The 57,671-nt window shown below is 48.1% G+C and carries 55 protein-coding genes and 1 tRNA gene (1 of these 56 running past the window's edge); 37 read left to right on the top strand and 19 right to left on the bottom strand.

Annotated features, from left to right (window positions below):
- Positions 1-216 carry the end of a hypothetical protein gene (locus tag ACTRXD_RS12140; RefSeq protein ID WP_442432071.1) on the top strand. Its footprint begins 561 nt before the window's first position, so the window shows 216 of its 777 coding nt (coding positions 562-777); its start codon lies beyond the left edge, outside the window; its stop codon occupies positions 214-216.
- 245 nt (positions 217-461) lie between these two features.
- Here ACTRXD_RS12140 and recQ read toward each other — a convergent pair whose 3' ends face one another.
- Complete coding sequence (recQ, locus tag ACTRXD_RS12135) at positions 462-2,687, bottom strand: DNA helicase RecQ (RefSeq protein ID WP_442432070.1); 2,226 nt, start codon at positions 2,685-2,687, stop codon at positions 462-464.
- 298 nt (positions 2,688-2,985) lie between these two features.
- Here recQ and ACTRXD_RS12130 point away from each other — a divergent pair, with 298 nt between their 5' ends.
- Both ACTRXD_RS12130 and ACTRXD_RS12125 read left to right on the top strand, forming a co-directional pair.
- Complete coding sequence (locus ACTRXD_RS12130; protein ID WP_442432069.1) at positions 2,986-3,384, top strand: STAS domain-containing protein; 399 nt, start codon at positions 2,986-2,988, stop codon at positions 3,382-3,384.
- 141 nt (positions 3,385-3,525) lie between these two features.
- Positions 3,526-5,304, top strand: a complete 1,779-nt coding sequence (locus ACTRXD_RS12125; RefSeq protein ID WP_442432068.1) for an aminopeptidase P family protein — start codon at positions 3,526-3,528, stop codon at positions 5,302-5,304.
- Positions 5,305-5,720: 416 nt separating this feature from the next.
- On the opposite strand, the gene ACTRXD_RS12120 is transcribed toward ACTRXD_RS12125, so the two are convergent.
- A complete protein-coding gene (locus tag ACTRXD_RS12120) occupies positions 5,721-6,419 on the bottom strand; it encodes a hypothetical protein (protein ID WP_442432067.1) in 699 nt (232 codons plus the stop codon).
- Between the two features lie 455 nt (positions 6,420-6,874).
- On the opposite strand from ACTRXD_RS12120, the gene ACTRXD_RS12115 reads away from it, so the two are divergent.
- Both ACTRXD_RS12115 and ACTRXD_RS12110 read left to right on the top strand, forming a co-directional pair.
- Positions 6,875-7,165, top strand: a complete 291-nt coding sequence (locus tag ACTRXD_RS12115) for a M24 family metallopeptidase C-terminal domain-containing protein (RefSeq protein ID WP_442432066.1) — start codon at positions 6,875-6,877, stop codon at positions 7,163-7,165.
- Positions 7,166-7,220: 55 nt separating this feature from the next.
- Complete coding sequence (locus ACTRXD_RS12110) at positions 7,221-7,532, top strand: hypothetical protein (RefSeq protein ID WP_312644755.1); 312 nt, start codon at positions 7,221-7,223, stop codon at positions 7,530-7,532.
- 35 nt (positions 7,533-7,567) lie between these two features.
- Here ACTRXD_RS12110 and ACTRXD_RS12105 read toward each other — a convergent pair whose 3' ends face one another.
- On the bottom strand, positions 7,568-7,771 hold the full coding sequence (locus ACTRXD_RS12105) for a hypothetical protein (protein WP_442432065.1): 204 nt from the start codon (positions 7,769-7,771) through the stop codon (positions 7,568-7,570).
- A gap of 127 nt (positions 7,772-7,898) precedes the next feature.
- Between ACTRXD_RS12105 and ACTRXD_RS12100 the strand changes: the two genes are divergently transcribed.
- The 5 genes from ACTRXD_RS12100 (at position 7,899) to ACTRXD_RS12080 (ending at position 12,407) form a co-directional block, all read left to right on the top strand.
- Positions 7,899-9,128: a TraB/GumN family protein gene (locus tag ACTRXD_RS12100; RefSeq protein WP_442432064.1), complete on the top strand. Its 1,230-nt coding sequence runs from the start codon at positions 7,899-7,901 to the stop codon at positions 9,126-9,128.
- Between the two features lie 255 nt (positions 9,129-9,383).
- Positions 9,384-10,145 carry an SIMPL domain-containing protein gene (locus ACTRXD_RS12095; RefSeq protein WP_442432063.1) on the top strand — a complete coding sequence of 254 codons (762 nt, stop codon included), beginning with the start codon at positions 9,384-9,386 and terminating at the stop codon, positions 10,143-10,145.
- A 53-nt stretch (positions 10,146-10,198) separates the two neighbouring features.
- Positions 10,199-11,128, top strand: coding sequence for a CobW family GTP-binding protein (locus tag ACTRXD_RS12090; protein WP_442432062.1), 930 nt, complete (start codon positions 10,199-10,201; stop codon positions 11,126-11,128).
- A 581-nt stretch (positions 11,129-11,709) separates the two neighbouring features.
- The gene (locus ACTRXD_RS12085; protein ID WP_442432061.1) at positions 11,710-12,006 is read left to right on the top strand and encodes a hypothetical protein; all 297 of its coding nucleotides are present in this window, start codon (positions 11,710-11,712) and stop codon (positions 12,004-12,006) included.
- A 224-nt stretch (positions 12,007-12,230) separates the two neighbouring features.
- The gene (locus ACTRXD_RS12080; RefSeq protein ID WP_442432060.1) at positions 12,231-12,407 is read left to right on the top strand and encodes a hypothetical protein; all 177 of its coding nucleotides are present in this window, start codon (positions 12,231-12,233) and stop codon (positions 12,405-12,407) included.
- 56 nt (positions 12,408-12,463) lie between these two features.
- On the opposite strand, the gene ACTRXD_RS12075 is transcribed toward ACTRXD_RS12080, so the two are convergent.
- The 3 genes from ACTRXD_RS12075 to hflK all read right to left on the bottom strand — a co-directional run bounded on the left by ACTRXD_RS12075 (position 12,464) and on the right by hflK (position 15,090).
- Positions 12,464-13,129 (bottom strand): pentapeptide repeat-containing protein, encoded by a 666-nt coding sequence (locus ACTRXD_RS12075; RefSeq protein WP_442432059.1) that lies wholly within the window; start codon positions 13,127-13,129, stop codon positions 12,464-12,466.
- Between the two features lie 66 nt (positions 13,130-13,195).
- On the bottom strand, positions 13,196-14,053 hold the full coding sequence (gene hflC / locus ACTRXD_RS12070; RefSeq protein WP_442432058.1) for a protease modulator HflC: 858 nt from the start codon (positions 14,051-14,053) through the stop codon (positions 13,196-13,198).
- Entirely contained in the window at positions 14,050-15,090 is a 1,041-nt protein-coding gene (hflK, locus tag ACTRXD_RS12065; RefSeq protein ID WP_442432057.1) for an FtsH protease activity modulator HflK, read from the bottom strand. The genes hflC and hflK overlap by 4 nt, the downstream gene beginning before the upstream one ends.
- 677 nt (positions 15,091-15,767) lie before the next feature.
- Between hflK and ACTRXD_RS12060 the strand changes: the two genes are divergently transcribed.
- Positions 15,768-16,682 carry an IS1595 family transposase gene (locus tag ACTRXD_RS12060; RefSeq protein WP_442432056.1) on the top strand — a complete coding sequence of 305 codons (915 nt, stop codon included), beginning with the start codon at positions 15,768-15,770 and terminating at the stop codon, positions 16,680-16,682.
- Here ACTRXD_RS12060 and ACTRXD_RS12055 read toward each other — a convergent pair.
- On the bottom strand, positions 16,677-17,546 hold the full coding sequence (locus tag ACTRXD_RS12055; protein WP_442432055.1) for a hypothetical protein: 870 nt from the start codon (positions 17,544-17,546) through the stop codon (positions 16,677-16,679). The genes ACTRXD_RS12060 and ACTRXD_RS12055 overlap by 6 nt on opposite strands.
- 104 nt (positions 17,547-17,650) lie before the next feature.
- Here ACTRXD_RS12055 and ACTRXD_RS12050 point away from each other — a divergent pair, with 104 nt between their 5' ends.
- The 4 genes from ACTRXD_RS12050 to ACTRXD_RS12035 all read left to right on the top strand — a co-directional run bounded on the left by ACTRXD_RS12050 (position 17,651) and on the right by ACTRXD_RS12035 (position 22,250).
- Positions 17,651-18,256 carry a pseudouridine synthase gene (locus ACTRXD_RS12050; protein WP_442432054.1) on the top strand — a complete coding sequence of 202 codons (606 nt, stop codon included), beginning with the start codon at positions 17,651-17,653 and terminating at the stop codon, positions 18,254-18,256.
- A gap of 489 nt (positions 18,257-18,745) precedes the next feature.
- Positions 18,746-20,887: a V-type H(+)-translocating pyrophosphatase gene (locus tag ACTRXD_RS12045; protein WP_442432053.1), complete on the top strand. Its 2,142-nt coding sequence runs from the start codon at positions 18,746-18,748 to the stop codon at positions 20,885-20,887.
- A gap of 25 nt (positions 20,888-20,912) precedes the next feature.
- Complete coding sequence (locus ACTRXD_RS12040; protein ID WP_442432052.1) at positions 20,913-21,206, top strand: hypothetical protein; 294 nt, start codon at positions 20,913-20,915, stop codon at positions 21,204-21,206.
- Between the two features lie 216 nt (positions 21,207-21,422).
- Positions 21,423-22,250, top strand: a complete 828-nt coding sequence (locus ACTRXD_RS12035) for a sensor histidine kinase (RefSeq protein ID WP_442432051.1) — start codon at positions 21,423-21,425, stop codon at positions 22,248-22,250.
- A 339-nt stretch (positions 22,251-22,589) separates the two neighbouring features.
- On the opposite strand, the gene ACTRXD_RS12030 is transcribed toward ACTRXD_RS12035, so the two are convergent.
- The 8 genes from ACTRXD_RS12030 to ACTRXD_RS11995 all read right to left on the bottom strand — a co-directional run bounded on the left by ACTRXD_RS12030 (position 22,590) and on the right by ACTRXD_RS11995 (position 29,979).
- A complete protein-coding gene (locus tag ACTRXD_RS12030; protein ID WP_442432050.1) occupies positions 22,590-23,057 on the bottom strand; it encodes a helix-turn-helix domain-containing protein in 468 nt (155 codons plus the stop codon).
- 177 nt (positions 23,058-23,234) lie between these two features.
- Positions 23,235-23,888, bottom strand: a complete 654-nt coding sequence (locus tag ACTRXD_RS12025; RefSeq protein WP_442432049.1) for an isochorismatase family protein — start codon at positions 23,886-23,888, stop codon at positions 23,235-23,237.
- 5 nt (positions 23,889-23,893) lie between these two features.
- Positions 23,894-24,787: an acetylglutamate kinase gene (argB, locus tag ACTRXD_RS12020; RefSeq protein ID WP_442432048.1), complete on the bottom strand. Its 894-nt coding sequence runs from the start codon at positions 24,785-24,787 to the stop codon at positions 23,894-23,896.
- 84 nt (positions 24,788-24,871) lie between these two features.
- Entirely contained in the window at positions 24,872-26,275 is a 1,404-nt protein-coding gene (gene hslU / locus ACTRXD_RS12015; RefSeq protein WP_442432047.1) for an ATP-dependent protease ATPase subunit HslU, read from the bottom strand.
- A gap of 3 nt (positions 26,276-26,278) precedes the next feature.
- A complete protein-coding gene (gene hslV, locus ACTRXD_RS12010; protein ID WP_312741987.1) occupies positions 26,279-26,815 on the bottom strand; it encodes an ATP-dependent protease subunit HslV in 537 nt (178 codons plus the stop codon).
- Positions 26,812-27,759 (bottom strand): tyrosine recombinase XerC, encoded by a 948-nt coding sequence (locus tag ACTRXD_RS12005; protein ID WP_442432046.1) that lies wholly within the window; start codon positions 27,757-27,759, stop codon positions 26,812-26,814. Before ACTRXD_RS12005 ends, hslV begins: the two co-directional genes overlap by 4 nt.
- A complete protein-coding gene (trmFO, locus tag ACTRXD_RS12000) occupies positions 27,759-29,075 on the bottom strand; it encodes a methylenetetrahydrofolate--tRNA-(uracil(54)-C(5))-methyltransferase (FADH(2)-oxidizing) TrmFO (protein ID WP_442432045.1) in 1,317 nt (438 codons plus the stop codon). Before trmFO ends, ACTRXD_RS12005 begins: the two co-directional genes overlap by 1 nt.
- Before the next feature lie 79 nt (positions 29,076-29,154).
- Positions 29,155-29,979: a 3'(2'),5'-bisphosphate nucleotidase CysQ family protein gene (locus ACTRXD_RS11995; protein ID WP_442432044.1), complete on the bottom strand. Its 825-nt coding sequence runs from the start codon at positions 29,977-29,979 to the stop codon at positions 29,155-29,157.
- Positions 29,980-30,076: 97 nt separating this feature from the next.
- Between ACTRXD_RS11995 and ACTRXD_RS11990 the strand changes: the two genes are divergently transcribed.
- The 8 genes from ACTRXD_RS11990 (at position 30,077) to ACTRXD_RS11955 (ending at position 35,481) form a co-directional block, all read left to right on the top strand.
- Positions 30,077-30,556, top strand: a complete 480-nt coding sequence (locus tag ACTRXD_RS11990) for a hypothetical protein (RefSeq protein ID WP_442432043.1) — start codon at positions 30,077-30,079, stop codon at positions 30,554-30,556.
- A gap of 361 nt (positions 30,557-30,917) precedes the next feature.
- On the top strand, positions 30,918-31,544 hold the full coding sequence (locus ACTRXD_RS11985; RefSeq protein ID WP_442432042.1) for a carbon monoxide dehydrogenase beta subunit family protein: 627 nt from the start codon (positions 30,918-30,920) through the stop codon (positions 31,542-31,544).
- A gap of 140 nt (positions 31,545-31,684) precedes the next feature.
- A complete protein-coding gene (locus tag ACTRXD_RS11980) occupies positions 31,685-32,896 on the top strand; it encodes a transketolase C-terminal domain-containing protein (protein ID WP_442432041.1) in 1,212 nt (403 codons plus the stop codon).
- Positions 32,897-32,963: 67 nt separating this feature from the next.
- Positions 32,964-33,872, top strand: coding sequence for a thiamine pyrophosphate-dependent enzyme (locus ACTRXD_RS11975; RefSeq protein WP_312644699.1), 909 nt, complete (start codon positions 32,964-32,966; stop codon positions 33,870-33,872).
- A gap of 29 nt (positions 33,873-33,901) precedes the next feature.
- On the top strand, positions 33,902-34,606 hold the full coding sequence (locus tag ACTRXD_RS11970; RefSeq protein ID WP_442432040.1) for a 2-oxoacid:acceptor oxidoreductase family protein: 705 nt from the start codon (positions 33,902-33,904) through the stop codon (positions 34,604-34,606).
- 36 nt (positions 34,607-34,642) lie between these two features.
- Positions 34,643-34,921: a pyruvate ferredoxin oxidoreductase gene (locus ACTRXD_RS11965; RefSeq protein WP_312644694.1), complete on the top strand. Its 279-nt coding sequence runs from the start codon at positions 34,643-34,645 to the stop codon at positions 34,919-34,921.
- Between the two features lie 116 nt (positions 34,922-35,037).
- Entirely contained in the window at positions 35,038-35,301 is a 264-nt protein-coding gene (locus tag ACTRXD_RS11960) for a hypothetical protein (RefSeq protein ID WP_442432039.1), read from the top strand.
- 104 nt (positions 35,302-35,405) lie between these two features.
- Positions 35,406-35,481 (top strand) — tRNA-Asn (locus ACTRXD_RS11955).
- Between the two features lie 212 nt (positions 35,482-35,693).
- Here ACTRXD_RS11955 and ACTRXD_RS11950 read toward each other — a convergent pair.
- On the bottom strand, positions 35,694-36,101 hold the full coding sequence (locus ACTRXD_RS11950) for an STAS domain-containing protein (RefSeq protein WP_442432038.1): 408 nt from the start codon (positions 36,099-36,101) through the stop codon (positions 35,694-35,696).
- A gap of 819 nt (positions 36,102-36,920) precedes the next feature.
- Here ACTRXD_RS11950 and ACTRXD_RS11945 point away from each other — a divergent pair.
- The 11 genes from ACTRXD_RS11945 (at position 36,921) to ACTRXD_RS11895 (ending at position 49,473) form a co-directional block, all read left to right on the top strand.
- Complete coding sequence (locus ACTRXD_RS11945) at positions 36,921-37,589, top strand: Crp/Fnr family transcriptional regulator (protein WP_442432037.1); 669 nt, start codon at positions 36,921-36,923, stop codon at positions 37,587-37,589.
- Positions 37,590-37,870: 281 nt separating this feature from the next.
- Positions 37,871-38,662, top strand: a complete 792-nt coding sequence (locus tag ACTRXD_RS11940) for an MBL fold metallo-hydrolase (RefSeq protein ID WP_442432036.1) — start codon at positions 37,871-37,873, stop codon at positions 38,660-38,662.
- Between the two features lie 851 nt (positions 38,663-39,513).
- Positions 39,514-39,702 (top strand): hypothetical protein, encoded by a 189-nt coding sequence (locus tag ACTRXD_RS11935; RefSeq protein WP_442432035.1) that lies wholly within the window; start codon positions 39,514-39,516, stop codon positions 39,700-39,702.
- Positions 39,703-39,937: 235 nt separating this feature from the next.
- Complete coding sequence (locus tag ACTRXD_RS11930) at positions 39,938-40,459, top strand: hypothetical protein (RefSeq protein ID WP_442432034.1); 522 nt, start codon at positions 39,938-39,940, stop codon at positions 40,457-40,459.
- 293 nt (positions 40,460-40,752) lie between these two features.
- Entirely contained in the window at positions 40,753-42,096 is a 1,344-nt protein-coding gene (locus ACTRXD_RS11925) for an ATP-binding protein (RefSeq protein WP_442432033.1), read from the top strand.
- Positions 42,097-42,279: 183 nt separating this feature from the next.
- Positions 42,280-42,573 (top strand): hypothetical protein, encoded by a 294-nt coding sequence (locus tag ACTRXD_RS11920; RefSeq protein WP_442432032.1) that lies wholly within the window; start codon positions 42,280-42,282, stop codon positions 42,571-42,573.
- Positions 42,545-42,946 carry a hypothetical protein gene (locus ACTRXD_RS11915; protein WP_442432031.1) on the top strand — a complete coding sequence of 134 codons (402 nt, stop codon included), beginning with the start codon at positions 42,545-42,547 and terminating at the stop codon, positions 42,944-42,946. Before ACTRXD_RS11920 ends, ACTRXD_RS11915 begins: the two co-directional genes overlap by 29 nt.
- An 88-nt stretch (positions 42,947-43,034) precedes the next feature.
- Complete coding sequence (locus ACTRXD_RS11910; protein WP_442432030.1) at positions 43,035-44,348, top strand: GAF domain-containing sensor histidine kinase; 1,314 nt, start codon at positions 43,035-43,037, stop codon at positions 44,346-44,348.
- Positions 44,349-44,505: 157 nt separating this feature from the next.
- Positions 44,506-46,476, top strand: a complete 1,971-nt coding sequence (locus ACTRXD_RS11905) for a CHASE2 domain-containing protein (protein ID WP_442432029.1) — start codon at positions 44,506-44,508, stop codon at positions 46,474-46,476.
- A 169-nt stretch (positions 46,477-46,645) separates the two neighbouring features.
- Entirely contained in the window at positions 46,646-48,211 is a 1,566-nt protein-coding gene (locus ACTRXD_RS11900) for a sigma 54-interacting transcriptional regulator (RefSeq protein WP_442432028.1), read from the top strand.
- 359 nt (positions 48,212-48,570) lie between these two features.
- Positions 48,571-49,473 carry an IS1595 family transposase gene (locus tag ACTRXD_RS11895; protein WP_442432027.1) on the top strand — a complete coding sequence of 301 codons (903 nt, stop codon included), beginning with the start codon at positions 48,571-48,573 and terminating at the stop codon, positions 49,471-49,473.
- Positions 49,474-49,666: 193 nt separating this feature from the next.
- On the opposite strand, the gene ACTRXD_RS11890 is transcribed toward ACTRXD_RS11895, so the two are convergent.
- Together ACTRXD_RS11890 and ACTRXD_RS11885 are read right to left on the bottom strand one after the other, a co-directional pair.
- The gene (locus ACTRXD_RS11890; RefSeq protein WP_442432026.1) at positions 49,667-50,287 is read right to left on the bottom strand and encodes a hypothetical protein; all 621 of its coding nucleotides are present in this window, start codon (positions 50,285-50,287) and stop codon (positions 49,667-49,669) included.
- Positions 50,288-50,335: 48 nt separating this feature from the next.
- Entirely contained in the window at positions 50,336-51,211 is an 876-nt protein-coding gene (locus ACTRXD_RS11885; RefSeq protein ID WP_442432025.1) for a DUF3800 domain-containing protein, read from the bottom strand.
- Between the two features lie 400 nt (positions 51,212-51,611).
- Here ACTRXD_RS11885 and ACTRXD_RS11880 point away from each other — a divergent pair, with 400 nt between their 5' ends.
- Positions 51,612-52,469 (top strand): papain-like cysteine protease family protein, encoded by an 858-nt coding sequence (locus ACTRXD_RS11880; RefSeq protein ID WP_442432024.1) that lies wholly within the window; start codon positions 51,612-51,614, stop codon positions 52,467-52,469.
- 17 nt (positions 52,470-52,486) lie between these two features.
- The gene (locus ACTRXD_RS11875; protein ID WP_442432023.1) at positions 52,487-53,347 is read left to right on the top strand and encodes a hypothetical protein; all 861 of its coding nucleotides are present in this window, start codon (positions 52,487-52,489) and stop codon (positions 53,345-53,347) included.
- 294 nt (positions 53,348-53,641) lie between these two features.
- On the opposite strand, the gene ACTRXD_RS11870 is transcribed toward ACTRXD_RS11875, so the two are convergent.
- On the bottom strand, positions 53,642-54,046 hold the full coding sequence (locus tag ACTRXD_RS11870) for a hypothetical protein (RefSeq protein WP_442432199.1): 405 nt from the start codon (positions 54,044-54,046) through the stop codon (positions 53,642-53,644).
- Here ACTRXD_RS11870 and ACTRXD_RS11865 point away from each other — a divergent pair.
- The gene (locus tag ACTRXD_RS11865; protein ID WP_442432022.1) at positions 53,938-56,958 is read left to right on the top strand and encodes a two-partner secretion domain-containing protein; all 3,021 of its coding nucleotides are present in this window, start codon (positions 53,938-53,940) and stop codon (positions 56,956-56,958) included. The two genes, ACTRXD_RS11870 and ACTRXD_RS11865, sit on opposite strands and share 109 nt — an antisense overlap.
- The last annotated feature ends 713 nt before the right edge of the window (positions 56,959-57,671 follow it).

Below are 57,671 nucleotides of genomic sequence, written 5' to 3'. Positions count from 1 at the left end.
CTCTTCAACTGGGAAACTCCAGGTGGCCTGGAAATAGTACGGTTAGGAACCATACCCGAACAAATACTATATGATAGTTTTCTTGATCAACCGAATGATGCGATTAAAATTCCCTTAGGAGGGGAAGCCGACCCGAGTGATGCCGTGGATATGATGAGGCCAGGAAACGGCGCCAACGACTATTTCTTCAACGTCGAAATCAACCTCGCCCCATAGTGCGATTGCCCATGACCGGGCCCTTTTATCCTGCGGATAAAAGGGCTCGTCCGGGTATGATCTTTTTCATGTACCAGCATCAAACCCAGGGTCAACATAAACCGGCCGCGCCTGCCGGGGACCCTCCTAGGAGATATCGACTTGCAGCCAACCTAAACACCTTTTCCACTACTCCCCCAATATGCTTATGATAGGCACCCACATGGAATAATAACGAATGCCTGAAATGGGATCTGATTCAATAATTACCCCTTTTTCCCATGAGCGGCGCGGAAGAGCCGAAGTTGGCCATAATCGTAGAGGTTGCCGAGTAGCTCTTTGGCGCCGGTGAGATTGCCAAACCCCGTTTTCTCGAAGGCCGCTGCCATTTCTAATTCCTGCTCCGGTGTCCACAGTTGGGTAAGGTCTACCGGCTCACCGGCTTGGATGGCTTGTTCCAGGTGTCCATAGATGGTGCTGGTGACCAAGCCGCGCTCACTGGCGATCTGTTCGATCGAATGCCCTGACCGAAAATAGCGCAAGGTTTCATGGGCGGTATCTCCAAGCGGCCTTTTTTTAGAATATACCGCTGGTGCGGGAGGAGAATTGGATTCCTTGGGAATAGTTAGGGGAGCGTAGTTTTCCAGGTGCCTTGCGATGACTGCCAGGAACTTAGGCCCAAATTCCTGTAATTTCCGATTCCCGACACCACTAATCTGGAGGAATTCCTGTTCATTATTCGGATAGTCGCGTGCCATCTGCCGTAGTGCCACATCGGAAAATATAATGTAGGCAGGGACATCAGCCTCATCGGCTAATGTTTTGCGCAGTTGACGGAGGCGAGTGAAGAGCATCTCATCGTGGCCAAGGTCCTCGCCAGAGAGCGCCTTACGTTCCGGTGTGCTCATGGGTTTTGTGAGCATGAGCGTCTTGGGATCTTGAAGAAAATGCTGACCCTGGTCGGTGACTTCCACCACTGTGAATGGGTCTGCCGTTTGTTGGAGATATCCCAGCCGGATGAGTTCCCGGCTGATGGCAGCCCATTCGGGTCTCCGGTGGGCTTCCCCTTTCCCATAGCTGGTTAATTGGTCATGACGCCATCGCCGGATTTTCTCGGTGTTGGCTCCGGTGAGTACGGCGATGACGTGATTGAGTCCGACGCTAAATCCGCTTGTCCCACGTATCTCTTCAACGCAAAAGAGAACGGTCTGTGCAGCGTCCCTGCCGTCGAAGATATCCCTGGGCGTCAGGCAGTTATCACATCCGCCACAGTTTTCGGAATCAACCTGTTCTCCAAAATATTGGAGCAATGTGCGGCGCCGGCAAGTGGCACATTCTGCATAGTGCACCATTTCCTGTAATTGCCTGTTGGCGATCTGCTGCTCCTGGAAGTTAGATTTCTCATTGATGAAGCGTTGCTGCTTGACCGTATCCCCGGCGCTGAAGAGCAGGACACACTCGCTTGGCAGGCCATCGCGCCCGGCACGCCCGGTCTCTTGATAATAGCTTTCGAGGTTTTTTGGCAAATCATAGTGAATGACAAATCGCACGTTAGGCTTGTTGATTCCCATGCCGAAGGCAATGGTGGCGCACATCACCTGGATTTCATCTCGCAGGAACAATTCCTGATGCCGGGTGCGCTCCTCGGCACTCAGGCCGGCATGATAGGGCAGGGCCTTCAGGCCATAATGCTGTAAACGATCGGCCACACTTTCCGTGGTCTTCCGGCTCTGGCAGTAGAGAATTCCTGAGTCTTTGGGGCGTTTCCGGAGAAATGCGAGGACTTGTCCAAACGGGTTGTCCTTAGGCTGCACCTGGTAGGTCAGGTTGGGCCGGTTGAAACTGGCCACGTAGCAGGCCGGGTCACGCAATCCTAGAAGTGTGACAATGTCTTTTTGCACCCGCTCCGTGGCGGTGGCGGTGAGCGCGATGATCGGGAGACCCGGGACCTGATCTCGGAGTTCCACAAGTCGCCGGTATTCCGGCCGGAAATCATGGCCCCATTCACTAATACAGTGGGCTTCATCAATGGCAAGCAGATTGACCTGAAAATTCCGGACCAAACTGAGGTATCCGGGGACCATGAGGCGTTCCGGCGCCATGTAGAGCAGGCGGTAGTGACCCTGATGCAGCCCCCGTAACCGTGCCTGGGATTCCTGCGCGGTCAGAGATGAGTTGAGATATGTTGCCGCAATGCCATTGGCACGGAGCCCATCCACTTGATCTTTCATCAGCGCAATGAGCGGCGAGACGACGATCGTCAGGCCCGAGCGGGCCAGCGCCGGTAACTGAAAGCACAGGGACTTCCCTCCTCCCGTGGGTAGCAGGGCTACCACGTCGCGCTCAGCGAGGACATCCCGAATGATCTCTTCTTGTAAAGGCCGAAAGGCAGTGAAACCAAAATGTTCTTTTAACAGCGAGAGAAGGTGAGGTTGTGTTGAGGGGTACAGGTGCCGGGAGTTGGTCTGTTGAGGGGATAGGTTGTTCTTCACAATCGAAGTTGTCGCAAATGTAGGAGATGGTGATGGAGAGTATTGATAAGGAGATTCTGATCTGGTACGAGGCTCATCTTGTGGGGGGAATATTCCCCTGTGAGCCTCGGTTGCCTTCTCCCTGCCACTCCGACGGTTTTCTGCCGCTCAGGCGCGATTTTCTGTATTTTCTCTCAGTTTCTTCGTCAATTAAGTTTGTTGTTTGCCAGTAGGCGGCCCAAGATCCGTCATAATGCGCTTTCCATAATGGGACTGTCTACCTGTGTAGGCACAAGACCCTCGACATCATGAGGAAATCGTGGGCATTCAGCAAGAATCGGAGGAAATTGCCGAAAAGAACAAAATAACCCCTGGTGTCGAGATGCAAGTAGCCGAACGAATGCAAGATACAACGCTGGTCTTGATGATTTCAGGACGGGTGACCGCGTACTCTCGGAAAGTGTTCCAGGGGATGGTGAAATCCGCCAGGTTCTCCGGCGCCAGGCATATCATTTTTAATATGGAGGGCGTGACGTTCATGGACACCATTGGGTTGGGGGGATTGGTGCTCGCCTACCTTGACTTGAATGACAATCATATGGCCATGAGTGTCGTAGAGCCCCAACAGCCGGTGAAAACCTTACTCGAAGACGCAAACTTTCCCGAACTGATTCCGACCTATCCCACTGAAGAGACTGCCTTGCAAGCCATCCAATAGATTTCATAATTTTCCGCACTTTTTAAAGGTTAATCGGAAAGATCAAGAAGGAATATGCTATCCTCCTATTTAAATATCTATGTGGGAATGACGACGGTTTGGATGCGATAATAAGTGTGGATAAAGAAAAAAAAGGATCTTATGAACAAAAAACCACTTGAGGCATTGAGACTTGAATTGCAGCGACAGAATCTGACGGGATTCATCGTTCCGCATGCAGATGAATATCAGAATGAGTATCTTCCTCCCTGTGCTGAGCGCCTGGCTTGGTTGACCGGTTTTACAGGGTCAGACGGGACTGCAATAATACTTCGAAAGCAGGCAGCGATTTTTGTTGATGGCCGGTATATTCTTCAAGTCCAAAACGAGATAGATCCAAAAATTTTCAAAGTTTTTCACAAGAGGGATCAACCGTTGACGGAATGGATTGCTTCCACTTTAAAGAATGGGGACAAGCTAGGATATGATCCATGGCTGCATACTTTTGAAGAAGTAAATGAATTAAAGAGGGTTTGTTGTCATGCAGGAGTGCAATTAGTCAGTTGTGAATCTAATCCTATTGATGCAATTTGGAAGGATCGCCCTGAAGAACCAATAACTCTAACTAGTTCTTACCCCTTGGAGCATGCTGGTCGCTCGTCTAAGAAAAAGCGGGAACAAATTAGTTTAGGGTTAAAAGCAGAAAATATTGGTGCTGCAGTTTTAACAGCTCCAGATTCGATTGCATGGTTACTAAATATTCGAGGTAGAGATGTGCCCTATGTACCCGTTTCTCTTGGGTTTGCCGTTTTTTATACAGATGGTTCGTTAATACTGTTTACCAATCCCAAAAAGATTAATGGAAAAATAACGAAGCATTTGGGCCAAGATGTTACTATTTACCCTACACATTCATTTAAAGCAGTGCTTGATGATCTTGCAGTTCGGAAACTTAAGATCCTGTGTGATAATGAAAAGTCACCTTCTTGGATTGTAGAACGCCTCAAAAAGGGAGGTGGAATAGTAGTAAATGGAAGGGACCCTTGCACTATTCCTAAAGCCTGCAAGAATCAAACAGAAATAAAAGGAATCCAAGAAGTTCATCGGTGGGATGGTGCGGCCGTGTGTCAGTTTTTAGCATGGCTTGCAAAGGATGGAGCTAAAGGTCGTTTAACTGAATTGGATGCTCAAAATCGGCTAGATGCCATTCGACGCGAGACTCCATCTTGTTTGGATTTAAGTTTTCCAACTATTTCTGCTTCTGGACCTCACGGGGCAATAGTTCACTATCATGCAACCGAGAAAACAAACCGTTTTTTAAAACCTGGTGACTTATATCTGGTTGATTCAGGAGGGCAATACCTAGGTGGAACAACTGACGTTACAAGAACTGTAGCCATAGGAAGACCAACCGACGAGCAAAAATCTCGTTACACCCACGTTTTGAAGGGACATATTGCTTTGAGTAAAATCCATTTTCCCAGAGGAACAAGTGGACTACAACTAGATGCTATTGCAAGATTACCTTTATGGCAGGTGGGCATAGACTACGATCATGCTACAGGCCATGGGGTTGGTTGTTATTTGAGTGTCCATGAAGGGCCACAAAGAGTTTCAAAGGTGGCCAGCATGGTTCCATTGCAGGAAGGTATGGTTTTATCTAATGAGCCTGGGTTCTATAAGAAAGGAGAATATGGGATTAGAATTGAAAATTTAATGGTAGTTGTTGACAGTAGTAAACGTGAGCTTCAGGAGCAAAAATTCCTTCATTTTAAAACTTTAACCTTAGTGCCATATGACAAAAGGTTAATTGAAAAATCCTTACTTACACGTGAAGAAAAAGGGTGGTTGGCCGAATACTATGATCTTGTTAACAAAGAGATATGTCCATTGGTTGACAGTAAGACTTCTGCCTGGTTGAAGCAGGAAACTTGTATGTAATTTCCTTTATGATTGAACCCAGGAGTTGAATCCTGCTTATTTTATAAGCAAGATTGTTGCTCTATTTATAAGGTACGATTACAATTGGAAAATTTTTTTGTGTGCCCAATAGCAATATATTAACATGAGGTAAACAGTGATCCCTCCAGTTCCTCCTCCAGATGATTGATTGCCTATACTAGGATTAAACTAGGCGGCGGTTGAGAGACTTGCTTATATATGCCGATTCCACAAGGATGGGGAACGGTACCTTGTGTCGGTGTTATGGTCTATCTATTTAGCGTGGATAATATTCTGAAATGATAAATAACTATGAGCGAAGTCTAATAATGAATTCGGGTTTCTGGTATAAGCGAATGCAGATTGGACCCTCGCCAATGCTCAGGAAACTTTTGGCATAAATATGGGACATTACTCTAGGTTTGAGGTTTCTCAACTTCACTTAATACATCCGAAATTAATTGCAATTCTCTTTCTGCAAATGAAGAAAGTAGAGGTGAGTTTTTGACCTCAGGAGTTTGCGAAAGGGTTTGAATTTGCAGTCTCCAATAATTAAGTTTTTCGAGGCCCTCTTTTTCATAATAATTGTGGAATCTGACAACAGCAAAAGCACAGCTTAAAAGCCAAGCTGTGTCTGGGCTAATTTTTGGGTCTTTAGTTATATCTTCAACCAATTTTGTTGCCTTAGCGGCGTCCTTTTGGTCTCCTCGCTCGGAATAGAAATGCACAAGATTGTTTTTTGTGGTCAACATTAGCTTGGAATATTTCTCATTATCTAAGCTTTCAAGCAGGTCATGTGCCTTTTGAGTTTGAGAGATCGAAGAATCTAAATATAATTTTTCCTTGGTGACTTCGTATTCTCGCCAGTGGAGCCAACCAATATTGGCATCAAGAAGAGCTCTTAGCCTTTTATCCTTCTTGTTGATTACATCCGTCAAACGTTCCTCGATTACAGAGGTCTGCCTTCTGACTTGTTCTTTAACGGTATCTGTGATCCAATTCCACCCAACAATCGCAAGGAGAGAGATTAGGAGGGAAACCACCATTAGCCCAAGAGAAATTGTGGTTATCAACGCTCCCCACATTCCCCAGTCGATTGATTCTGGTGCCATCATGTTGAACCTCCATTCTGCTGTGGATAGTATTGACAAGGTTATTAGGAAAAAGTTTATTGATATGGCTTTAATAAGTGAGACTAAAACCATAAAAATTTCATCATCCATGTATTTTTGCCATATCCAATTTATAAGATAATTAACATTTCTTTGTTTATTATGGTGGAGCATATTTCGTATGTAAGTGATCCAAAAAGGATTTAGACAAGAGAACAAATCAAATGACTTGTAGAACAAATTATCTTGAACATAAAAGCAAAATCCAAGAAGGAAGAATCCAATAATTTATTTTATTGTGATATTAAAAAAAAAGAGAAACTCTTGATAATTGGGCAAATTTACAAAATGGAAGAGGCGAAACTGGCCTCCATTTCTCCAGGGTTCAACTCCATGGCATCTTGGGCTGAGCCAAAGACCACCATCCATTTTGGCAAGTTTCCACTTCATGGATGATTGTGTCAAATGAACCGGGTTATTACCAAACCGGTGCCTATGGGATTCGCTTGGAAAACCTGGTGACGGTGGTGGAGGATGAGTCTTTCAAGAACTCATCGCGGAGGTTTCTTGCCTTTGATACCCTGACGATTGTGCCATTTGAGCGAGCCCTCATTGCCATGGAGGTGTTATCGCTCAACGAACGACAGTGGGTGGATACCTATCATGCTCGGGTGTGGGCGGAACTCCAATCTGTCCTGGATACGGATACGCGTGCTTGGTTGGAGCACGCGACGCAACCTCTCAGTTAAATCCGCCAATTCCTTCCATGCTGCGCAACATAGTCAAACTGGAGCTATTTATATTATGAAAACCCAAAAATCGAATGAAGAGATCGTGGATGCCATTAAAACCCAAATGGGACAAAATCCTGAGATTACCAATGTGATTGTGAAGGGTCATCTTCTCCAACTCCATGTCACGCAGGGACTGTTTCATCGTTTGTCAGCCGATCGCGAACGAGGGCGGAAAATTATCCTGGTCCTCATGGAACAGATGAAGCGGCTCACCGGATTATCGGATGTGGCGGTGTGGGTGTATTCAGAGAACGAAAAAGTCATTGAGGGAACGGTTAAAGCCTTTGGCGGGGATAATGTCAACTTTTTGTTTGATTTGTAATTTTCACAGGAGAAATTCAATGCAAGGGGATTCCCCTATTCCTGATTGTTGCCTTTGGGCCAGGAATCCAGGCTAGGAGGAAGTCCGGTTTTCCAAGATCCCACGCGTTTTCCCCCGAGACCAATCCGACAGGACCACACACCGTTCGGTGTATGATTAATTCGCCATCGTCCTCCATCGGCACTGATCCACATCCAAATGGGAGGACGTTGAACGGGTCGTTGAGATTCGGATGGCACTCAAACCTCCATGTCGTCGTGCTGAAAGGGTCTTTTGGTAGGCGCTGAATTCAATTTTAATGAAAGTATTGTGATCGATAACTATGAAGCTTGACAAGTTCCTTGCCGGATATGCCATGGTGTGCCCATGAAAAATTCAGATTATACCCCACCAGGAATTGTGTCGGAACCATCCACAGGCTTGGTGGGACAGTACGAGGCTGATGTCTTGTGTCTGTCCGTGTATGGGAAGACCGTAATTCTTATTGGCACGGCCCATGTGTCACAAGAATCTGTGGATTTGGTCAAACTCGTCATTGAACAGGAGCATCCCGACCGTGTTTGTGTAGAATTGGATGCCAAGCGTTTTGAAGCCATTTCGCATCCCAATCGATGGGAATCATTGGACATCAAGGAAATCATCCGCAAGCAGCAGCTCAGTACGCTGATGGTCAATCTTATTTTGTCTTCCTTCCAAAAACGGTTGGGAGATAAATTGGGCGTCATTCCAGGTACTGAAATGCTGGAGGCCATTCGAATGGCCGACAAGCATGATATTCCCGTGACCCTCGCCGACCGGGACGTGCGGGTGACGATGCGTCGTGCCTGGCGCAACACCCCATTTTGGCGAAAAAGTCTGTTAATGTCTTCGCTCATGCTGAGTATCTTTGATACCACAGAAGTCTCCGAAGAGGAGATTCGGAACCTTAAAAAGCAGGATGTGCTTTCAGAAATGATGAAGGACCTAGGGAAAGAGGTGCCGACGCTCAAAACGGTGCTCATTGACGAGAGGGATCATTATTTAGCTAAAAAAATTGCCGATGCGGCAGGGTCCAGGATTGTCGCCGTGGTTGGCGCAGGGCATGTGGAAGGCATTTGCCGCACATTGCATGGCCGGGAGCCGGTGGACTTGGAGGAGCTGGAAAGCATCCAGCCCGTCTCTCCGGTCTGGAAAGCCGTGGGTTGGAGTATCCCGGTTCTAATTGTGGGGTCCATTGCCTGGATTGGATGGCAAAAGGGGTTAAGTGCTGCCGGAGAGAATTTATTGTTTTGGATTTTGGCCAATGGTATTCCCAGCGGGATTGGCGGGATGTTGGCCATGGCTCATCCGCTCACCATCGCCGCTGCATTCATCTCGGCACCGTTTACCAGTCTCACCCCCGTTATTGGAGTCGGGTATGTCACGGCGTTTGTCCAGGCTTATTTGCAACCGCCTCTGGTGCGGGAGTTTCAAACGGTGGCGGAAGATATTGCCATTCCACGAAAGTGGTGGAAAAGTCGACTCCTTCGTGTATTTTTAGCCTTTCTCCTTCCCACAATCGGGAGTCTCATCGGCACCTGGGTAGGGGGCACCCGCATTGTTTCCAATTTGTTTTAATCAGGAGCCAAACACAGCAAGGCACCGTGAGGCTAGGGTTGGGGCGCGGAGACTTTTGACGTATGCTGGAAAATACATTTCGGGCAGGTATAGTGAATAAATCGACCATCGCCTACGAGACGTTTCAGCATAGCAGTTTGACACCAGGTGCAGAGACGGTCCGGCAGATCCGAGGCAGAGGGCGTCACAGGAGGAATAGAATCGGTGTTGGTCATAACTAGAAGCCATTCTCAAAAACATTCAGGGGGTTTGTCAATGTCTACGACCATGAATGCCTCAACATTAGTGAATGGTGTGGTGCTGGGATTTTTATTGCTGTTGCTCCCGGTATCCGGGTGGGCGGAAACGAATGAAGAGAATCTTCCACGATTAACCGTTTCCGCAGAGGGGATGATCAATGTGTCTCCTGATAAAGCGGTGTTGAGTTTTGCGGTCGAAACAGTCGGAGAAAAACTGTCCGATGTTCAACAGGAGAATCAGGAGCGGGTAGCGAAGGTCTTGGAGGAGTGCCGACGGTTTAATATTCCGTCTGAGTTCATTCAAACGACGTCCTTGAATGTCATTCCTGAATATCCACCACCCCCGCGGCGTCCAACCGATGGAACGTTAGAGAACCGTGTTCCCCGTATCATTGGCTATCGTGTCGTCCACCAGGTCAATGTGGAGGTGCGTAATCTTGAGGTGGTGGGAAAGGTCGTGGACCGGGTCTTACAGGTTGGAGCCAACAGATTTTCAGGCATTGCCTGGGGCTTGCAAAATGAACAACCCACCAAGCTTGAAGTCTTGAAACAGGCTTCTGGCCAAGCCCAATCCAAAGCTGAAGCGTTGGCTCAGGCCTTGAACCTCAAATTGGTTCGGATGATCAATGTCTCGGAAGGTGGCGTTTCTCCATCCCCTCCTGAGGGTCGATACCGCATGGCGATGGCGATGGATAGCGGAGGAGAAGCATCGGTGTCGGCAGGTGAAATCTCGATACGTGGTTCCGTCCTCCTGGTGTATGAAATCAGTCAGAAGTAATCAATTCTCTCTTTATCTGACTCCGGTCCTTAGTGCTCATGAGCATACCCTCCATGAACAATGAACAACCAGAAGCTGTTGCACGAACTGGAAAAGCTGGACCAGATCTTGGTGTTCCGGCATTGGTGGTGTCCGGCTTCCTTGGGGCTGGCAAGACGACGCTTGTTAAACATTTAATTGCGGATGCTCAACAACAGGGGCTGAAATTGGCTGTGATCTCGAATGAATTTGGTGAATTAGGCATTGACCGGGCTCTGCTTCAAGAAGAAGGCGGTCCAGGGTATGTGGAACTGGAAGGAGGGTGTGTGTGCTGCCAGCTTTCCGGTGAATTACTCAACACGTTGCAGAATCTATGGGAAACTATTCGTCCGGATCGAGTGGTGGTGGAAACATCCGGCGTGGCCTTACCCTTCGAAACGCTCCTGACATTTTGGCGTGAGCCCGTCACGGAGTGGGTGGGTGAGAGTTTAGCGGTGGTTGTCGTCAATGCGGAACAAGTGGCACACGGGCGAGACTTGGAGGGCACGTTTGAGCAACAGGTCTCTTCGGCAGATCTGTTGGTCTTCAATAAAGTCGATTTAGTTCCATCAGACTCAATCGGCCGATTGGAAAACCTTCTTCAGGATATGGCCCCTGGTGCTCCAGTGATTCGAAGCATTCAAGGGGAAATCGATACGACGATTGTTTTTCCTTCCCTCCCCGCCAAAAAGGTTTTACCCAACTCTCAACGAAAACCTGAACTCCTTCCTCACACGCATGAGGAATTTCAAGCAGAGGAACTCTCCTTTCCTGACGACCTCACGCCCGAACAGCTCATCCAAGAACTTCAACCGCTTAACACTCTTCGCATCAAAGGCATCGTGAACACCTCAGAAGGTCCGAAGCTGGTTCAAGGCGTTGGTCCTCGCATTGATCTGAGCTCGCCTCCCTCGCAATTTCCCAAAGAAATGCTTGGCCGCCTGGTCGCCATCCGCCGAAAATAGAGTCCTCGGTCTTTCCCATCTCTCCACGGATCGGGTTCTCATTCATGCAGGACTTGTGGGAATCATCCACTTTAATTGTCGACTGACTCAAAGACACACATGGTGTTGCCTTGACACCCTCCCGTTTAAGGTATAGCGTGAGTGTATGACGTATGAATCTACGTTGACTCTCCTATCCCTCGCGCTTCAACTTTCCTTCCTGCGCGTCTGATTCCTCTGTCTCCGCAAGCCTACGCCTAAACTCTTCTCACCAATCGGTGCCGATCAACGGCTTCGATTGTAACGCTGGTCGTCAGATCAGGTTCCGGGAGAGTTCATTCCTGACCCCTGCGGTCCCAGGAAAGAGGTGAACACTATGTATTCAATGGAAGCTCTCTTAGGCCTCATGTTTCTCTTTTGGGGTGCGGCCATTTATGCGTCTTTTAGCGAGAGGCCAACCTCTGCTGTGTAGGGATCTGCCTTTGAGGGAATAGGGACCTTTACTTTCTAGGCAGGTTGCCAATCTTGTTTGCCTCGTCACATGGACCCATGTGACGCAGAGTGCACTTTTTTACCTTTTTTTTAAGAAGGAGAGAATAACCATGAAACACACTCTATTGATGAAACGCACCATTCTTGTTGCCTCCATGGGGCTCATCTCTTTGATTCTACCGGGACTGACTTTAGCCGCCCCACAAGGAACAGAACCGATGTCTTCTGCAGAGGCACAGGCTCAAGGTTTCACGCAAATCGCGGTGGGAAGTGTCCAGGACACTTTAAAAGCCTGTCTGGGAAGAATTCCCCAAGATGCCAGTAGCGGGCAACTTATGTTGGCGGAAGAAAGCTGCCAACAAGTTGAGACTGCCCGGACAATCAATCAGACGTCACTGACTTTCTGAAGACCAATCCTGGTGCCCCTGCTTCTTGGTGTCCCGAGAGTCTTCCTGAGGGAAGTGTCTCACGACTGGCTCGGAGCAGTGAAGTTGAATCCCTGCCGCTGTTGAGTATGGCTCTTTCGCCTCACCGTTTCCCTCGGAAGGGATGGGTGAGGTGAGAGCATCCAACTGGAGATCCTCCTGCCTCATATCTAAACTTTTCTGAGCTTATTGAATGGAGGTGAAACATGAAACTGGTCATGTGGGCCGTTTTAGGGATCGTCATGGGTTTGGTGGGCCTTGTGTTGATTCCGGTATTAGTGGTCGGAACCTGGTGGGTGGTCATGACTGTCATGTTGGGGTTGTCTGACGGGATCGTATGGTTTCTTGATCGCAAGTGGTGGCTTCTGCGCCGTAAAAAGTAAGTTTCGTAAATTATTCCTTCCAATGGAATAAAATTAAAATTGCTTGGAACTTTTTTCTATAGGTCAACCGGTTTTTCGAAAAGGTGAGAATGGGATTGCAGAAGGGTTCTCTTTAGGTCCGGATCAAGGATGGTTTGATACAGAGATTTAGCTTTGGCGAGCAGATCAATGGAGACATGAGTGGCCCCTTGGAGATTGGCTTCCTGTAAATTCGTCCCGGTCAGTGAGCTATCCTGAAGTGAGGCCCCTTCAAGATTAGCCTGTATGAGTTGAGCTTCACGCAAATCAGTTAGGTTGAGCTTGGCTTTGGCCAGATTGGCACGGGTAAGATTTCCCCAGGGAAGCGAAGCCCGTGTGAGAATGGCTCCCTCAAGATTCGCACCCTCCAGGTTGCAGGCAATGAGCCCGGTTCCGGACAGATCAATCCTGGTCATGGTGGCATGTGAGAGATTAGCCTTAATCAGATTGGCTTCCTGCACATCGGCTTCGGTGAGGTCCACCCCGGAGAGGTTGGCTTCTGTTAAATTGGCATGAAAGAGATAGGCGTCTGAGAGGTCTGCCCCTTCCAGATTGGCCTGGCTTAAATCAAGCCCGGTAAAGTCGTACCCGGAAAGATCGGCTCCGCTTAGATCGGGTTGAATCGTCTGATTAGTCCGTCGAAATTTATTCCATTCCCCGACCCCTCCCTTGATGAGGCGTTCAACATGTTCAGGATTGGCCATGAGGAGAGTGTCGGGATTGAACGACGAACCGGATCGCCTGGCTGAAGGTGGTGGGTTTTTGCCTGCTTACCGTTTTTTGAGGTACTTGAGGAATTCCGAATCCGGGGAGAGAACCAACGTCGTATTGTTTGCAAAGGTTTTCTTGTAGGCTTCCATGGTTCGGATAAATTCAAAAAACTCCGGGCCTTGTTGATAGGCGGTCGCATAGATTTTGTAGGCTTTAGCTTCACCGTCTCCGCGAATTTCCTGTGCGGTTTTATAGGCCTCTGCCAGAATGATTTGCTTGTCTTTCTCGGCTTCGGAGCGAATTTTTTGGGCTTCTTCCTCTCCCTCTGCTCGATATTGCTTGGCCTGCCGTTCCCGTTCTGCCTGCATCCGTTGGAAAATAGCTTTTTCATTTTGCTCGGGCAAATCAGCCCGCTTGATCCGTACATCCAAAACTTCCAGCCCGTAGGCCGAGGCTTTTTCGTTGGAACGATCCGACACGACTTTCATGATCAACGCCCGGTTTGCGGAAACGATTTCCGTCAGTTCATGCCGGCCCAACTCAACCCGCAATTCCGAGTAAATGATATCGTCCAGGCGCTGGAGGGCACCTCGTTGTGTCTGAAAGGCCTGATAGACTTTTAAGGGATCCACTATGCGCCATTTGGCGAAATTGTCGATCACCATAGACTTCTTGTCACTGGTAATGACATCTCGTACGGGAGCGTCATAGTCCAAATAGCGTTTATCAAAGAAGGTCACTTGATGGTAAAAGGGAATCTTGAATTTCAGCCCTGGTTCCGTGATGGTTTGGACAGGTTTTCCCAATGCGACCACGATAGCTGTTTCGGTTAAATCGACCACAAAAAACGGGGAGAGCCCTAATACTAAGAGCAATCCAAAAACTAATATGACACCAATGAGGAGATTTTGTTTCATCGGTTGTCCCCTCCTTGCGTGGTTGTTTCTCCCCTAGAGCGGGATTGGCGGTCTAACGGAAGAAAGGGCAGGACATTGCCTGAGGCCTTAGAATCCAAAATGATTTTTTCCGTATTGGCCATGACTTCTTCCATCGTTTCAATGTATACCCGTTTACTGATGACATCCTTAGCCAGTTTGTATTCTTTTAAAGTCTGGAGAAAGTAATTGGCTTCCCCCTCCGCACGTGCAATCCGTGACTGTGCGCTTCCTTTGGCCTGGTTGATGCCTTGAGCCGCTTCCCCTTTTGCTCTGGGGATTAGATCGTTTCGGTAGCCGTGAGACTGGTTAATGAGTTTTTCACGGTCTTCCTTGGCGCTGGCGACATCTTTAAAAGCTGCGGCGACGGCATCCGGAGGATTCACATCCTGAAGTTGGATGGTGGCCACTTGTACGCCGGCTAGGTATTGATCGAGGATGCCTTGAAGCAGGTCTTGAGCCTCCTGTTGAATCTGGGCTTTGCCGATCGTTAGCGCTTCATCAATTTTACTTTTGCCGATGACTTCCCGCATGGCTGCTTCAGCCGCGTTGTGAATCGTGGCTTCGACATCGGCGACTTTATATAAATAATTTTTAGCTTCTTTGATTTTATATTGGACGATGAACTCGAGAGACAGAATATTCATGTCACCGGTCAACATGAGGGCTTCTCTTGGAACGAATTGGGTGCGTCCGCGGTCTTCACGGAATCCCACCTCCACTCGATGGAGTTTTTCAACTTTTGGGGTGTCGACTGTTTCCACAAATGGAATTTTAAAATGTGGTCCGGATTCAACCTCTCGAACAATATCGCCAAATCGTTTCACCAGACCTTGTTCGTCCGGGGCCACAATAAACACCGATTGCCAGAGAGCCAGGACTGCTAAGACGATGTAAATGATTGATTTGAAACCCCGGCCGGGCACGAGTCGAGTGAGTTGGTCTTGTGCTTTCCGAAGCGCTTCATCGAGGGGGTCTTGACCGCTTCCTCCCCACGGATCTTTAGGTTCCCATGCCATACGTTAGTCCTATATTTGAGTTACAAGCGGGACGTGCGAGGTGATCACTGTAGTTACGTGAACCACGGTAACAGAAATTTTTGAATGGGGCAATAAAAGATCAATGAATCCTATTCCAAACGGGTAGGGAGTGCAGTGCTGCAGCTCTTTATCGGGTATGGATACGTTCTATTGGCTTTTTGTTAAATGGGCATGGTCAGGACCTTGGATTGGCCTTCTGGAATAAAAATTCTTATTCCCGTCTGGAATAAATGGGGAAAATACCAAAATTGTTTGGCCTGATCTTTTCTTATGATATTTGGAGTGAAAGGAGGCTGGGTTGATCGGTAAGAGGCCTCCATACGGTAGTCAGGTTGGAGGCGTTTCTGACTTGCCCATAAGTGGTTGATGTTGATCGAATAGCCGCAGAGGGCTTGGTAATATGGCAGCGATGAGATAGGTTTTATTTTTTAGGAGGGATGTTTATGACGACATGGAGAAAACTATTCCCGACTATATACTTGACGCACGCTAGGGTATTTGCTAACATGACTCCATGATGATTACTTTTTCTTCTTTTTCGGCTGATCCTTCTCATGGGCCACACGCTCTAGTTCTTTCCGTACTTCAGGAGGAAAGATCTTATTGGCAATTTGTTTGGTGGTCATATCAGAAGGTTTCTTTTTAGGAGTCATATTATGCCTCTCAATACGCCAAAATTAGATTTGATAACCATGATGGGTGAATACAACTCTCACGAGAAATGCCTTGAGGTCCTAGAGGATCTCCGATGGCCGAATGGTGTGCAATGTCCCAAGTGCCAATCATTCAGCATTTCCCGTATTTATGCCCGTCGCCAATTTGATTGCAACGCCTGTCGGTGCCGGTTCTCTGTGACCGCTGGCACTATCTTCCATGACTCCCATCTCCCGCTTCATAAATGGTTTGCCGTTATTTACATGATGATTGAATCTAAAAAAGGCATTTCGGCCAACCAAGTCAAACGGGTCCTGAATGTTTCCTATAAAACCGCCTGGTATCTCTGTCATCGGATTAGGGCAGCCATGGCCGAATTGAACGCCGAAATGCTCAATGGCACCGTCGAAGTCGATGAGACATGGGTTGGTGGTAAATTGGAAGGACATGGTCAAGGCATCGGCAATTACAAAAAGAATAAGGCTTTAGTCGTTGGCATCATTCAACGCAACGGCAAACTTCGGATGAAGAAAATTGAAAACGCTGACCGAAAAACCCTGCATAAATTCATTAAGGATCATGCGGCACCTGATACAGAAATCATTGTCACAGATGAACATCCAGCCTATAAGGGCATTGGCGATCATGACACCAAACACGAAACCGTGAACCATAAACAGAAAGAATGGGTTCGAGCCAACGACATTCACACCAATGGCATTGAAAATGTTTGGAGTCTTCTCAAGCGTTCGGTCATGGGAACCTACCACAGTATCAGCAAGAAACATTTGGACGCCTACCTCGACGAATTAGAGTGGCGGATCAATAATCGTGAAAATAAATTCTTATTTCGAGATACACTAAAAAAACTCATCGAGTCAAAGAATCTTGAATATCAAAATTTAATAGCTTCATGAAACAGGAAAGTCTAAGGGGAAGCGAACAAACTTAATCATATTTTCATCTTTTGAATGTGAAAAATACAGTTTATCGATATATTCTTTGTCTGCAATTTTTATTTTAAGGCCGACTTTCCAGAAACCATTTTTACCCTTAAACATTATTGTTTGATTTTTCTGCGGTGAATCAATTCTTATTTTATCTGCTTCTATTTTAAGAAATTCATAATCCCTCGGCTCATGCAGGTATAGTTTTTCCGAGCCGCTAATTCTTATTGGGAAATAAGGCTTATTGTGAAACTGACTTTCAGGATGAAAGACCTTATTCGTACTTGACCATTTTTGTATTTCTATAATAAAAACCTGAACTCCTTCCATTGGTTCAGGGTGTTTCGAGTTTGTAAGGCGAACAACAAGGGCCTTATTAGTCCCAAATATTTGAACTCCTGATATTTGAACTCCTGAATCAGAAAGATTTGAAGGGGAGGGAGGCTGTGCTTTGGTTTGTACCTGTATTTCTCTAGGAATTTTATGAATATCAATAAAAGAAGTATCAGGATACAAACCTATTGAACTCGCTCCAACCCTGGGCCTTGTTTCAATATATGAATGAACCAACAATACCATCAGGACTAGAAAAAAAAGAAAAAAAGTCGTTCCAATTGGATTTTGAATAGCCAGCTCAGACATCCACCCAATCTTATCTAATGCCCCATTTATGCTTGCATTGCCAATATTTGACATTGAGCGATCTATCTCAAAGTTTATCCATGCAAAAAACCTATCTTTAAAAAGTTCAACAAAGAAGAAGGCCATCCATATTTTCCAATTTTTAAGTTCTGAAAAAAATTTTACAAGCCAAATTTTTATTCTTTGCAACATCCCCCAATTTTACGCATTTCTACTCCTTGCATCAAGTAGATAGTCGGGAAACTATTAGTTGTCTGTTTGAGAGGCGTTTTTTGATTGACCGGCCGGGCAGACTAATGAAGAAGTCAAAATTTCAAGCCGGGATATCCTCGCAATTATCTCATCGACATCTGATGCTGCATAAGCCGTACGGGGTCCTGTCAAAATTTACCGATTCTGAAGGGCGTCCGACGTTAGCCGACTATGTGGCTGAGTCACGGGTGTATCCGGCCGGTCGATTGGATATGGATAGTGAGGGCCTGCTGCTGCTGACTTCCGATGGAGATCTGGCTCATCGTCTGACCTCGCCATTTCAAAAAGTTTTCAAAACCTATTTGGTGCAAGTGGAACGTATTCCGGATGAACCAGCCCTCGTGGGGCTTCGGGAGGGCGTTATGGTCAAGGGCAAAAGGACCCGACCGGCTAAGGTGCAGCTTCTTCATGAGGAGCCAGACGTCTATCCTCGTCCGGTCCCTATTCGTTTTCGCAAATCCGTCCCTACGGCATGGTTGCGGATGGAAATTCAGGAAGGCATGAACCGGCAGATTCGACATATGACTGCTCAAGTGGGACATCCGACACTAAGGATTATTCGTGTCGCCATCGGGCCTATTCGGTTGGGCTCTCTTGCGCCAGGACAATGGAGGGAGCTTCGAACAGGAGAATTGCGCGGGTTGTCGTAGGGATTTCTAGGTCGGGTGTGTGGACAGGAAAAAGTCATTCGGATGAAATAATTGGCAGGAGCCTGAAACATCCCTCATGTTTGACCTTGGTCATGGTGATGGCGTCGGTAAAAATGGTTATTAGGGTTTTTACCTTGAACATTGTTGCCCGGACAGGTAAAATTCAGCGCTCGTCATCTAATGAACAAGATTTGATGACCGGCGGAACGGCGGCATGACACATTTTTAAATCAGGCCGATGTCATGATGGTGTCTGGTCGGTCCAGGTAACCCCTCGCACGCTGTTTTGTCCCCAGGCTAAAACGATAGAAGGAAGTTAATTCGAGAATGAGGCATTTCTCTGTGGACAAATAGACGGTCGGGTCTTAGGTTGTGCCGTATGGTCTTAGCCCATAGCCGGAATTCGACGGTCTCATCCTATAGTTCCTGTTGAGCCGGTGTGAACAATTCACTATTGGTCACTTACATAAGAATGGAGATATTTCTAACATGTCGGTAACTATTATTCTGGCTCTGTCTGTTCTTGGATTAGCTGTTGCGTATTACTACTCTTCCTCGGTTCTGAAGATCCCCATTGATATGGGTGTCGAAGATCCGGAAACCCGGAAGCGTCTGGCGAAAATCCATTCGGCTATTGCCACCGGGGCCATGGCATTCCTGAAACAGGAATACAAAATTATGGCCATCTTCATGGTGGTTTTTGCCGCAATCATTGCGGTGTTAATTGATGATCATCACACCGACTACGTGAATGAAGGGCTATACACGGCTATTGCCTTCATTTTTGGCGCCATCATTTCGATTGCCTCGGGTTTCATCGGGATGAAGATCGCCACGCAAGGAAATGTACGAACGACCGTCTCTGCCAACCAATCCCTCTCCTCCGCATTTAATGTTGCGTTGCATTCCGGCTCCGTGATGGGCTTTGCGTTGGTCAGCTTGGCGGCCTTAGGACTGTTAATTATCTATCTTGGGCTCAAAAGTATCATGCCGGCTCAACTCCCGACGCATATTCTGATGGAAGTCATTGCCGGATTCGGTCTCGGGGGATCGTCTATCGCGTTATTTGCGCGTGTGGGTGGTGGAATTTTCACAAAAGCCGCTGACGTTGGGGCTGATTTGGTGGGAAAAGTTGAAGCAGGGATTCCGGAAGATGATCCGCGTAATCCTGCGGTGATTGCCGATAACGTGGGCGATAACGTGGGTGATGTAGCTGGAATGGGGGCCGATCTATTTGGTTCTTGTGCGGAAAGCACCTGCGCCGCCATGGTGATTAGTGCGGTTGCCTTTTCCGGAATGGTTGATGCGTTATTGTATCCAATCCTTATTTCTGCCATCGGCATCCCGGTGAGCCTTCTTACTCTGATGATGGTCAAAGTCACTTCCGAGGACCAGGTTGGCCCGGCGCTGAAAAAGATGCTGATCATCTCCAGTGCGTTGATGGCAGTGGTGATGTTGTTTGTCACCAAGGCCATGCTTCCGGATACCTTTGAGATTGGTGGGCAGGCGTATACCGATCTGGGGGTGTATTTTTGCTTCCTGTCAGGCTTGATTGCGGGGCTTGCCGTGGGATTGATGACTGAATACTACACTTCCCATGACTATGGGCCTGTGCGGGAAGTGGCGAAATCATGTGAAACGGGTGCAGCCACGAATATCATTTTTGGACTGGCACTCGGCTATAAGAGTGCCGTGGGCCCTTATCTCGCCATTGGTCTCGCCATCTATATTCCGTGGATGTTAGCCGGTATGTACGGGGTGGCCATTGCCTCTCTTGGTATGTTGGGGACACTTGTGATTGCACTCACGATCGATGCCTATGGACCGGTTTCCGATAATGCCGGGGGTATCGCTGAAATGGCGGGTATGCCGGAACATGTCCGTAAACGGACGGATGTATTGGATGCTGCCGGAAATACGACTGCCGCCATTGGGAAGGGCTTTGCCATCGGTGCGGCTATTCTGACGTCATTGGCCCTGTTCGCGGCGTTCCTCACCAGGGCAGACTTACTGCTGAAGGAACAACATGGCCCAGAATATGATCTGTTAGGCAGTATTAATTTGCTGGATCCCCTGGTGTTTACCGGGTTGTTTATCGGGGCCGTGTTGCCCGCCTATTTTTCCGCCATGACGATGAAATCGGTGGGGTCGGCGGCCTATAAGATGATCGAAGAAGTCCGACGGCAGTTCCGCACGATTCCCGGCCTCATGGAAGGAAAGGCCGAGGCGGATTATGAGCAATGTGTCGCCATTTCAACTCAAGCTGCCCTGAAAGAAATGATTGCACCAGGCATTCTGATCATGGGAACGCCGCTGATCACTGGATTTCTGTTTGGCATTCAAGCGGTGGCTGGTGTGCTTGCCGGGTCCCTTGTCGCTGGTGGGGTCATCGCCATCTCCTCATCGAATAGTGGTGGGGCTTGGGATAATGCAAAGAAATATATTGAGGCTGGAAATCTTGGGGGGAAGGGTACGGACACCCACAAGGCTGCAGTCGTTGGTGATACCGTGGGTGATCCCCTGAAAGACACCTCAGGGCCCTCGTTGAATATCCTGATCAAACTTTCAGCTATTCTGTCATTGGTGTTTGTGCCATTTTTCGTCCAGTACGGGGGGCTCTTGATAAAGTAATTTCCACAGAGCAGGGCCGCCCAACATGACTGATTCTCCCTTGTGTTTTGTTGGGCGGAATGCTGTCATCCTTGTTATCATGATTGATGTAGATGATGGTGTTTCCATTTTAAGTTATATCGCGAAACTGGCCTTGCCTTTGTATGGTGGCTTCATTTTTATCTTGATGTTGTGTTTATCATTATTCCATTCCTTGTACAGTTTTTATCTCTCTCTTCATTCCCTTTTTCTTTCCTTTGAGGTGGTTGACCAAGATGGTCATTCCATCGGTTTTTCCCCTCATTTTTCGGCCTCATTACAACAAAGATTGATGGTTTAAAATTTTTAAGGGCGAGAGCTCTATTTTGGTGATCATGAGAGTCGCCATGAGGCACTCCCGTTTTTCTCATTCGTTGTTCCGGTACTTTTAGAATTTCAGGGACAACGATTTCAGAGGGACATGGCGGTCCCTCTCTATTGGCATATGTCCTGCTTAGTTCCGGCAGGCAGGTTTCTTCACTGACTGAGATGGCGGGCGGAAAAGGAGTCACCCTGTATGGAACCACCCAAACAACCAGGAGATTTTTCTTTTCAGAGGAAGAGAAAATCTGAGGCGGTTTCCTCCACAGATGTTGATCTGTTGTTACAGGCGATCTCCCAGGATCTTCCTGCTTCACTGACAACTATCCAGGATGCCTGTCAGACACTCACTATGGCATGCGGTCGGCTGAATGCATTATTTGAGGAGGAGGTGCAATCCGATTATGCGCGGAAGCCACTCGGTCCTCTCCCCACAGAAGATATTCCCGAGGCAGTACAGCGTATTCAGGGTGAGGTGGATCATGTGCGTGGTTTCACGTCTGGACTTCTTCAGTTTATCCGGCTTGGGCAGATTGGCCTTCGGTGGGAGGGCCTGGACGTGAATCAACTGGTGATGGGAATCGTGACTTCCATGGAGAGAAAACTCAAGAGCAGAGAAGTTCTTGTGCGGATTGAGGATCTTCCGGATTGTATGGGTGATGAGGTGTTAGTGACTCAAGTTTTTTCGATTTTGATTGATAATGCCCAGAAATATCTCGATCCTGCACGTCCGGGAGAAATTATTATCTCCGGTAAAACGATGCATGGTTGGTCGGTCTATTCTGTTGGGGATAACGGAATCGGGATTGCGGGGGACCATCATGCCGGAATTTTTGAGGGATTCTCCCATCCTGCCGTAGAGCCGGATAGTCGTCAAGGGGTGGGTTTGGCCATTGTGCGTCGCATCATAGACCGGCATCAGGGAAACATTGAAGTCGACTCAATTCCAGGGCAAGGCTCGACCTTTCGGGTGTACTTTCCTCGGGCGATTATTGTCGAGGAGGGAGAAGGGAAGGATAAATGAATCGAAGAAAGTGAAGACGTGCTTTTCCCGGCATTCAGTCAGCCACCCTGGCCTGCTTCAAGTTGTTGTTAATCGCGGTGTGCGTCAGGGATCTTCTTGCAGTACTCCGCGAAGCGACAAATTTTGCGGGGGTTTGCATGAAACATTCCCTTGGGGCCTGACCTCGCAATAGACAGAAAGATTCTCTGAGCTGAACGTGGTGGTGAATGGCAGGGGGAGGACGTTTTCTAAGGAAAGTTAAGAAAGTATCGAGAAATGAAGCAGGAAAGAAATTGTGGCCAGGAGTCCGAACTGACCTCTGGGTCATGGCGGATTGAAGTGACCTCCATCGAAAATTTCTTATCGATGGCGGCGGGATTGGCTTGAGCGCCGAAGGCGTGGTTGGGTCGTCCTACTGTTTTTTTTACTCGGGCTGATTATCATGTTATTTTTCCAACCCAAACCTCGCAAAATCCGACTCACATGGTCGGGGTGATACTTTACTCCGAAGCATTGGCGAATCATTCGGCCAATCAGTCGACAGGTCCAATGATCACTCCGCATCTTTGCTGCTTGTGGTCCTCGTTTGAGCATAAGAAGGAGACGTTGGCGTTGTTTGGGGGAAAGACGGGATGGACGACCGGTATGGGGTTTAGACTTTAAGGCATTTTTTCCCCCTTGTTCGAGTGCATCTTTCCATCGTTTGACGGACGAGGGCGCTGCACCGATTGTTCGTGCGACCTCGCGAATGCCTCGACCTCTGGCCAACAGGCTGGCAGCCAATCGGCGTCTCGATTCTAATTTTGCTGCACTCCCCTTTGGTCTCATGAATCCACTTCTCGGATTTCTCCATACAACACTTGAGGATAAGTGTGCACCATCGGTTAAAAGATCAAAAGAAGGGTTCAGGAAAAACGGGGATGTGAGGATAGCGCAATTTTCCCAAGTCGAAGCATGGGGAAAAGCACCCTCCGCATGGCACTTAAGGAGTGGGGCAGAAACTGTTTAGCGGAAAGAGGGGGGGATTCCGATATCGCGACTATTCGCGAGACAGGCGCCTGCATCGGTCATTTCCTGGAGCACATGCGGGGAGCCATCCTGTTGGAGGTCGCTCCCTTTTGTGGCATCAGTGAGCAAGACGACTCGAAGCCCGCGTTGACAGCCATCGAGAACCGTGTGCTTGACGCAATGTTCGGTCGGTAGTCCCAGGACATACAATGTTTGGACGTTGAGATCTTCCAGTCGGTCGGCCAGACTCGTACCATCAAAGCCGGATCTCGAATCTTTCTTCGGGTCAGTTCCTTTAGAAATGACCATCATTCCGGGAGGAAGGACCAAGTCGGAATGAAATTGAGCTCCGCGTGATCCTTGGACTCCATGGACCGGCCAGGGACCTAGTTGTTCGGTGAAGGAGCTGTGATTAGCCGGATGCCAATCTCTGGTTGCCAGTATGGGCCAACCTTGACGGCTGAAGTGTTTGATGTAGGCGTTGATGAGAGGGATGAGGCTGTTAGCTTCGGGAACGGCCAGTGCCCCACCCGGAAAGAAGTCATTTTGTAAGTCGACTAAGAGAAGCGCGGAATGCTGATCGGGTTGGGGAACGCTTGAGGTTCGGGTAGGTGAAGAATCTGATGGGGAGGAATGCTTGGAGAGTTTCATGTTCGTTATGCCACAATTTCTGTCCCGATGCCTTTATCGGTGAAAATCTCGAGTAACACCGCGTGAGGCACCCGTCCATCAATAATGTGCGCCTTACGGACACCACCCTGAAGGGCGGTTAAACAGGCATGAACTTTGGGGAGCATGCCTGCACTGATGACCTGCTTTTTGACCATGCGTTCCATGTCTTTTCTGGAGAGGGTGGAGACGTGCCGATTATTCGCATCACGAATCCCTTTGACATCGCTTAAGACCAGTAATTTTTCGGCTTGAACCGCTGCAGCTACGCTGCCTGCTACCAGATCGGCATTGATGTTGTGCGTTTCCCATTTGGCGTCGACCCCAATCGGCGCAATGACCGGAATGAAATTCGCTTCTTGAAGCGTATGCAGCAACGTGGTGTCGACATGGCTGACCTGGCCGACGAGGCCATAGTCTTCAGGGTGCAGCACGTCGGTTGATCCGCTGTAGGTGTGAATCAGGCTCTTCGGATTAAATGGTTTCGTGGTCAGGAGGCAGCCATCCTTGCCGGTGAGTCCGACGGCTTTGGCGCCATGCTGGTTCAGCAACGACACAATTTCCTTGTTGATTTTTCCACCGAGGACCATTTCGACCACTTCCATGGTTGGCTGATCCGTGACTCGAACTCCATGCAGAAATTTTGCCTCAATGCCGAATTTATCCAGTATTTCATTAATTTGTGGCCCACCGCCATGAACGATAATCGGTTGCAACCCGACATATTTTAATAAGACGACATCTTCGGCGAAGCCTTCCTTGAGTTCTTCATGAACCATTGCGCTCCCTCCGTATTTGATGACCACGGTTTTTCCGGCGAGGGTCCGAATATAGGGAAGCGCTTCAATCAGGATGTCCGCTTTTTTAATCAGTTTGTTCATGCAACCTACTCATGGGTTCTAGGGTTTCGGGGAGAATGGCAAAGGCGAAAGGGAATTATGACCATAGTAACAGAGGTCTGGATTTTAAAGAATGTACCGGCTGAGGTCTTCGTCCTTTACAATACTTTGAAGGTGATCCCGCACATACTGCGCGTTGATCACGACCTCTTTTTCCTGAAGATCTTGCGCTTCAAACGAGACATCCTCCAATAACCGTTCCACGATGGTGAAGAGCCGTCGTGCGCCGATGTTTTCGGTTCGGTCATTCACCTGCACAGCGGTTGCCGCAATTTCTTCGATCCCGTCTTTGGAAAATTCCAACGCGATCCCTTCGGTGCTCAGTAAAGCGTGATATTGTTTGACCAGAGCATTTTTTGGCTCGGTTAAAATGCGGATGAGGTCATCCTTCGTGAGGGGCTCCAGTTCTACACGGATAGGGAAACGGCCTTGTAATTCCGGAATTAAGTCCGAGGGTTTGGCCACGTGAAATGCTCCCGCGGCAATAAATAAAATATGATCGGTCTTGACCGGTCCATGCTTGGTGTTGACCGTCGACCCTTCCACGATCGGGAGGAGGTCCCGTTGCACCCCTTCCCGTGAAATATCGGGGCCTGTGTGTTTCTCCCGTCCGGCAATTTTGTCAATCTCGTCCAGGAAGACGATACCTGATTGTTCCGTGCGTGTAATGGCCTCCTTGGTGACTTCTTCCATGTCAATAAGTTTTTGCGCTTCTTCCTGGGCCATGAATTTCAGGGCTTCTGAGACTTTCATCCGGCGATTTTTCTTTTTTCCCGGCATCATGCCGCCGAGCATATCCCGAAGGTTGTGCTCGAGATCTTCCATTCCCCCGATATTGGAAATGATTCCAACCGGAAGCCCTCCTCGTTCTTTAATTTCTATTTCCACCATCCGATTATCCAGTTTGCCCTCGCGGAGTTGGAGGCGCAGTTTTGAGCGGGTGGAGTCCTGTTGGTCCTGTTTGTGTTGTGTAGGAGCGGCTGCTGACTCCTCAGTGGTCTCAAACGAGGGGCCCGACGGCGAGGGCGGAAGCAGCATATCTAAGACCCGCTCTTCGGCCATGTCTTCAGCCTTTTTTTGAACCTTTTCCAGATAGGCCGTCTTGACCATATTAATGGATAGATCGGTGAGGTCACGAATCAGAGATTCTACGTCCCTGCCGACGTACCCTACCTCGGTAAATTTGGAAGCCTCAACTTTTATGAATGGCGCATCTGCTAATTTTGAGACTCGTCGGGAAATTTCTGTTTTCCCGACCCCCGTAGGACCAATCATGATGATATTTTTCGGGACGATTTCATCCCGGAGTTCCGGGCTGAGCTGTTGGCGCCGCCAGCGGTTTCGTAAGGCGATGGCAACCATACGTTTGGCGTCCTGTTGTCCAATGACGTAGCGGTCTAACTCCTCTACGATTTGGCGTGGGGTGAGGGAGTGCAGGTTTTTGGGTGTTGGTGAAATCTCTTGTTCCATACGTTATGACGATAACTCCTCAATGACAATGTGATGGTTGGTATAAATGTCGATTCCGGCGGCGATTTGCATGCTTTGTTCGACAACCTGTGACGGTTGCAGTTCGGTGTGAGCCAGGAGGGCGCGAGCAGCAGATAATGCGTAAGGTCCACCTGATCCAATGGCCAAAATCCCGTCTTCCGGTTCGACCACATCACCGGTGCCGGTAATAAGAAATGAATGCTCGCGGTCGGCCACCGCTAACAGTGCTTCTAATCGTCGAAGGACCCGATCGGTTCGCCAATCCTTCGCCAGTTCAACGGCGGCTCGGGTCAGATTCCCTCGATACTCTTCCAGCTTTGCGTCAAATTTTTCAAATAAGGTAAACGCATCCGCGGTGGCCCCGGCAAAGCCAGTCAGCACCTTGTCTTGATGCATTTTCCGGAGTTTTTTGGCGTTACTCTTCATAATGGTGCTGCCGACGGTGACTTGGCCATCACAGCCCATGGCCACTGTAGGCCCCTTGCGTACGCACAAAATCGTGGTGGATCGAATCTTCATGGTTTGAGAGGGTCTCCTTCTGGGGGTATGGAGTGAGAAGAGCCGGATCGGGGGTGTGCCCGGTCATAAACGGCCATGAGTTGATCAGTTGCCACATGGGTGTATTTTTGGGTTGTGGCAAGCGAGGCATGGCCCAAGAGTTCCTGGATGGCCCGCAGGTCCGCTCCTTCATCGAGGAGGTGGGTGGCAAAAGAATGGCGAAGAGTATGGGGAGTGACCGTCTTAGTGAAACGGTGTTCGGTCTCTTGCTTCATCATGCGTTCCACGCTTCGAGCGGTCAACCGTCCTCCTCGAGCATTGAGAAAAAGAGGTTGCGATCCTGAGTAGGGTACCCGTGGGGCCGATGTTCCGGTTTGTAAAATCTTGTTCTTGTGGGGCGGATGACGTTGATATTCCAAGATGGCATCAGCAGCTACTGTGCCAATAGGCACCATCCGCTCTTTTTTCCCTTTTCCCCGCAGTCGGATCGATCGGGTTTCTAGATCCACATCCGCCCAATTTAACCCGACTAATTCGGATACCCGAGCCCCGCTTGCATACAACGTTTCTAGAATGGCGTGGTTTCTCAACTCAATCCATTGCTGGGATGCGGGCGAATCTAACAGGGTATTGGCTTCGTCTTTGGTGAGGACGGTGGGAAGACGTGTCCCTTGTCGAGGCGAACGAACGGTGGATGCTGGATTACGCGAAATCCGTCCGTCTTCAACTAAAAAACGAAAAAAGCTTTTGAGACATGCCAGTTTTCTGGCCAGTGAGGCCTTTTTTAACCCTTGATCGCTGAGCCTCTTGAGATAGGATCGAATATGGAGTGAGTCAATGGCACCAGGTTCTGAAAGATCGTTCCTGGAAAGGGTATTTCGAATGTGCGCCATAAATTGTTTGAGGTCGGACTGATAACTGCGGCGTGTTTCAGGCGAAACTCCCCGTTCCAATTGAAGGTACATTACGAAAGCTCGGATTGCGTCATCCATGCTTTGAAATGGGTAGTGGCCCGTTCTTGGATAAGTTGTCGTTTTTTCTGTTTGTCTCGCACCGGTGTATCAAGTGGCGGGTATAGCCCAAAGTTTGAGTTAATTGGTTGAAAGTACTTTGGTTCACAAGTCGTAATGTAATGGAGCAGGGCTCCATGGGCGGTAGAGGGCGGTGGGGTGACCGGAGCACGGCCTGATAGGATGCGAGCGGCATTGATTCCGGCTATTCCTCCACTGGCCGCAGCCTCCACATAACCTTCTACTCCAACCAATTGCCCGGCAAAAAAGATGCGTGGCTGTTTTTTTACCTGCAGGGTGTTTTGTAAGAGGATTGGTGCATTGATATATGTATTTCGATGGATGCTTCCACATCGTAAAAATTCAGCCTGCTCTAAGCCAGGGATCATTCTGAAGATTCGGCGTTGTTCCGGGTAGGTGAGTTTGGTTTGAAACCCTACCAGATTATAGCAGGAGCCATGAGCGTTTTCTGGACGTAATTGTAATACAGCATAGGGCCGTTGGCCGGTTTTGGGATCAATTAATCCCACAGGCTTGAGGGGACCAAACAATAAGGTTTGGCGACCACGGTCGGCCATGACCTCAATCGGGAGGCACCCTTCAAAATACGGCACGTTCTCAAAGGACTTTGGCTGGACGCGTTCAGCTTCGATCAATGCGTTATAGAAAGCGTTGTAGGTATCTTCGTCCATTGGACAATTCACGTAATCCGCCGTTCCCTTTTCATATCGTGATGCCATAAACGTCCGGTCTATGTTGAGTGAATCCGCATCCACAATTGGTGAGATGGCGTCGAAGAAAAAAAGGTTTTTCGATTGGGTGAACTGGATGATTGCCTCAGACAGTTTCGGTGAGGTTAAGGGGCCGGTGGCAATTATGCACAACGCATCATCGGGAATTTCATGGATCTCTTCTCGAAGAATTTTGATATTCGGGTGTTCGACTAATGCCCGGGTCACTTTGGAGGCAAATTGGTCTCTATCCACCGCTAATGCCGTCCCTGCAGGGATCCGCACCTCGTCGGCAATTCGAATGATCAAGGAGTGCAATTGCCGCATTTCCTCTTTCAACATTCCAGGAGCGCTGATAGGATCATTCGATCCCAAAGAGTTTGAGCAGACAATCTCGGCCAGGTGTTCTGTCTTATGTGCGGCTGTTTCTTCCTTAGGCCGCATTTCATACAGGGTCACTCTGGCACCAGAGTTGGCCGCCTGCCAAGCCGCTTCCGATCCGGCCAGGCCGCCTCCGATAATAACAAGGTCTGTTCTCATGATTGTGTGAGAGTGATAGTGGTCAAAGGCGCTGAGAAAGTATTAAGGAACGAATTCTAAGAATTGCCGGAAAAAGGTGTCAACCTTCACACGAGGAACATCGACCCGTCAAGACTTGAATGACATGTTGATGAATGTCTGGAGTACTTCCGACCAACCCATGAAGATTGCGAAAATTATTGAGTCCATATTGGATGGGTTTCCCGTGGATATCGGTAAAACACCCGCCTGCTCCTCGCAAAATGGCTTCAGGCGCACAGGCATCCCATGCCTTGGTATACGGACTCGGTTCAATGTAGAGGTCAGCGTTTCCTTGGGCAATCTGGCCAATTTTCAGTCCCACGCTTCCCAACTGTTGTTCATTATGGATGGGCAATGATTGTTGAATGATAGAAAGAATTGGGGATCGATGGGATCGAGAGGTGACTAGCGAAAGGTTGGTGGGGCTTTGGGATGCGAGAGCTGAGAGTTTTTGGCGGACCCCATTGTGTTCCATCCAAGCCGTCTGATCCGTCAGGCCGGCATAGAGGTGGTCACGCGTGGGCCAGTAGACAACGCCAAGTTTGCTGCGGGCATCAATGGTCAGTCCGATCATGATAGAAAACTCCCCGTTGCGTGCAATAAACTCTTTTGTTCCATCCAGGGGGTCTATGTACCAGACTCGGCCTGTCGTCAGAGATTTGGAGGGGAGGGGGCTTTCCTCCGCCACGATGGAATCCTGTGGGAAATGGGTGTGTAATTCATCTACGATAAGGGCATTGGCTTGTTGATCGGCCTTGGTGACGGGGTCGTCAATGCCTTTGTACATGACCGCAAAATCATTTTGATAGATATTCATGATAACCTGCCCTGCCGTCCGGGCCAGGTGAGAGGCGATTTCAATTTCATGAGATAAATCTGGCATTGCTTTCTCCGGTGAAAGAAGGGGAATCAGGAAACCGATAGTATAAGAGGAATAGAGAGGAAAAAGAATTTTTCTCCACCCACTGTCTGAAAAAATTATGCTGCCTATTGCCATTATTCTGTTGATATTAATCATGATTTTCATGGCGACGTATTTGCCAAAATTGCGTCGCGTTCTGGGGATGATCCTGATGGTCCTGTTTGGAGCTATCGGCTTCATTATTTGGCAGGATACTCAGGAACGGGAGTTGGAATTTCAGCGGATTCCTCCCAGCCAGGCCGAACTTTCTCACATGGAGGTTCGACCCGGACTGAACTCCCGATCCTTTGTACTAGCCGGGAGGCTTGAAAATTCAGCTCAAATCTTTACCATAATAGCAGTAACTATCCAGGCTACGATTGAGGACTGCCATGTGACAGAATGTGAGATTGTTGGGCAAGAGGCCGCAGAGATCCCTTTGGAAATTCCTCCGAACCAGGCGAGAGATTTTTCTCTGACCATGCCTTTTCCCACGATTCCAAAAATAACTGGAGAAGCGAGATGGCGGTATGCCATTTTGAAAGTCAGAGCCCGATAGACTATAATTCCCTGCCGTCGGTTTTCTCTCTCTCCTCGTTTTTCCTACTGGGTCTTTCCTTTTTCAAACCAATGAAAAGATTGACAGCCATGAGGACTCTCGCCTTAAGAAATCGATTTTGCGTCTGATATCAACAATATTCAAATTGACAATATTTATAGCGCCTTCTTATACTAGTCTAGGTTATTTGGGTAAATTTTGATTCATAGGGCAAAAGACTCATAGATATATTCTCAAAAAGTCCAATATTTTGGACAGGTGGGTCTTTTTCGATCTTGAGATTTTTTTATTGCCTTCTTACAGTAAGAAGGTGGAGTAGATAGTATTTGTCCAATTTTTTTAATGGAGACATGAGGGTACGATGACAACTTCTTATAGGGTAATGCCAGGCCCCGAACATTTTTTGCCACCTTCTGCGGCCTCAATGGGGATCAGGCTTCCCGATCCAGGACAAGGACATATTCATGGTAGCATAGTTTCCGAAGAGGAAGCGTTGGAAGAGGCGGCCAGGCAGTTTCTTTCGGCAAAAGTGCCCACGATCTTTCCAGGACCATTGGTTCTGTGGGCATGGAATGACAAGGCCGCCAAGAAGGCCAAAGCAATCCGTCATTTGTATGAAACCATCAAAGAATGCGTGGATTCCTCTTGTCAACATGCCATGCTGATCCCCATGCCGGACTATAGACCGAAATATCCTAAAATTAATCCTGAAATCGAAATAAATCCAAACCACCCAAATTTGACTATCTGGCATAATAAAATTGATGCCTGCATGTTTGTGGGCGTTCATTGCCATCAGGCCAATCTTTCTCTCAAGATCATTCGTGGTGGGACGAATTGCTACACGATTGCCATGTGTGCTCAGGCTGGTCATGAAGATGCGATGGTATCCGTTCGTGATGCGACAGCCGATAAGATAATCAGATTGGCGGATTGGGTGAAGAAATTAAAGGGATCAGTCGCCCCTCCAGCGAAAAATTCAGTGTAATTGTTCTGGGTTTTCATAATAGATGAAAGAGATAAGAGATTAATGACGGTTCTGAGAAACTTTCATCTATGAATTTTCATATTATCGTTTAAGACAATCGGAAGTCTTTCACCCTGAAGCAGACAAAGGAGGTCAAAATCATGGCCGCTCAAGCTTCTTTCATAGGACAAAAAAACAAAAAAGAGCAGGTGTATACCGATCCTTGGCACATGATGAATGAGGCGTCAAGAACACCGTCTTTCTTTACCGGGAGTGAAGTCATAAAGGAAGCCGTACGGCGAGCCTCCTGTGACATAATGGTCGCGTATCCCATTACCCCTCAAAGCGAAGCTGCTGCCTTGTGCGGGGAGCTCTTTGCCGAAGGCTATATTGGTGATTACTTCCGAGGGGAAAGCGAATTTGCCGTCATGTCTCAATGCGCGGGAGCCGCATTTGGTGGCGCTAGAGTATTTACCACCACGGCCGGACCAGGCACCATGCGTGCTATGGAAAACTTTCCCATGTGGGCCGGAGCACGGTTACCTATTCAGATGATTGTAACTTGTCGGGGTATCAACTCTCCCCTCTCCATTCAGCCGGATACTCTAGAAATTTCATATTTAATGCAAACGGGAATGCTGGTGTGGCATGCGGAAACCGCCCAAGATTTTTATGACTGGATCCTCAAGGGCTACATGGTATCGGAAGAACCTGATGTCCATTTGCCGCTGGCCTTGTGCTGCGATGGTTTTTTCGTGACCCATACGAAAGATATGGTAGATTTGACTCCCGTCGACATGTGTTTGCCACCATACGATCCCTATCGGTCACCGGTTCCGTGTATGGATATGGAATGTCCTCCGGTTCGCATGATGCGAGATCCTTTTGTCATGAAAAGTAACTATATTAGTTATGCCACCCATGCTAGCTGGCAGCAGGAGGTATGGGCTGCTGTTGAACGGTCGAGAAAGCACACCATCCGTTGGATGGATGGACTAATTGACACCGAAAATACCGATGCTGAAGTGATTGTGGTGGCCTCTGGAACCGCGGTTTCGCAAAGCCGTGAAGCCATCGCGATATTGGAGGAGGAAGGTATTAGGGTCGGTTTGGTGAAGGTTAAAACCTTGCGGCCATGGCCTGGAGAGGAGATCAGGGAGGCCACCAAGCATGCCAAGCACATTATTGTTCCTGAATTTAATGTCATTGGATGGTTAGCCCGTGAAGTGAGCGCAACCGTTCCGAATAATGAACGGATTCATGCGGGTCCCCATGTGTGTGGGGGAATGACCATGCCGCCTGAAATCATCGCCGCGGAAATCAAAACTGTATTAGGAGTCAAGGCACCTTCGTTGGCCGGGCGTGGGGGTTGATGCAACAACGGTAAGCATCTTGTGAGAGTATGGCTTTCAAGCAGATCACGACTATAAGGAGAAACTCATGAGTAAAGAACGAATAAAGATTGCAGAAGAATTGTTTGACATCATGCCTGCTGAATACCAGGATTTGGTCAAGCGGGCGACCTATGGGAATGAGCAACGAGGATGGAAAGATATCGGTAACGCGAAGGAACTGATTGAAGAGCATTCGCTTTGCGCGGGATGCCCTGAGTCCATGGCCTTTCGCTATATTCTCGCCTCATTGCCCAATCCTGAAGACACCGTCATGGTAGGCTCGACGGGATGTACCAGCTTGGTATTTCCACATGTGGCGGTCCACAATATTCATTCATTGTTCGGCAATCAAAATGCTATTGCGTCAGGGCTGAAACGGGCGTTGACGGTTCGTTTTCCTGATCGTCATAAAGACGTCGTGGTGTTAGCGGGAGACGGGGCTACGGTAGATATTGGTTTAGACATGACCTTGCAGGCCTGGTTCCGCCAGGAAAAATTTACCACTATTTGTTTCGATAACGAGCTGTATGCCAATACAGGTGGTCAAGAGAGTGGGCTTATGCAAAAGGGTTTTGTTGCCAAGATGGCCCCGGTAGGCAAAACCTTTGAAAAAGTTCGTCTTCCAGAAATTGCCAGGGAGTCCGGCTGCCACTATGTGGTGAATTGCACGGTCAGCAAACCAAATCTCATTGAAAAAGTGATTAAAAACGCTGTGCATATTGCGCGTGAAATTGGACCGACTTATCTCCAATTGTATACGCCATGTATCCTGGAAATTGGGAAAAACAGCATGGAAGGTTTGCAGGAAATGCGTGATTCTGAAAAGCCAACCGAACGGTTTGCTTATAAAGAGTATGTAAGCGAACCGGCTAAGGAATTATTGGCCGAACTGGCTGCGAAGGAAAAAGAACGAAAAGCTGAAGCCAAAAAGCAACTCGCCGGCCAAACGGCATAAACGGAGAGACATGTGAGAGGAGCTAATCCATGATTATACGTCGAATCAATATCCGAATGTCAGGTCTGGGAGGGCAGGGTGCCGTGACTGCGGCACATGTCATGGCTATGGCTGCAGCCAAGGATGGGAAGTTTGCCATTTCGAATCCGTTTTTTGGGGCCGAAAAGCGTATGGCTCCGGCCGAAAGTTATTGTCGAATCGGACTCAGAAAAATTTACGACAGGGGCGAGCTTGTGTTTCCAGATGTGATCCAAGTGTTTCATCCTCAAGTCATTACGATGGGGAAGAGTTATACGATGCCATTTTATTCAGGGATTAAAGAGGGTGGGCTTGTGATCATCAATACTGACATGCCTCTCTTGTCCGATGAAGACGTGAAACGACTCAAAGATCTGAATGTATCGGTCTTTAATATTCCAGGGACGAATATTGCTTTAGAAATCGCCGGGACCGAATTGGCAACGAACATGACCATGATTGGTTCCGTGGCCGGGATCACAAAGTGTGTCTCCATGAATGGATTGGACCTGGCTTTACAGGAACGATTCGGGAAAAAATTCGTGGCCTCTGGTGGTACGGCAACCCTGGACGAAGCTATTAAGAAGAAGTTTGCCAAAAAAGAAATGTTGTTAAAAAAGAATCTCGATACGGTAGCCCGATCCTATGAAATAGCAGCCGAATGGGCTGAGAAAAATCACGTGGAATTAATGGTCGGAGAAGCCACGGCCGCATAAATACCGAGAACCTCAGCGAAGGAAAGAGATAGATAGATGTATAATGTTGCCCAAGTGACAGATGAGAAATGTGTGGCGAAAAAAGGCTGTCGGCTCTGCATTATGTATTGTCCGGAAGCCAATTGTTTGGATCTTAATTCAGACAAAATGATAGCCGAAGTGCATATAGAGCGGTGCAAGGGTTGTGAGCTGTGTAAAGTCGTATGTGACGCCGCTAAACACGAAGCGATTGAAATGGTCGCCGTGAATTCAGATGGGACTTTAATGGATAAGGCTGGAGAAGCTGCGGAGTTGGGTCAAGCCTATCAGGGATAATTCAAAAAGACGAAAAGCCCTACGATCTCTGTCTTGTGATTGGTCGTAGGGCTTTTTTATTTGTTTGACGAACCGTCATCCATAAATGGATGCACAGGATGTAGGGGTAAGATTAAATGAGTACCGATTTAAATCAACATGTGCAGACGTTGACGGAACAGATGGAAAATTTTCATCATGCGTTAGAAACCAAAGCACGAGAGATTGAAATCAGTGGGGGAGATCAGGAAATTGTCGGTAAACTTATCAAAGGTACCGATGCAATGAAAGACAGCGCCAATATATATTTATCCTGGGCACGACACTATGTGAAGTTATCCGAGGGTGGTGCGTCGGAGGCGGATGAGGGTGAAGAGGATTCTGCTGATTTTCAGTTCTAAGGCCTAAAAAGTCTTTAAAATGGTTCATCGGTTCTTGAAGAAATCCGGCCGTCACGCTATGATCATCTTTTAGAAGAAAATATTCGCATTCAACAAATATTCGTTCCTCGGTAGCTCAGTTGGTAGAGCGTTCGGCTGTTAACCGAATGGTCGCAGGTTCGAGTCCTGCCCGAGGAGCCAAATTCATGGGCTCCATGTTTAGACCGCCATTTGTGCATCCCGTATGACCGTGTGTAGACGTTTTCTTTGTCACCTCCATCCAGCCTAACCCCTCTTTGCTGACCAGTCCTAACCCGGAGTCCTATCCAATATAGGGGGCAGAACGTCATCCCCATCCTGGCTATTTGCGCCTATACAAGCTTGGCTATCAATCCATCGTATGAGTCTGTGAATCAGTGAAAATTCCATTGGTCTACATGAGTCGGTTTCCAGGCTTGACCAAAAGGGATCGAACAGAATGGTATTGTTGATACCTCCGACGAGGGAAATAATCTCCTAGATTTTTGCAGCGCCAAGAAAATCTGAGAGTTCATGTCGGTCCAGCATACCATTTTTGGTGAAATCCCAGCGAGGCTCACTTGAATACCCTTTGCTTTGAGATCTAACCAGGTCATAGCAATTTGGCCTAATCCAGAATTACTAATCAACGCCACAGGATTAAGATCCAGCCCCAGCTTAGTGTATCCATCCAATAGGATCTGTTGGATTCTAGCCTCGAATTCTTTTTGAGCTACCCTATTAAACTTCCGTCGGAGAGTGAGGCGCCAAAAGTCCTTTGGGATTTGCAATTCGCCTTGCATAATCATCCTTCTCTAACAGGACATATGGATTTGCAATCTAGGCCTTTAGGAAGACTGGTGATGAGGGCTAATGGGTCTTTCCACGGCAGGTTCTGTTCCCACCGCTGTTCCCACCGGGCCCGGTCATATTTCTGGTGGAGATATCGACCGAGAGAATATCCCGTGTATCACCGTCGCTGAATTTGGCCAGGTCAAAGTTAGGCCAGAACTGTCCGTGGGAAATTGAAGTGAGAGCCCAGGGTGTGTCAACAAAGATGACATGGCCGTGAGCAATGGGCAACGGGTGCGTGATGTAAAACTGGATGCCGTTCATCCAGGCGACATTTTTTGCCAACTCAGATAGATGGCTCAGGCACGGGTAAACTTCCTGAATCCTCAGGTTGATCAAGGGTGCTATCCGTTCAACAGGGAGTGCCGCTACAAAATAATCGCTTGTGAACCAGGAGGTCCATGCATGACATGTGGGGACAAGTTTCGGGGTTATTCGACTCTTCGAGGAGGATTTTGTGGATGTTGTCTCATCATTAGACCCAGGAGCCATGAGAAGGAATACGTTGAAATCATGAGGAAGATTTGGCAATCCTGACGATGGTCCCGGCAATGGTCACCAGTTTGATCGAGCAAGCATGTATCCCTGAAGAGGCTAAGTGGATAGTGGTTGCCAGGCACAAGGGTGTTGTCTTTATTGAAAATTTTTTGCATGATGGCTCCATTTGAAAACTTACAGTGCTGCTGTCAGAATTATTGTGCTTTTTTTTGAAGTAGCGCTAATCCCTGCTCAATCCAAGGGAAGAATGACTCGCCAGGAAATTTCCTGTCATGGTGATGTACAAACAATCGATTAAAAAGATCCCACTCTTTTCCGAATTAGCGGATCAGGAACTCAATCTGTTGGCCGCTTCTGGGAGTCGCCAAAAGTTTCCTGACAAAAATGTGATATTTCAAGAAGGCGATTCAGGCGAAGTATTGTTCATTATTTTGTCAGGCAAAGTTAAGGTGCTGTTAACCGGGAAAAACGGGCAGGAATTTATCCTCTCGCACTTAGGTCCAGGGAACTTTTTCGGTGAGATGGCCATCCTGGAATCGGCTCCTCGATCCGCATCAGTGATAACGGTGGAGCGGAGTGAATTTTTTTTATTGGGGCGGAAGGAATTGACGGAACTTTTAAAACACCATCCAGACATTGCCATGAAAATCCTCAAAAACCTTTCCCAACGATTGCGAAAAGTCAGCGAACAGGTTCGCAGTCTCGTCATGTTTGATGTGTATGGGCGTGTGGGTCGATGCCTGCTAAATTTAGCAGAGTTCCAGGATGGAGTGGAGACGCATGGACAATTATTGATTTCCAATCGCCCATCCTTCCAGGAATTAGCCAACATGGTAGGATGCTCCAGGGAAACCTTGAGTCGGACCCTAAAGGCTCTCAAAGAAAACGGAAGTCTGACGGTTACCAGAAACACGATCTATATCAATAGATTATGGGAATAAGACCCTACCAATTTGGTTTGGTGATATTGATGATTTTAAGGAAATATGTCGTTGACGAAGTGTGAGGAGAGTCACACCAAGAATGTGATGAATATCACAGACAGGAGGCCTGGAATGGGATAAATTAAAAAATAGAAAAGATCCTCTGATTGCCTTTCTCTCGGGGAGGTGTTTACCCCCATAAAATTCCACGACTTGAAATTGGTCGCTCATCCCTTCTTTTTTTGAGCACACTAGTAAGGCAAGTGTATGGGGCCTTGCTGTCATTCAAGGGATTTTTTGTGAACATTCGAGTATTGGGAGCCCATGGGTCTGATCTGCTTTTGAATGGACCGACCAGTCAGCATATTTGTCGAAGCGTGGGGTTTTTGGTTAATGAAGAATTGATGGTGGATGCTGGAACATTAGCATCAGGACTCACGTTAGATGAGCAAAAACGGATCACACATATCCTCCTGTCCCACTTGCATTTAGATCACGTAAAGGGCATTCCCCCACTTGTTGATAATATGTCCGGGCGGGTGGATCATCAAATCGTGGTAGCAAGTTTACCCTCGGTTTTAGTTGGACTTCAGAAGCATGTCTTTAACGATTTGGTATTTCCGAATTTCTTCCATCTTCCAGAATCTCAATATTCCATGTTACGAGGCGAGGAGTTGGAGCCCAAACGGGAATGGCGCTTGCCTGGAAGGCTTAGAGTAACCCCCATTCCGGTTAACCATACCGTCGAAACCGCAGGCTTTATTATTCAGGATGACGAGGTGGCCTGGATTTATAGTGGAGATACCTATGTGACGGAAACCATCTGGCAAGAGGCCGCTCGGATACCGAATTTAAAAGGAGTCTTTATTGAGGTATCCTTTCCCGATTCAATGAGAGATATGGCCTATCGAAGTAAACATCTCACGCCAACTCTTTTAGCCCACGAATATCAAAAAATTGGGAAACCTGATCTGCCCTTATATGTCTACCATATGAAGCCTACCGTACGAGACCAAATCATTGATGAAATACGCCATCTGGACATCCCCCACGTCACGATATTGGAAGAAGGCCAGGAACTGAAATTCTAGCCATGACCTTTTTCTTTTAACTCTTCTGTTCCTCACGTTTATTTCCCAAGCGTAACCCGCCTCTCAGACTATCGCTTTAACGTTGTTTGATCCTTCTTCCTGCAAACCTCCAACACCTCCGACCATCCCAATACCTGCGGTGGAACCTACGATGTTTTTATTTTTCTCAGAAAAAGAATCTCAATCCATCAGTCCTGTCCTGAATAATTTTGGAGGGACCATTGAGCATTCGGATTTCAAGTCAATACATCTACCTAAATGATTTACTGCGGAAAATTCAAAGACAAAAAGTGTCCAACCAATAAATGTATCTAAATAGATAATTTATGTATCCAAATGGATACCCTTCCGTGGTGCCTGAAATGGCATAACAACAGTTGAAATATTTGGAAAACGGAAATATCTGTTTTCAGCCAATTGGTTATCTTCAAGGAAATCTGTAAGGGCACCCAACTTACGGATGGTATTGAAGTTGCCTCAATAATGACCACAAACGTGATCAAAATCACAAAAATATGAGACCCAATCATTTTCCTGGCACGATCTCCCAACCCATGAGAAAGGATTCTAGGTGTTGTGACATATATGGAGAGAGTAGCTTCGTCGCGTGTTTCTGAACACGCAATCGTCTCTTTCTAATGAACCCGCCTCTCTGGGTTTGGTTCCATGTTGTGGCCAAGGAATTCATGACAAAAGAAGTCGGATTCGGAGGTAGGTAGAAGGTGTGGAACACGGATGTTTCCTCTTCCTCACCAGCTTTAAACTTTGAAAAACAGGATTCTTCAAGTCGTTGAGGCATAGGAACAATTCGATGACCCGTCGTGGAGAAATGTGAGTGAAGGAACCTGCCCATGCAACAGGAAACCGTCATTTTTAACCGACAGATCATCCGTCTCTGCAAAGGTATTCTCAAAGCATGGGAACAATGGGTGGATGAAGTCGAAAATGTCAAAAGCCACAAAGGGCGAGGCGTTGAGACCAAAGATTTGGCGCCACAAATTGTCGGAAAAAAAGAAGGAGATCCAATGGCAGAACCATGAACCCGTAACGACTTTAACCTTCGTACGCTTTCTCCCCTCGCGTCATTCGACGCCTCGTGTCGTCAAAGCCTCCGAATCCAAAGCACGGGATCCTTCCTAGAAGTTCTGAGAAAAAAGGAGTGAAATACTGTATGGATATTCTCATGCAAAATTCCCCGGGTCTCGCTCACCAACACATCGTAAGACGAGAACAAAGAATGCATATACATACAATAAATACGGGTGAAATATGACCATGAACGCGGTCCCTGTCTGTTCCCCATGGCTATTGTGCATCAGCTTCTTGGCTGTCGGGCTTACCACGCCGGTCACATCGGTCGCGGAATGCAATCCGGTTGTGGCGACGGTCGTGGCCGTTCAGGGCAGAGTGGAGGTGCGCCGGGTGAATGTCGAGCAATGGCGGCCGGTGAGTCTCGACGATATCTTCTGTGCCGGGGATCGCATTCGTGTAGGTGATAGAAGCCGGGCGGATATCGCCCTCGCCAATCGAGCGGTACTCCGGTTGACTCAAAACACCGCTATCACTCTGGGAGGAATTCAAAAAGAAAAGACAGTTCCGGTCTTCCTCATCGAAAGTGCCACCGATGTTTTCACCCGTGGCATTCGCGCGATAATGGGAGGATTGGTTGGGATCAGAGACACTCAAACGGAAATCAGCATCTTTGAGGGGAAGGGTGTGGTCGCCAAGGATGAGGGAACGTTTTCTCTCACCGGGCGGGAATCGGTCGTTTCAGCAAAAGGACAAGCGCTGGTGTAACTACATGTCGTCATATCGGGTGATGGTCGTGATGCTGAAGAAGGGAGCCAAGAGGAATGTCCGGTAACCCAATGTCCTTTGTTCGTGGCTGTCTGCTTTGGGAATGCGTACTTTTGAAGAATTCGTTGAGGTGATCAAAGCACTTTCTTGTTTATTTATCGTCAAAGGGAAAGGTCAACCAGAAGGGTGAGAGGCAAATGGTGTTCAACGTGGAAGCAAACCATGCGTTGACCGGCTGTATGAAAATTTATGAATCATGTGGGTAGTCTGTATGGGATGGCTCACGAAACATCATGGGAGAAACATCTGTGGAATTAGAATGCAAATCCTCCTCGTTTCAGATGACGGTTCCGGATCGGCGTGAAGAACCTCGCCGGATAGAAGACCGACGATTGATACAGCGCAACCGGCAGTTGGAAGCGGCCTGCCGCATGACGGAAGTGCTTTTCCAAAATCTCAACACCGATGAGCTGGTTAAAAAAACACTCACCACGGCTCTGGAGGTTGTTGGAGCGGAGAGCGGATCCATTCTTCTCGCCAGCCAGGATTCTGAGGAGCTCATATTCCGGCATTCCATTGGAGCCAGCCCGGTAGAGGCCGGCACGGCCATACCATGGGACAAGGGGATTGCCGGCGCCGTGTTTCATACAGGAAACCCGATCGTGATTCCGGATGCCAAACGGGATCAGCGCCATTATGAAGCCATCGATGTGTTAACCGAACACGTTACACGGGATATGATCGCTCTGCCCTTAAAGCGATGGGAAGGAAAGCCTATCGGTGTGTTGGAAGTCCTGAATAAACGCGAATCGCTTCTTGATGAAGAAGACGTGGCCATCCTGACAATTGTGTCGGCCCTTGCCGCTAATTCGATTGAGCAATCCCGTCTGTATCGAGAAGCGAAGCTCGCCGGCATCGTGCGAATGTTGGGTGATGTCAGTCATGACATTAAGAATATGTTGATGCCGGTGTTATCGGGGGCCCAATTATTGGAGGATGAATTGGACGAGCAATTTCCTCATTGGATCGACGTGAAGGTGAAAGGGGCTGAGACGAGTTATGCCAACTGTCAGGAACTCACCAGGATGATTGTGAATAATGCCAGGCGGATACAACGGCGAGTGCGGGAAATTGCCGATGCGGTCAAAGGTGTCACGAGTCCACCCCATTTTGCCCCCTGCCAGATATCCACTGTTGTGAGGGCCGTGTTCGCAACCCTGAAAACCTATGCGGCGGAGCACGCGGTCTTCCTTGAAACCGACGGTCTGGACACACTCCCTGTCATTGAAGCGGATGAACACCGTCTCTTTACTGCTTTTTATAATCTCATCAGCAATGCCATTCCGGAGATTCCCGGAGGAGGGGTGATTTCGGTTTTCGGAGAGGAGGACAATCCAGGGGTGGGAATTCTCGTCACTGTTTCGGACAATGGCCGGGGCATGTGTCCCGAAGTGCGGGATCACCTTTTTCACTCCGAGGCCATCACCACCAAGCGGGAAGGGACGGGGCTGGGGACCAAAATTGTCAAAGATGTGGTGGATGCCCATGGTGGACGCATTGATGTAAAAAGTGAGCTGGGTATGGGCACAACGTTTTATCTGCATCTTCCTGTGCACCCTCCTCCACCGAGATTGTGAAAATTGTTCCGACGGTTGGTCTTCAATTGTGAGAAGGGGTGATTGATGCGTGCTTCTCAGAGGCCGACGGAGATGGAGCTGATGAGATAGGTCGTTCAGAAATGCCCACATGGAGCAGTGGGTACTGACGGTTCTGGTGGTTTCTTCAGGAATGAGATTCCCGGAATCTGAAGAGAGGCATTCGTGGCCAAACTCGTTAAAGCCGGTTTGTTTGGTCTGCTCATTGGTATCGTTGGGGTTGTCCTCAGTGCTGTCCCGCTTTCTCGCAGTATTGAAGAAGATGTTGGATTAGGTCTCTTGTTCAAATTGCGAGGTGTCAGGCCGCCACCGACTGACGTGGTGGTCATTCGTATTGATCATGATTCTTCAGCGCATTTCAATGTCTCAGACAATTCCGATGAATGGCCTCGCACTCTTTATGTATACGTTGATCGCCAAGGACGTTCCCATGGGAATGTGGGCAGAAGCCCGGGCTGAGGGCGATAGCATCGTGGAAGTCTCCAAGCCATTTGCAGCCTTTAAGGAAGCGGCCGCCGGAACCGGGCCGTTTGTGCCTTCAAGAATTCCGGTTAAGGTGTACCAGGATTGGACGTTTCAACAAGGAGCGGGCGAAGTACCAACCTTTCCCATTCTGGGACTCCAATTGTTTTTTTTACCCATCTATCAACAATTTATTGAGCTCCTTGAGCAGGTCCGCCCTAATTTAACCGGCCAACTTCCCAAGGATTTTGAGTCGGCACGAACAAGCAAAGGGCTGGTGGAGTTGGTGCGGAATATCAGAGAACTCTTTCAGAAAAAAAAAACAGCCCTGATTTTGTCTGATCCTGATTGCCCCCTTCCTCCTGGATGATCCCTTAAAGGCCCTACAAGCTATTTTTTTGAAATTTTGCTACGCTTTTCTAATAACCCCTTAAATGTGATACCGCTATGGTGAAGAATTGGTCAAATTTGACATCATTGGGGAACGAGCTGTGAATCCCTCGACCCAACTGGATCGTAAGGAGCGGGAACTGGATGCCGCCCGGAGAATAAGCCAGGCGCTTTTTCAGCATCTAAGCGTGGAAGATGTGGTGGAACAGGGATTAAAGATAGCCTTGGAGGTTGTGAACTGCCGGGCCGGTTCCGTGTTGTTGGCCAATCCGGAAACGAAGGAATTGGTGTTTTACCATTCAATTGGTGACCAACCACTCAAGTCCGGAACGGCATTTCCATGGACGCAAGGCATTGCGGGATCGGTTTTTGCCACGGGAGACCCTGTGGTGATTAAGGATGCGAAGGAGGATCAGCGTCACCTTGAGGAAATCGATCACCTAAGCGGATTCCAGACCAGGGACATGATTGCCATTCCTCTGAACCGATGGGAAGGACATCCGATAGGCGTCCTGGAGGTGATGAACAAGCGGGAGGACAGGTTAAATCAGGAGGACGTGGCCATCTTAATGATCATCGGGGCTTTCACGGCACTGGCCATCGAGCAAGCGCGATTATTTCAGGAAGCCAAATTGGCGGAAGTGGCGCGAATCCTGGGAGACATTGGGCATGACGTGAAAAATATGCTGATGCCGGTCCTGTGTGGGACGTCACTCCTGAGGGATGAGATGAATGACGTCTTCGCCGATCTGCCAGCGTTTGATCCTGACAAAGGCCGGGCGAGCTATGAATTATGCCTGGAAGCCATTGGGATGGTGGCCAATAACGCCAAGCGGATTCAAGAGCGCGTAAAAGAAATTGCCGATTGCGTGAAGGGTTTGATGAGCCCTCCACGCTTTGCCCCTTGTAAGCTTCACCATGTGATTGCTTCGGTGTTTGATACCTTGAAGCTGGCCGCTCAAGAAAAAGGGATTTCTCTGGCTCATGAAGGAATTTTGGAATTGCCGGTAATGCAAGCCGATGAATCCCGGCTGTTTAATGCCTTCTATAACCTTGTCAATAACGCCATCTCCGAAGTTCCCCAGGGCGGGTCTATCACGATAACAGGACAAATGGAGGCTATGGGACAGACGGTTCACGTGTCCGTGATTGATACCGGGCGTGGTATGCCCGCCGAAATTCGAGATACGTTATTCACGGCCAGGGCTATAAGCCGGAAGCAGGGTGGGACCGGATTGGGAACAAAAATTGTCAAGGATGTCATCGAGGCGCATTCGGGAGTCATTGCGGTTGAGAGTGAAGTGAATAGAGGCACCGTTTTTCACATTCATTTGCCCATGGAAGTGCCGACCACGTTTTCTTCGGATCAGGTGTCTTCTTAAACCTTTTGAAAAACGGGTACGAAGCGTGAACAATGTTCTTCCCGTTCATGGCACCATCCTCAGCATGTACTTGCTTGTGATGACAAACAAAGCCTAGCAGATATCTTCCCGTTTTCTGGTTCATTCATATCGTGCCTGAGCTGTGAAGGGGGTTTCTGTGGGCCATTCACCTCTTCGTTCTCCCGCCTTTCAAATCGGGGTCATGACTCTCCTGGTTTTTCTGGGTGTCATGGGGCTTCGGTGGGAAGGCTTTCTGGAAAGCGCGGAACTGGAGGCCTACGATTGGTCAATGCGTCTTCGTCCGACCGACACACGGCCGATCCCCCCGATTACGCTGGTGTCGATTACGGACCAGGATATTCGAACATTAGGGCATTGGCCGGTAACGGATGAAGTCCTTGCCCGAGCCTTGGACATCATGACGGCACATCACCCTCGAGCAATCGGAGTGGATATCTATCGGGACTTGGAAGTGCCGCCCGGTCGACAGGAATTGGACCGGGTACTTGGGGCGCATCCGGAAATTCTGATGGTCATGAAATTCGGAAAAATTGAGAAGGGGGGTATTCCCGGTCCGGCCATGTTGCAAGGCACGGATCGTGTCGGGTTTAACGATGTGGTCGTCGATTCCGGCGGGATCGTTCGCCGTGGTCTCTTATTCCTGGATGATGGGACCAATTTCTATCGGTCATTTTCTTTGCTGCTGGCCCTTCAATATTTACAGCAGGAGAAGATCGTCCCCAAGCCGGCCGTTGAGAATTCTAATTGGTTGCAACTTGGGAAAACGGTCATTCGCCCTTTCGAAGCCCACGATGGGGGGTATGTGGAAGCCGATGCCCAGGGGTATCAATACCTGTTGAATCTTGAACGGGAGAAGAACGTCTTTCCGACCATTTCCTTTGGAGCCATACTGGAAGGAACGTTCAATCCGGAACTCCTTCAGGACCACATCGTGCTTGTCGGAGTTATCGCCCAAGGCGTCAAAGATTATTTTTATACCTCACAATGCAGAACTCTCACGGTGTGTCCCCCAATTCCCGGACTTCAACTGCATGGATATATGGTGCACCAACTGCTCCGCCTAGCGAAGGGAGAGGGCCAGGCCCCCATTGCGACATTTCCAGATTCCCTGGAAACAGTCTGGATCGGGCTATGGGTGCTCGGGGGCGGATTCATCGGCGTGTGGGTTCGAGGTGCCTGGCGTTTCTCTCTGGCTGTGCTCATGGGGATGCTGCTGCTAAGCGGAGTGGTGGTGGGCGGAATGATGTATGGGACGTGGATCCCGTTTATCCCGCCGGTCATTGGATTGGTGGTCAATGCCATGGTGGTGACAGCCTGGCTTTCGAACCGGGAAAAGCAGGACCGGGTGCTCCTGATGTCGCTTTTTTCCCGGCATGTCTCTTCAGAAGTGGCTCAGGCTGTCTGGGAGAAGCGAGAACAATTTTTGGAAAAGGGCCGGTTGCGCCCACAAAAATTGGTGGTGACGACGTTGTTTACGGATCTAGAAGGGTTCACGACCGTGGCAGAAAACATGGAACCCGACACGGTACTGGACTGGCTCAATACTTTCATGGAGCGCATGGTGAAAATTATTACCAACCATGGCGGGATGGTTGATGATTATCATGGAGACATGATCAAAGCGGATTTCGGGGTATTCCGGTTGGGACAAACGGAAGCCAACAAGCGGCAGGATGTCAACAATGCCGTCAGTTGTGCCGTGGCTCTGGAACAGGAAATGCGACATCTCAATACTCAATGGCAGCAGCAGGGGTTGCCGGAGGTGCGGATGCGGATAGGCATTCAAACGGGGCCGGTGGTCGTCGGAAGTCTGGGCAGTGAACAACGATTGAAATTTACGACCATTGGAGACTCCGTGAACATTGCCTCTCGATTAGAAAGTTTCCAAAAAGACTCGTTGGAGACCTGGTCCAATGGTGAGGTCTGCCGGATCCTTATTGGAGAGACGACCAAGCAATACCTCGGAGACCATCCATGGGGAATCAAAGAAGTCGGGGTGATCACGCTAAGGGGGAAAGCCAATGGCATTTCCGTTTATCGGCTGTTCACAAAGACGGGCAGTCCGGAACCATGTTCGGTGACGTCCATCGAACAAGCCAGAGGATAGGTCATGGGCCTGGGATTTTGGTCAGAGGGTAGCCTACCCAGGTAAACGCAAAAAGGCGCGCGCGGGGCGGGTAGTTGCCTTCTCCATTCACACCTGGTCATAATGTGTACAGTTGATGCTCCCTCCTGTCCAGCGATGTGGGCTCAAGGGAATTTTCAGGAACACCGCCATGGCGAGTCGATCCGGAAAACAGGAAATTCCTCACAAGAGAATAGACCTTCCTGAAACATTTCTGCTTCAGATCAACCAGGAGCAGGAATTACTAACCTTGTTACAACTCATTGAAAAAGAATCACGCCGGGTACTGCAGGCGGAGGGGATCAGTGTGTTTCTGCTGGATCGGAAGGAATGTGAGCTGTGGTTTCCCCTCCCTGTGGGCGGGCGGGTATTACGCCTGGATGCACGCTTAGGAATTGCGGGCGCCTGTGTGGCGACGGGAGAGTTGATCAATGTCAAAGATGTGCAATCGGACTCAAGATTTTTTTCCGGCATCGACGCACAAATGAAGCGGCAGACGCAGACCCTGTTGGCGCTACCGGTTCGGGACAGAACCGGAGACATCATCGGCGTCTTTGAAGCCGTGAATAAAAAGGGCAAGGACTTTTCCGCTCAGGATGAAATGGTGGCTCAGGCGTTGGTTGATAGCATCGCTATCCCTCTTCAAAAATTCCATGTCATGGAACAATTGCGGCGGGAACGCGAACGGTTGCAACAGGAAAACGCGCATCTGTGGAAAGAGGTTGAAGGACAGTACTCCACGAAAAAGCTTATGGGAAACAGTCTGCCGATGCAGCGACTGATCAGAATCATCGATCAGGTCCGGGATAGTTCAGTGGATGTGCTTATTACCGGAGAAAACGGAACGGGAAAGGAATTGGTGGCCAAAGCCATTCATTACAATAGCCCGCGAGCCCGTCAACCGTTTGTCGCGATCAATTGTGCCGCCCTCCCCGAAACATTAATCGAAAGTGAATTATTCGGCATCAGCAAAGGCACCGCGACGGACGTAGAGGCCAGAATAGGCAAATTTGAACAGGCGAATAAGGGCACGCTGTTTTTGGATGAAATTGGAGATCTGGGCGTAAGCGCCCAGGCCAAAGTATTACGGGTGCTGCAGGAGCGGGCCGTCGAGCCGGTGGGAAAGCGAGAGTCGGTTCCCCTCGATATCAGAATCATTGCGGCCACCAATAAAAATTTAGAAGCCGCTATTAAAGCGGGCACGTTTCGAGACGATCTCTACTACCGTCTCAAAGTCGTGCATGTGCATACGCCGGCCTTACGGGAGATCCCGGCAGATATCCCCCTGCTCGTCAATTATTTTCTGGACCTTTACAGCTCGCAGATGGATCGACACAGGAAAAAACTGTCCGCCAAGGCCATGGAGCGATTCATGGAATATTCCTGGCCGGGAAATATCCGGCAGTTAGAAAATGAAATCAAACGATTAATGGTCATGGTTCGTGGCACGACGATACAGGAGGAAGCGCTCGAAGAAGGTATCCGATGCCCTGTTCAAACGACCGGAGGCACCATAGATTCGAAAGGCCGGAGTCTCCATCAAGCCGTCGATGAATTGGAGCAACGCATGATCAAGGAGACCTTGTTGGCCTGCCGGTTCAATCAGGTCCAAACGGCCAAACGGTTAGGCTTAAGCCGGCAGGGACTCATCAAAAAAATCAAACGTCATAACATTCAGGTCAACCACTTGCGCGATGAAGTCTACGAATCCCCCTGATCACCAAATTGCTCTTCGACGGGTTCTCTTAAGATATCACCCAGCCTCACAAGATCACTCTTCTCTCTTTCTCTAAAAATTCATCAAAAGCGATAGCCCATTCCCTCGGCTAAAAAGGAAGTCCCGCTTCAAGGGGGATTGATGCGTAAGTCTTAGTTTCACTTCCACTTCGATGGTCATGCGGCAAATGAAAAATTCAGGGTAATAATGTTGATTTTCGGGTTTTACGCAATATAGGTGTCCAAGACCATTCTCTCTTGTTGAATCAAAATCATTGTGTATCCAATCAGGGCGATTATGTTGATGTTGACACCGAGGGTTATTTCTGATAATCTCTCCTTAAATAAGGAGACTGAATCATGAAAACCATTGACGCTTTTGACAAGCAATTCCCCACCGAAGATGCCTGCAAAGCCTTTCTCGTTGCGGCTCGGTGGCCTCAAGGCGTGCAGTGCCCTCGATGTCATGGAAAAGAGCGTATTTACCATTTAGCTTCAAAGCCATTTCATTGGATCTGCAAGAATATCGGGTGTGGTGGAAAGAACGGCTATCGCTTTTCGCTCTTTACTCACACCATTTTTCAGGGCACTAAGATCCCACTCATTCAATGGTTTAAGGTGGGCTACTTGATGCTGGTCGCCAAGAAGGGCGCGAGCGCCTTGCAGTTGCACCGTGTCATCTTTGGTGAGGACACTGGCTCTGACTATCGGACTACTTGGTATATGTGTCATCGGTGGAGAGCGGCTATGAAAGGTGATGTGTTGCCATTAACCGGAGAAGTCGAAGTGGACGAAACCTATGTAGGTGGAAAAGATAAGAATCGCCATCGCAACAAACGCGTTGGTATATCTGGCGGAACTGGCAAAGTTGCCGTCATTGGCGCTATCTCACGAAAAGGGATGGTCGTCACCAAGGCCATTGAGCGTACCGATTCGGCTACGCTTCAAGGGTTTATCCGTGAATCCGTGGCCGATAATGTGTCCTTAGTTGCCACTGACGAACATTCAGGCTATCGCCTGTTAAAGAAAAAGGGCTATCCCCATCAATCGGTGTCCCATGCTAAAGGTGAATATGTGCGTGGCCATGTCCATACTGCTAACCTTGATAGTTTTTGGTCCCTGTTTAAACGTGGGATCATGGGGAGTTTTCATCATGTCAGCAAGCAATACCTTCCCCTCTATCTCAATGAGTTTTCATTCCGGCACAATGCTCGCCATAGTCCCGATGCGTTCGTTGATTTAATTACGACGAGCCACTACTAGACGAATTGACATTGCCTCATTACAATATAATGGTGGATACCATCCCGCCTACAAAGGTCAAAGACGCCGACCTCAAAAAAGCGATCGAACACGCCGACATCGGTAAGTTTCAAGAAGTGCTACAGAAGTCGTTTGAGAAAGTGCTGATTCCCAACAAGAAACCAGCAAAGAAGAAGTGAACAACACCTCGTTGTCACAACTCTTTTTCTAGGTACTTCTCAAGCCTTTCGAGGATTTCTGATCCTTTTAAATATTGATTCTGGTGGTCTGTATTAAATGGCCGTATGCCTACATCTCTATTAATTGCTCCTAAAACTTTCAGGTAATTCATTAAATTTACAGAAACAATGCTTGATTGCCTTAATACTGAATCCCGCCAATCATTAAACCTTGTTGCCCAGTTATCATATTTCTCTTGATTTGATATGCCACGTTCGCTTAATAGGTTAAGCCCAACCCTTCTTAACTCCCACAATTCATTTAGCGCCTGCTGTCTTTTAGCTTTGTCATCTAAGGCATTTGTAAGTTCTCTTATTTTCAGAACTCTTTTATGGTCAAGATACGGAGGCGCTGACACCAGGCTATCAATAAACAATAAAATAGCACTCAGCACAGCCCCAATAAGCCCATATGAAATAAAAACTTCCATTTCCTGTATTGCTGCTTCCAATCCGAATCTATAAACGTGAATAAATGAGCCAAAGACAAACCCAATTAGCACTGTCCAAAGACCACCGTTGTGCCATCCACATCGATGAATGGTTTGACGCAATGACCATTTGATTATTTTTATCCAATATTTAGCCCAAGACATCCGGCCATTGTACGCTTTTCCTCTTATAGCTCAAGCAGTTATTTATTATTATTGCCTTGGCCTAAGGAAGACGTCTCTGAAGGTTTCAAGATCTTCCCGATTGGAACGGGAAATATTGAGTCTTCCTTCTTTTAAAAGCACTTGTAATAACTTTCGTATCGGGCGCTCTCCGCCATCAATATATTTATTATGAATATCTTTTCGCCCTTCATAAGCTAATATATCTGCGGCCTGCAATGGGCAAAACTGGACACTATTAGCAAAGGTTGCGGATACAAACCTATGACCAATTCCACAATAGTCGTTTTCTCTAATATCATTAAAATGTTCAGTGGCCGCATAAGAGACCTCATTATTGGTGTCGAAAATACAAGCGATTGGTTCATGCAATGAAAGATTTTTTGTCCAATAGGCTATATCAATCAAAGCATTCTGAAGCATAAACAAATACCATCCTCGGTTTTGCCTGTAGGAGTCTAAGAAATGGGGCATGACAATTTCATTCCAATCTTTCACAGCCAATGACTCCACCACACCATACGAAATGGTTTCATTGACGATACCAGCCAAACTTGAAATGAAAGCTTCTCTGGCATCTTTATTTAAATGCCTGTAATCCTTACAGTCAGGGCTTTCAAAGTCGGTCATATGAAAATATGGAAGGTTATGGCGTGGATGAATGGGAGCCTTCACCAGATAAAGCTCCTTCATCCATTCTTTTTCAAAATCCTTCCACTTCCTCTCAGAGGCAACCACAGCCCCAAGACTTACCACAGGCGAATGGTCAGGTTTTCCGCTCTCATCGAAATAGGCAAACACGACAGCCGAAACCCTTTCGCGGGATGTAAATGGATGAGCCGCCCGAATAATCTGCTTAACGACAGACTGGGCAATCGTATCCTTTAGGGGCTTAGGTGTCAACATCAACATAATCGCCCCAATCAGATATAACGTGTATCTGATTAGATACGCGTCCTACACTGAATAGGAACAGGCCCTAGACTCATAGCAATCATGATATTAAAGAAAATGCCTATGGAATGGGGGATGAGGGAGATTAGGAGGGAATATTGGAGGTTAAGGCCGAATGCGGCACTGCAATTGCTACTTAAATTGGGAACTATTCAGAATCAAAAAGAAAGGTAAAAGAAAAAAACATGAAATAGGCTGGACTTGATAGGAAAAGCAAGACGGTAATGAGGATGAAAGGGAAATTTTTAAGCAAAAACATTTTTATACTTTTCGGGCATTCGGAAAATTAGAATTCATCAAGAATTATGGCGCCCAGGTGTTGATAAATATGCAATTGTAAAAGTCGAAGACCATGACCAATTCAATAAACATTGGCTTGAGAAAAATTGTGGTATGTGCAGTTCTCTTGGGCCTGGGCTTTGTATTATTACAAGGCTGTTCGGGGTCGTCGTTATCGATAAAAAGAGACGTAAGGGTTTTTGTACAAAAAAAAATGGAAGAAAATTCAGGCCCTGGAGTTAAACCTCCATTGCCCGATGATGCCGGAAAGTCTCCAATTAATATTGATGCGATTCCTAAGGGAGATCCCTGTCTAGTCTCTCCGTTCGGTCCATCCTGCCCTTTACCAGACTCGATTCAACAAGCTTGTCCGGCGCGGCCTATTCTTGATTCTTACTCACTTGTTGGCCAAGAAACGGGTAGTTGGTGTTGGGCAGCCAGTGTTGAAGGTCTAGGAGAAGCCCATGGACGGGATATAAAACAGTGCCGGATTGTTACAGATGTTAAAGGCGTTGCAGTTGATTGTTGCGATCCGGGAAGCCAAAACGACCTCAGATGCTTGAAGAGTGGCTGGCCCCACCAGGCCTTTAATCATCCTACCGTGAGGCTTACATGGGATTATGTATTCGAACCGCTTTCGGTGGAACAGCTTGCTCATTTACTTTGTGAGTACGGCCCTATCAGTTTTGTCATTCGTGCGGATGGAGGTGGGGGGCATTCTTTTGTGGTATTTGATCTGGTATCGGAGGAGGCCAATAAATGGATGGTTTATGTAGATCCTGAATTTGGTGACTTCGGTGGTCAGACGAATCTAGTAAGACAGTTCACCAAATGGTCCTATGAGGCTTTTCGCGATGGGGAATTTCTCGACTGGAATTCCACAAATAGCCAGCATTATGTTGACTATATAAATATTCAGAAAAATCCCTAAATTTCAAAGACAATCTTATGCGAGTAAATGGGATAGCATGTTTCGGTATTTTTCTTATGGTCCACCTTTATTATGACTGCACAATAAGCAATGCTCAAACGGGGCAAGAAATGGCAAGAAATGGTTCTTTTGCGTATACCCTGAAAAAGGAAAAAGTAACACAAACACAAGAAATGATAGCGACCAAATTCAAGTCTCTTTTTTCTGTATATGCGAAAGAACAAAATGAAGAAAAAACTCTACCTTTCTCAAGACAGGAAGCACGACAAAAAGCAAGACGGGAAAATATTGTAAGGTCAGGATTTCAAAATCTAGCTGAATTAGAACACGTTAAAGTAATCGAGCCTTTGGTGGTTACGTCTATTCGATTGGATGAATTGAAAAATTATAAGTCCGGTGAAACTGACCCGAGGAACCTCATTCGTAAAAGTGACACCGCGATTTTTCAGGTGAAAGGGGTTAATGATCCATACCAAAATAAGAAAACGGTTAGTCAAACCTTTGTAGTCGTAGTACCTGAAAAGGACGGAAACGGCCATGATTCACAGTTTCGGATAATCCAATATGGGCCATCCACAATCTATGGGTCATTATTTGAGGCCAGGAGGGAAGTAGAATCGAAGGAATCTCAAGTATTTATCGTATGGATCCCAGCCATGACCCAATTTCTCTTAGGTGAGATTACTACAAATCAGGAATTTAAATTAAAGGTCATGGATAGTGGTATGAAGAATGATGAATTTTCGAATCAGTTTAAAGGGAAATTTGCTCCTGCCCGTGAAATTTTTGATGCCTTAGCAAAAGAAGTCAATGATAAAGAATATGATTATCCACCGTGGGATTTAAAGGCTAGGCCCCAAGCAAAACAAAATCCCTAACCAAAGGGAGGAATTCTTGTGATGTCTAATCTGACTGTGATCCACCGTTATTGGACTGCATTAATTTTTGTATTTTTGTTCGCATTTCTTCTCCAAGGGTGTGCTGCTATGACACCCCCTTCCTATGATGGATCCGTAACAGTAATCGTAGGAGAATGTCCAAATGGCATTATGGGGACAGGGAAGGACGATGGTGTGACTGGTTGTCCTTCGGTCAATTACAATGGATCCGCAACGGGTTTCTGGCATGCGGAAAATGATAAGACCATTCTAGCGTCAGACAATAAAACCTGTTCAGCATCTGGAAGTAGAAAATGTCAAAATTCCCAGATGTGTTGGAATTCTGGCCAAAATAAGCTGGATAATTGTACTACAAACTATTGGGAGGCTAACGGAGGAAGTTGCCTCTGCACTTGTGGCAAACTGTAGGAAATCTCCAAATGCAGTTAGCCTTGAGTATATTAATGAATCATGTTTTTCAATCCGGTACCGTGAAGGGGCAGGAAATAATAATGAAATTATGGGAATAATCAGGGCAATTTTCCCGGCCTTACAACATTTCAGGAATACCCTTATGAGAAGAATCTGATATGTGGTTCCCAGCGTATGTAGCTCATCAACCTCGATGGCGTCTTTTTCCTCAGTCGATTCTCGCGGGATTTTTCCTGCTATCTGTAGCGTTTTTCGTTTTTTGTGCATGGGGAAATTCGCAGGCTCAGGTAACGATGATTACAGGGGACGGAACAATGGGAACGAATGTTCCGACCGGGTGCAATGCGTGCAACATCACCGGTGGGACGCGTCCTGGTAATGGGTCCAATCTTTTTCATTCTTTTGATAAGTTTAATGTAGGAGCAACGGGAGTAGCCAATTTTCTTAATGATTCCGGAAATCCGACGACCAACATTCTGAGCCGTGTGACGGGTAGTGACGCCTCGAACATTCTCGGAAAGATTCAGACCGAAGGGTTTGGCAACGCTAATCTGTTTCTCATGAATCCGGCTGGGATCGTGTTTGGAAAGAATGCTACTTTGAATGTGGGTGGTGGTGCCTATTTCACCACGGCAGATTACGTGAGGCTTGCCGACGGTGTGCAATTCACCGCCATGCCCAGTGCGCAAGATGTGCTGTTGAGTGTGGCCCCGGTTGCCGCATTCGGGTTCCTGGATACCAATGCCGGCGGCACGATTTCGGTTAACGGGAGCGAGTTGTCCGTAGGGGACGGACAAACGCTCTCGCTCGTTGGTGAAGATCTCACGATCGGAAATAGTGCCCTCAGTGCTCAGGGAGGGCAGATCGCCATAGCCAGTGTGGCCTCTCCTGGAGAAGTGGTGGCCGATACCTTCGCCAGCGCTCCCAACGTCAATGGGGAGTTGTTCACCATGATGGGGACCATTGTTCTGTCGGAGGGAGCGACGCTGAATGTTTCCGGGAATGTGGACGGTGGGGATGCCGCCGGAACGGTCATCATTCGAGGAGGTAATTTAATGATGACGAATGCCACGATCTCTGCTGATACGGGTGAGAGCGACGGTGCAACAACGGCTGTGAGTATGCAGCTCGCCGGTGATCTAGCCATTGAAACTAATTTAGACGTTCCCACTATTTCGGCCAGAAGTTTGGGGGATGGTAATGCCGGAGAGGTTCAGATTGAATCAGGAAATATGTCGGTGATGGTGACGAGTCCGGATCCCTTGAATGTCATTGCTACGGGGACATCCGGGACAGGAAAGGCCGGTAATGTCAGTATTACAACTGGAGGCATTGCGTTTCGCGGTGATCCTGATGGGTCTTTTTCATATATCGATAGTAGTACCGGAAGTGATGGGCCGGGTGGGAACATCAACATAAAGGCGGACAGCTTTTTCATGGAAAATGGTCGACTTTTGACGGGGACCAATACTGATTTTATCTTCCCTCCGATGGGGCCCTCCGGCAATGTGGCAATTTCGGCGGACACTTTAGAATTAAATAGTGCTTCAATCTCCACGGAAACGTTTTTTTCCAAAGGTGGTAACGTCACGATCAAGGGCAATAATATAGTACTGAAAAACAGTCCTATTTCGGCTAGCGGACCTGTGCAGAGTGGGGGAATCTCCATAGACGCAGATTCCGTGGTAGCCATCGGTTCACGCTTAGAAAGCTTTATTCAAGGAGCCATCTTAGGGCCCATTGACGACAACCGTGCCCCGTCTGCCGGCATTTCCATTGACGCCAATGTGGTGGAGTTGAAGGAAGGCAGCCAATTGATTACCAGCACACTTGGTCTTAGTGATGCGGGGCCCATCAGGGTGAACGCAACCGATTATCTAGGAATTTTAGGTAACCTAGTGGAGATCCAGCCCAGTGGAATCTTTAGCAATGCCTTGGGGTTTGAAGGTCCGGGGAAATCCGGCAACATCTCCATTACCACCAATCTTTTGGAAATGACAGGCGGTGGTGTGATCAACACTGCGACCCAAGGCAGTGGTTTGGGTGGAACTGTCACTATTGCTGCCAAGAACGTTTCAATTAGCGGGCAACAGGAATTTCCCCCGGTTGAACCCGAATTAGGGCTTGGTGGCATACTGGCCAGTGGTATTTTTACGTCGACCTTGGGCGATGGGACTTTTTGTTCTGGCCCCTGTGGTGAGGCAGGAAAAATCGTGATTGAAACCGGTTCCCTTAATTTAAGTGAAGGGGGAGCGATCAATAGTGGGACGAGAGGCGGGGGAGGGGGTGGAACGATTTCCGTAAAGGCATCCAACAATATTTCTATCGCTGGGGTTTTGGATGATGGCAGGCCTGGGGGTGTATTCAGTCAGGCCACGGGGCCGGAGTTCGGCGCGGGAGACGGAGGTGCCATATCGTTGGTGGCAGACCAGAATTTCACTCTCAGTAAGGGGGCCACGGTCTCAGCGAGCAGCGACGGTCCGGGCAATGCCGGAAACATTAATATCACCGGCCATGACACGGTTCTGATCAACAAGGCCACCGTGACCACGGAAGCGGATCAAGCCTCGGGTGGCAATATCACACTCACCGCTAACGAGATGATTCAACTGGTCGACAGCACCATTTCCAGCTCGGTTAAAGGTGATGAGACCACGGGTGGGGGCAATGTCACGTTAGATCCGGATTTCATCATTCTCCAAAACAGTCAGATCCTGGCCAAGGCGGTGGACGGTCAGGGTGGCAATATTTCGTTAATTGCGAGCAAGGCGGTCTTATTGGATGCGCAGAGTACTCTGGATGCCTCTTCGCAAACGGGCATCAGCGGCTCGGTCACGATTGAGTCACCCATTCAGGTGCTGAGTGGGACGATTGCGCCTCTGCCCGATCAGCCGGTGAACGTGGCGACACTCTATGCGTCCCGCTGTGTGGCGGGAGAGGGCGGCCACTTTAGTACCTTTGTGGATTCCAAGTCCGACAGTGTGGCACCCACGCCCGGCACATTCTTAGCCAGTCCATTTCTCCCCCAAGTGAGTTCATCCCCTGCGGGTGGGTTGGGTCATGCCGACCCGCCCGCAGGGATCGCGGAAACAGGCCATGCTGCTTCAATCCAGGTAGCAATATATTCCACGCCCGTGCTGTTTCAGCATGGAAATGGCATGTTTTCGGCTTGTCCTTGAATGCTATTGTGGGACTTTAGAATATCCCTACTGTTTAACTCCTCTCGTCTGAATTAATTTCTCGAGCCTTTCCCGACATCGTCCTGCCTGGATGTTTTTGCACAGCCATGATTCGAAAAACTTGTCATGTCCGCCAGTTATTGCTGAAAATCTCTCTTGGTTACGGGTCGGATGGATTTTGCTAAGGACCGGCAGGGATAACGAAGAGGGACGGGAGTGAGGGAAAGAGGAGAAAGATGCCATGCAGAACACTGTCATTCGTTCCGGTTTGATAGAAAAAACACCCAGGCTACTGCCAGTCCGATCACGCAGCTTATCGAAATTCCGAGGGAAATAATTTGATAAAGCTCATCGATTTGCATGATAGAAACCTTATAACCGTTAGAGAGAAGGCTCTAATTGAATTTCTGGTGTATCCTTCTGGTTACTTCTCTTTAAAGCAACCGTGATGCCGTTTCGGCGCGAGAGCCATGTTGTAGTTTGTCATGAATGAATCCAACGGTTTATGAACGAAATAGCAATGCCAACCGCGAATTCGGCATTCAATTCTGTTTGTCTCCCTGAACACGAGGTTGTCATATATGGACTCCCCCTTGTTTGCAAGCAGGAATTTATTCTGATGAGAGAAGGGTCTGCGGTCATATATCCGGCTTCGTGAGGGAACGGTCTTCGTTCCGAGCCATGATGGTTGTCGCGCGGCAGCTCCTCTGCAT

Source organism: Nitrospira sp. T9, assembly GCF_052156535.1.
Taxonomy (GTDB): domain Bacteria; phylum Nitrospirota; class Nitrospiria; order Nitrospirales; family UBA8639; genus Nitrospira_E.
Note: the sequence above shows the minus strand (reverse complement) of the source record. Positions and strands in the feature narration are given on the sequence as shown.

Bases quoted from the DNA above. Each gene is read 5' to 3' on its own strand.
- ACTRXD_RS12030 (WP_442432050.1), bottom strand. From the start codon at position 23,057: ATGAGACCAAAGGGGAGTGCAGCAAAATTAGAATCGAGACGCCGATTG.
- hflC (WP_442432058.1), bottom strand. From the start codon at position 14,053: ATGAAACAAAATCTCCTCATTGGTGTCATATTAGTTTTTGGATTGCTC.
- ACTRXD_RS12125 (WP_442432068.1), top strand. From the start codon at position 3,526: ATGAACAAAAAACCACTTGAGGCATTGAGACTTGAATTGCAGCGACAG.
- trmFO (WP_442432045.1), bottom strand. From the start codon at position 29,075: ATGAGAACAGACCTTGTTATTATCGGAGGCGGCCTGGCCGGATCGGAA.
- ACTRXD_RS12050 (WP_442432054.1), top strand. From the start codon at position 17,651: ATGAAGAAGTCAAAATTTCAAGCCGGGATATCCTCGCAATTATCTCAT.
- ACTRXD_RS12060 (WP_442432056.1), top strand. From the start codon at position 15,768: ATGCCTCTCAATACGCCAAAATTAGATTTGATAACCATGATGGGTGAA.
- ACTRXD_RS12075 (WP_442432059.1), bottom strand. From the start codon at position 13,129: ATGGCCAATCCTGAACATGTTGAACGCCTCATCAAGGGAGGGGTCGGG.
- ACTRXD_RS11975 (WP_312644699.1), top strand. From the start codon at position 32,964: ATGAGTAAAGAACGAATAAAGATTGCAGAAGAATTGTTTGACATCATG.
- ACTRXD_RS11865 (WP_442432022.1), top strand. From the start codon at position 53,938: ATGTGGTTCCCAGCGTATGTAGCTCATCAACCTCGATGGCGTCTTTTT.
- ACTRXD_RS12100 (WP_442432064.1), top strand. From the start codon at position 7,899: ATGAAAAATTCAGATTATACCCCACCAGGAATTGTGTCGGAACCATCC.
- ACTRXD_RS12090 (WP_442432062.1), top strand. From the start codon at position 10,199: ATGAACAATGAACAACCAGAAGCTGTTGCACGAACTGGAAAAGCTGGA.
- ACTRXD_RS11875 (WP_442432023.1), top strand. From the start codon at position 52,487: ATGCGAGTAAATGGGATAGCATGTTTCGGTATTTTTCTTATGGTCCAC.
- ACTRXD_RS11885 (WP_442432025.1), bottom strand. From the start codon at position 51,211: ATGTTGACACCTAAGCCCCTAAAGGATACGATTGCCCAGTCTGTCGTT.
- ACTRXD_RS11890 (WP_442432026.1), bottom strand. From the start codon at position 50,287: ATGTCTTGGGCTAAATATTGGATAAAAATAATCAAATGGTCATTGCGT.
- ACTRXD_RS11935 (WP_442432035.1), top strand. From the start codon at position 39,514: ATGCAACAGGAAACCGTCATTTTTAACCGACAGATCATCCGTCTCTGC.
- ACTRXD_RS12110 (WP_312644755.1), top strand. From the start codon at position 7,221: ATGAAAACCCAAAAATCGAATGAAGAGATCGTGGATGCCATTAAAACC.
- ACTRXD_RS12055 (WP_442432055.1), bottom strand. From the start codon at position 17,546: ATGTTGCAAAGAATAAAAATTTGGCTTGTAAAATTTTTTTCAGAACTT.
- ACTRXD_RS11880 (WP_442432024.1), top strand. From the start codon at position 51,612: ATGACCAATTCAATAAACATTGGCTTGAGAAAAATTGTGGTATGTGCA.
- ACTRXD_RS11990 (WP_442432043.1), top strand. From the start codon at position 30,077: ATGCTGCCTATTGCCATTATTCTGTTGATATTAATCATGATTTTCATG.
- ACTRXD_RS11960 (WP_442432039.1), top strand. From the start codon at position 35,038: ATGAGTACCGATTTAAATCAACATGTGCAGACGTTGACGGAACAGATG.
- ACTRXD_RS11870 (WP_442432199.1), bottom strand. From the start codon at position 54,046: ATGCACAAAAAACGAAAAACGCTACAGATAGCAGGAAAAATCCCGCGA.
- ACTRXD_RS12005 (WP_442432046.1), bottom strand. From the start codon at position 27,759: ATGTACCTTCAATTGGAACGGGGAGTTTCGCCTGAAACACGCCGCAGT.
- ACTRXD_RS11995 (WP_442432044.1), bottom strand. From the start codon at position 29,979: ATGCCAGATTTATCTCATGAAATTGAAATCGCCTCTCACCTGGCCCGG.
- ACTRXD_RS12045 (WP_442432053.1), top strand. From the start codon at position 18,746: ATGTCGGTAACTATTATTCTGGCTCTGTCTGTTCTTGGATTAGCTGTT.
- ACTRXD_RS12025 (WP_442432049.1), bottom strand. From the start codon at position 23,888: ATGAAACTCTCCAAGCATTCCTCCCCATCAGATTCTTCACCTACCCGA.
- ACTRXD_RS11895 (WP_442432027.1), top strand. From the start codon at position 48,571: ATGAAAACCATTGACGCTTTTGACAAGCAATTCCCCACCGAAGATGCC.
- ACTRXD_RS11965 (WP_312644694.1), top strand. From the start codon at position 34,643: ATGTATAATGTTGCCCAAGTGACAGATGAGAAATGTGTGGCGAAAAAA.
- ACTRXD_RS12120 (WP_442432067.1), bottom strand. From the start codon at position 6,419: ATGATGGCACCAGAATCAATCGACTGGGGAATGTGGGGAGCGTTGATA.
- argB (WP_442432048.1), bottom strand. From the start codon at position 24,787: ATGAACAAACTGATTAAAAAAGCGGACATCCTGATTGAAGCGCTTCCC.
- hslU (WP_442432047.1), bottom strand. From the start codon at position 26,275: ATGGAACAAGAGATTTCACCAACACCCAAAAACCTGCACTCCCTCACC.
- ACTRXD_RS12095 (WP_442432063.1), top strand. From the start codon at position 9,384: ATGTCTACGACCATGAATGCCTCAACATTAGTGAATGGTGTGGTGCTG.
- ACTRXD_RS12085 (WP_442432061.1), top strand. From the start codon at position 11,710: ATGAAACACACTCTATTGATGAAACGCACCATTCTTGTTGCCTCCATG.
- hslV (WP_312741987.1), bottom strand. From the start codon at position 26,815: ATGAAGATTCGATCCACCACGATTTTGTGCGTACGCAAGGGGCCTACA.
- ACTRXD_RS12040 (WP_442432052.1), top strand. From the start codon at position 20,913: ATGACTGATTCTCCCTTGTGTTTTGTTGGGCGGAATGCTGTCATCCTT.
- hflK (WP_442432057.1), bottom strand. From the start codon at position 15,090: ATGGCATGGGAACCTAAAGATCCGTGGGGAGGAAGCGGTCAAGACCCC.
- ACTRXD_RS11980 (WP_442432041.1), top strand. From the start codon at position 31,685: ATGGCCGCTCAAGCTTCTTTCATAGGACAAAAAAACAAAAAAGAGCAG.
- ACTRXD_RS11930 (WP_442432034.1), top strand. From the start codon at position 39,938: ATGAACGCGGTCCCTGTCTGTTCCCCATGGCTATTGTGCATCAGCTTC.
- ACTRXD_RS11970 (WP_442432040.1), top strand. From the start codon at position 33,902: ATGATTATACGTCGAATCAATATCCGAATGTCAGGTCTGGGAGGGCAG.
- ACTRXD_RS11925 (WP_442432033.1), top strand. From the start codon at position 40,753: ATGGGAGAAACATCTGTGGAATTAGAATGCAAATCCTCCTCGTTTCAG.
- ACTRXD_RS11915 (WP_442432031.1), top strand. From the start codon at position 42,545: ATGGGAATGTGGGCAGAAGCCCGGGCTGAGGGCGATAGCATCGTGGAA.
- ACTRXD_RS11985 (WP_442432042.1), top strand. From the start codon at position 30,918: ATGACAACTTCTTATAGGGTAATGCCAGGCCCCGAACATTTTTTGCCA.
- ACTRXD_RS11900 (WP_442432028.1), top strand. From the start codon at position 46,646: ATGGCGAGTCGATCCGGAAAACAGGAAATTCCTCACAAGAGAATAGAC.
- ACTRXD_RS12035 (WP_442432051.1), top strand. From the start codon at position 21,423: ATGGAACCACCCAAACAACCAGGAGATTTTTCTTTTCAGAGGAAGAGA.
- ACTRXD_RS11950 (WP_442432038.1), bottom strand. From the start codon at position 36,101: ATGCAAGGCGAATTGCAAATCCCAAAGGACTTTTGGCGCCTCACTCTC.
- ACTRXD_RS12080 (WP_442432060.1), top strand. From the start codon at position 12,231: ATGAAACTGGTCATGTGGGCCGTTTTAGGGATCGTCATGGGTTTGGTG.
- ACTRXD_RS11945 (WP_442432037.1), top strand. From the start codon at position 36,921: ATGGTGATGTACAAACAATCGATTAAAAAGATCCCACTCTTTTCCGAA.